This window comes from Erythrobacter donghaensis (assembly GCF_001557325.1).
In the GTDB taxonomy this organism is placed as follows: domain Bacteria; phylum Pseudomonadota; class Alphaproteobacteria; order Sphingomonadales; family Sphingomonadaceae; genus Erythrobacter; species Erythrobacter donghaensis_B.
The window spans coordinates 1-55,111 of sequence record NZ_LSJS01000302.1 but is presented as its reverse complement, the minus strand read 5'-3'; the positions used below and the strand labels follow the sequence as shown (position 1 = coordinate 55,111).

Sequence of the window (55,111 nt, the reverse complement as noted above, 5' to 3'; positions counted from 1 at the left end):
CAACCCGCTGCTCGGCCTGTCGGCGTTCCAGTTCCAGCCGCCGTTCCTGACCATCCCGAACGCGGTCGAACCGGGCCAGACCCGCGACGACAAGCTCACCTACCTCGGCCGCATCGCCTATCAGGTATCGCCCGAGATCAACGTCTACTTCAGCTACGCGACCGGCTTCAAGGCGAGCTCGGTCAATCTCTCGCGCGACAGCCGCCCGTCCTTCGGCGACTATATTCCGGGGCCGGGCCGCTCGAGCTTTGCCGCTCCGGCCTCGCCGATCACCAATGCCGGCCTCGGCATCCCGAACCTCTCCACCGGTTCGCGCTTCGCCGGCCCGGAAAATGCCGAGGTCTATGAGGTCGGCTTCAAGGGCCAGTGGGACGGCTTCGGCCTCAACGTCGCGGTGTTCGACCAGACCATCACCGGCTTCCAGAGCTTCCTGTTCACCGGCACCGGCTTCCAGCTGAACAACGCCGGTCAGCAGTCGGTGCGCGGCTTCGAACTCGACGCCACGATCCGTCCGAGCGACAATCTGGTCTTCACCTTCGCCACCACCCACCTCGACCCGACGTTCGACAGCTTCACCGAAAGCCCGGTGGGCGACCTCACCGGCTTCCGTCCCGGCGGCATCCCGGGCTGGAGCATCGCGACCTCGGCGACCCACACGCTCGAGATCGGCGACAACAAGCTGATCAGCCGCATCGACTACAGCCACGAAAGCAATGTCGACATCAACAACGGCCTGCCGACCTTCAATGGTCCGGTGACCGCGCGCCGCGATCCGCGGATCTTCCAGCGCGAGGTCAACCTGGTCAACGCTTCGATGATCTTCCAGCTTTCGAACGGGCTCGAAGTCGGCGCCTGGGCGCGCAACCTGCTTGACGACCAGTACATCATCACGGTGTTCGACGGCGTCGCGCAGGCCGGCACGGTCTCGGGCTATCCGAGCCAGCCGCGCACCTATGGCGGCCTCGTGCGCTTCAAGTTCTAAGTCGCCTTTTCGCAAGGCAACGGGGGAGGGGCCTCGCACTGCGGTGCGGGGCCCTTTCGCTTTGTGGAGCAGTGCCTTGCGGGGGCTTGCGCGGCCTTGCGCGGCGAGGGATGAAGCGCACATGTTCGCGAGCCTCGTCCAGCCCCTGCGCCGCAGCCTCGATTTCCGCGGCCGCGCGCGCCGGGGCGAGTACTGGGGCTTCGTCCTGTGGCAGTTCGGCTTTCTTGCCGCGGCCTTCAACCTGCTCACGCTCCTGCCCGACGGGCCGCTCCGCGAGAACCTCGTGCTGGCGGTGCTGGCGCTCTGGATGCTGGTCTTCGGCCTGCCGACCCTCGCGCTGCAGGTGCGGCGGGTGCACGATCACAACACCAGCGGCTGGATGCTGACCGTGATGTTCCTGCCCTATCTCGGCGTGGGCTGGTTCCTGTGGCTGATGCTGGCAGGGGGCACCCCCGGCGCCAACCGCTACGGCGAGGATCCGCGCGCGGTCGCGATCGATGCAGCCCTGTTCGAATAGCGCCGCGCCGCACTGCCGGCTTTTCCATTTGCATCGGGCATTTGTCCCATGCATCCTGCACCTTGCGGCAAGGGGATGACCGCAAGGGGACTTTCATGATCGATATCGGACGCGTGTTTGCGACCAGCTGGGCGATGCTGCGCCAGCGCTTCTGGCTTCTGCTCGGCATGTTCGCGGTGTTCTTCGCGATCCAGATGGTGGGCTCGGTGTTCCTCACGATCATTCTGGCGATCATGGGCGCGGCAGGTGCGGTGGGCATCGGGGCAGGGTTCGATGATCCGGCCGCGATCACCGGCATGGGCATCTTCCTCATCCTCTTCATGGTGCTGTTCTACGGCGCCTATCTGGTGCTGGTACTCGCGCAGCAGGCGGCGATGGTGACGCTGGCCTCGCCGCTCGAGGAGGCCTCCTTCGGCAATGCGATGGCGCGCGGGTTCAAGAGCGCGCTGCCGTTCTTCGTGATCTCGGTGATCCTCGCGGTCGGCTATTTCGCACTCGCGGCGCTGGTGTTCGGCGTGGCGGGCGTGGCCGGCTTGGGCGGCGGCACGGCCGGGGGCATCGTCGGCATCGGCCTGCTTCTGCTGTTCCTGCCCGTGATGGCCTATCTCGCCTGCCGCCTCGCAGTGCTGGTGCCGGTGGTGGCAGTGGATCAGGTGTTCAATCCGATCGCCGCGATCCGGCGCAGCTGGACGGTGACGCGGGGGCGGGTGCTCGGCATCTTCCTTGCGCTTGTCGCTTACGGGTTGCTGACGCTGGTGGCGCTCGGCCTGCCCTTCGGGCTGGTGTTCACCAGTGCGGTGAATGCCGATCCCGCTTCGGGCGCGCCGCTGCTGCTGTTGCTGCTGCCGTTCGTGTTCCTGCCCGCTTTCGTGGTCTACATGATGTTCGCCTCGTCCTTCATGGCGGCGCTGCACAACGAGGTGACCGGCGGCGGGGCGGAGCGGTTGGAGTCGGTCTTCGCCTAGAGCTCGCGCAGCGCTCTTGCCGGTTTCGCCCCCAGCAGGGGCAGCGAGCCGGCGAGCGCGAAGCCGAGCACCAGGGCGGTGCCCAGGCCGAGCACGCCCAGCACCTCGCCCCAGTCGGGCAGCCAGTCGAACTCGAACAGCTGGGTGATGACCACCCAGGCAAGCCCGCCGCCAAGCGCGAGCGCGACCAGCGCCAGCAGTCCGGCGAGGGGGCCATATTCGGCAAGCTGCAACAGCAGGATCTGCCGTCGGCTCGCCCCGAGCACGCGCAGCATCACCGTATCGTAAGTGCGCGCCGCGCGCGCCGCAGCGATCGCGCCCATCAGCACCGCGAGCCCTGCCAGCACCGTCACCGCGGCCGCGGCGAGGGTTGCAAGGCTCACTTGCTCGAGCAGCTTTCGCGCCTCGACCAGGATGCCGCCCACCTCGATCACCGAGGAAGAAGGCATTTCCTTGACCAGCGCGCGCAGCAGGCGGCCGCGCGCGGCGGGATCGGCGCCCTCGGGCAGGTCGATGGTCGCCGAAAGGTTGTGCGGCGCGTCGCTTATCGCATTGCGGCTGAACACCAGCACGAAGTTGAAGCCCATGCTCTCCCAGTCGATCTCGCGGATATTGGCGATGCGCGCGGTGCGCTCGGTGCCGAGGATGCCGATGGTGAGGTAGTCGCCGACCTCGAGGCCGACGGCGCGGGCGAATTCGGCGTCGATCGAGACCAGCGGCTCGCCCTTGTGGAACGGGCTCCACCATTGGCCCGCGATCACGCGGTTGCCCTCGGGCGTGGTGTCGGCATAGGTCAGCGCGCGCTCGCCGCGCAGCACCCAGGCGCCCTCGGGGATCTCCTCGAGATCGGCGACGCGGGTGCGCTTGTCCTTGGGGCCATAGGCGAGCACCGCGCCGCGCAGGGTGGGGACGGTGCGCAGCGCGGCCTTGGGGAATTCGCGCTGGACCAGTGCGAAGAAGCGCGGCTCCTTGGCGACCGGCACGTCGAGCACGAAGTAATCGGGCGCCTCCATCGGCACGCGGCGGGCGATGTTGCCGTCGATCGCGCTCTGGACGGCGGCGAGCAGCACGAAGGCGGCGAGGCCGAAGCCCAATGCCGTGACCAGCGCGCCGGTCGGCGCGCCGGGGCGGTGAATGTTGGCGATCGCGCTCCTGAGCAGCGGGTTGCGCGGCCTCGGCAGGCGGCGGGCGAGGGTCTGGATGCCCCAGCCGATCCCGGCCAGCAGCGCCAGCGCGCCGCCCGCGCCGAGCAGGAACCCGCCCGAGAGCATTGGCTGCGCAGTGGTCAGCAGCGCGAGCGCGCAGACGCCAGCAATGCCGATCCCGGTGGCGAGCAACGCCCGCCGGTCACGCGCCAGCGGCACGATGCCGGAGCGCATCAGCGCCATGGCAGGGAAGGTCCGCGCGCGCAGCAGGGGTGCAGCGGCAAAGGCGAAGGCCACCAGCAGGCCGTAAGACGCCGCCAGCAGCAGGGCGGGGGGCGAGATGATGAAGCCGCTCTCGACCGGCAACAGGCCTTGCAGCGCGCTCGCCAGCAGCGGGGTGACGAGCACGCCCGCCGCGAGCCCGGCGAGGCTCCCCGCAAGCGCCGCGACGCCGATCTGCATGGCATAGATGCGCACGATGTCGGCGGAGGTCGCCCCCAGCACCTTCAGCGTCGCGATGCTCGCGCGGCGCTGGTCGAGATAGGACGACACGCCGCCCGCAATCCCGATCCCCGCGATCACCAGCGCGGCAAGGCCCACCAGCGTGAGGAAATCGCTCATCTGCCGCACGAAGCGGTCTGCGCCGGGCGAGGCGCGGTCGCGGGTGCGGATGTCGAAGCCGGCGGTGGGGAAGCGCTCCGCGATGGCCTCCTCGACCGCGGAAGGATCGCGCGCGGGATTGGCGAAGGCGACGCGGGTCTTGCTCTGGTAGAGTGCGCCGGGGGCCAGCAAGCCGGCCTCGGCGGGCACGCCTTGCGCGACGATGATCGTGGGGCCGAGCTGGAAGCCCTCGGACAGCCGGTCGGGCTCGTCCGCGATGACGCCGGCTGCCCGGAGCGTGACGGTGCCGACCTTGAAGCTCTCGCCGACCTTGATCCCGAGCCGTTCAAGCGCGGTGGCGGCGACCCAGGCGTCCTTGCCGGTGGGCGCTGCAACCTTGCGGCCGTCGGCGAGCAGCAATGTGCCGAACATCGGCCACTTGCCGTCAACCGCCTTCAATTCGATCGGCGCGGCGGCCTCGGGCGTGCTCGCCATCGCCTGCATGCGGTAGCCGCTGGAGATCGTGCCATAGGCGGAGAGCGCCTTTACCTCGTCGGGGCGCAGATCGCGCTGCCACACCTCGACCTCGATATCGCCGCCGAGCAGTTCCTGCCCGCTGGAAGCAAGCTCGTTCTCGATTGCCGCGGTCAGCGTGCCGATCGCGGCGAGCGCGGCGGTGCCGAGGAAGATGCACACCAGCAGGAGGCGCAGGCCCCGGAAGCGCGCGTTGAGATCGCGCCGGGCGATGCGCCAGGCGGTCGAAAACGGAAGGCTCATGCGGCCGCCGTGTCCGAGACGATCATGCCGTCTGCCATGGTCAGCACCCGCTCGCAGCGCGCGGCGAGCGCGGCATCGTGGGTGATGATCAGCAGCGTCGCCCCGGTCTCGGCACGCCGTGCGAGGAGCAGCTTGATGATCTCCTCGCCGGTCGCGGCATCGAGGTTGCCGGTCGGCTCGTCGGCGAAGATCAGCCCTGGTCGCGGGGCGGTCGCGCGGGCGATGGCGACGCGCTGCTGCTCGCCGCCCGAAAGCTGGGTGGGATAGTGCCCCGTGCGATGGCTGAGGCCGACCGCCTCCAGCTCGGCGAGCGCGCGGGGGCTCGCGTCGGGCATTCCCGCCAGTTCCATCGGGGTTGCGACATTCTCGGCCGCGGTCATGGTGGGGAGCAGGTGGAAGGCCTGGAGCACGATCCCGATCCGGCCCCGCCGCGCGGCGGCAAGCCCGTCTTCATCCAGCGCTGCGAAATCGGCGCCCGCCACCTCGAGGCTCCCCCCGCTCGCACGTTCGAGGCCCGAGAGCACCGCCATCAGCGAGCTTTTGCCCGATCCCGAAGGGCCGAGCAGCGCGACGACCTGGCCCTGCGGCACATCGAGATCGATCCCGCGCAGGATCGTCACCGGCGAAGCGGTGCCGCCGAGGGTCAGGGTGAGGTTGCGGGCGCTGATTGCGAGAGAGGGACTTGTCACTAGGTTCCGATGGCATAGGTGGGGGGGAGCAACAAGCTACAGGTATGGAAGGCTCGCGGATGCACAAGCGCTCTTGGTCGAATTTTGCCGGCGTTGCGGGCGCGCTGCTGGTGCTGGCGGCCTGCTCGGATGCGGCCGAGGACGCCGCCAATGCCCCCGAGATCGCCGAGGATGGCGAGCCCGCGCTCCCCGCGATCCCGGTGATGGGGCCCGAGCGCAAGGTGATCGCTTTCGGCGACAGCCTCTTCGCCGGCTACGGCCTCGACCCGCGCGATGCCTATCCCGAGAAGCTCGAGGCCGCGCTGCGCGCCAAGGGGATCAATGCCGACGTGATCAACGCAGGCGTCTCGGGCGATACGACGGCGGCGGGCTTGCAGCGGCTCGAATTCACCCTCGCCGCGCAGAAGACGCCCCCGGCGCTGTTCATTCTCGAGCTTGGCGGCAACGACCTGCTGCGCGGGCTGAAGCCGGAGGAGACGAAGGCAAACCTCGGCAAGATGCTCGCGATCCTCAAGCGCGAGAAGGTGCCGGTGCTGCTGATGGGGATGCGCAGCCCGCCCAATTACGGGCCGGAATATCAGGCGCAGTTCGATGCGATCTATGCCGATCTGGCGAAGGAATATGGCGCCACGCTGATCCCCTTCTGGCTCGAGACGATCTATCGCGATCCTTCGCTGTTCCAGTCGGACCGCATCCACCCGACCGCCGACGGCATCGAACGGCTGGTGGCCGCGACGCTGGACGAGGTGGAGGGCGCGCTGCCTGCGCCTGCACCCGCCGCGACGCCTGCGCGCTAAAGCCGCTCCACGCCGCCGCCCGAAACCCGCCACACCGCGGCCTCGCCGCGCAGGGCCTCGAAGGGGGCGAGTTCGGTGCCCGTCATCCACACCTGCGCGCGGCCCTCGCGCAGCCGCCGGAACAGCTCGGCGCGGCGGACGGGATCAAGATGCGCGGCGACCTCGTCGAGCAGCAGAACCGAGGGGCGCCCGGCGGCGGCAAGGATGCCGTGGGCCAGCGTGATGGCGATCAGCATCGCCTTCTGCTCGCCGGTCGAGCAGGTGGCGGCAGGCTGGCCGGTGGAGGCCATGCGCACCTCGAGCTCGTCGCGTTGAGGCCCCGTGAGCGCGCGGCCTGCGGCACGGTCACGCGGGCGGCCGCGGGCGAGCTCGGCGCGAAGGGCGGTCTCGTCGGACGGGCCGCCGGGACGGTAGGTAAGGGTGGGCCGCGCGAAGGGCTCCGGCGGTAGAGCGGAAAGCTCGTCGGCGAGGCGCAGCACCAGCTCGGCGCGGGCGCGCGCGACCGCCGCGCCGTGATCGGCCGCCTGCGCCTCGATAGCATCGAGCCAGCGCGGATCGCCGCCGGTCTCGAGCAGCTTGCCGCGTTCGCGCAGCGCCGCTTCGAGCGCGTTCACCCGCCGCGCGTGATCGGGGGCGAGGGCCAAGGCCATGCGGTCCATGAACCGCCGCCGCGCGCCCGCGCTGTCGGTGAACAGCCCGTCCATCGCCGGGGTGAGCCATGACAGGGCGAGCCACTCGGCAAGGCTCGCGGCGGTCGCGGGGGCGCCGTTGACGCGCACCAGCCGCCGCTGGGGCGCGCCGTCCTCGGTATAGGTGCCGAGCCGCGCCGAGACCGTGCCCGCCTCGGTCAGGCTCGCCCCGATGGCGAAGGGGAGGGGCGGAGCGCCTGGCGCGGTACGCCGCGCGAGATCGCCGAGGTTCGCGCGCCTCAGGCCGCGCCCGGGGCCGAGCAGCGAGAGCGCTTCGAGAAGATTGGTCTTGCCCGCCCCGTTCTCGCCCACCAGCAGGTTGAAATGCGCGGTCTCTGCGAGCGAGGTCGCGGGGTGGTTGCGGAAGTTTTCGAGGCTGATGCGGCTGAGGCCCATGGCCCTTGCGGGGGTAGCGGGAGGGGGGCGGTTTGGCCAGTGCGGCGGTCGCAAAATCGCCGATCCCAATCCTTGGCAAATTTTCCCAAGCTTTCGTTTTGCTTAACGAGGCGTTTGCGGGGCGAAAGATGGAAAAGGGCGGAATTCGGCCATTTTTCGAGTTTGGCACGGGTGATGCAAAGTACCTGGCATCCCCGGGACAGCCCCGGAACACAGCAACAGGAGACCCAACATGTACGCCAACGAAACCTCGAGCCGCCTCTTCGCCGCCGCCTTCTCGGTCGTGATCTCGGCAGCCTTCTTCGCCTACGCGATCATCCCCGCCAGCCCCTCGCTGGTCGCCTGATCGCCCGCAACACCCTCTCTGTATAAGGACCCAAGACCCATGTTCGGCAATGACAACACCGCCCGCTTTGCTTCGGCCGCTTTCGCTGTCATCCTGACGGTTGCCAGCTTCGCCTATGCGATCATCCCCGCCAGCCCGGCGCTGATGGCCTGATCGCCCCACGCTTTCACAGGAGTTCGACCACGATGAATGACCTCAGGAAATCGGGCGGCACCCCGCCGAGCCGCAGCTTCCGCCTCGACAAGGGCAATGCCAAGCTCGCCGGCGTGTGCTCGGGGATCGGCAACTACTTCAACATCGACCCGCTGCTGGTCCGTATCGGCTTCGTCGCCGCCACGCTCCTCGGCTTCGGCGCCCCGGTGCTGATCTACCTTGCGATCGCGCTGATCGCCGATTGAGTGCAGCGACTGAAAAGCAGTTCCCGGTTTTCGGGCCGCTGCACACCGATCTGAACAACCGGGAGGGGCCCTTTGCGGCCCCTCTCTCTTTACATCGCCGAAATGCCGCCATCGAGCTTCAATTCGGCGCCGGTCATGAAGCGGCTCTCGTCGCTCGCGAGATAGAGCACCGCGTTGGCGATGTCGTTGGGCTCGCCGACGAACTTCAGCGGGATCTGCCGCGCCAGCTTCTCCATCAGCACTTCCTTGTCGAGCGCATGGGCGCGCGCGGTGCCGTCCAGGATGGGCGTATCGACAAAGGTCGGGTGGACCGAGTTGCAGCGGATCTGCATCCCCTTCTTGGCGCAATGCAGCGCGATCGACTTCGAGAGCATCCACACCGCCGCCTTGCTGGCGTTGTAGGCCGGCATGGTGTCGCTCGCGATCAGCCCGGCGATGCTCGAGATGTTGATGATCGAGCCGGGCGCGTGCTCGCGCATCAGGGGGAGCGCCTTCTGGCAGCCGTGGAAGATCGAGTTGACGTTGATGTCGAAGCAGCGCTGCCAGTCGCCGAAGTCGCAGGCCTCGATATTGCCCGGAACGCCGATCCCGGCATTGTTGACCAGCACGTTGAGGCCGCCGAGCTTCTCGCGTGCGGCATCGATCGCGGTTTCCCACTGGTCGGGCTTGGTCACGTCATGCGCCGTGCCGAAAGCCGTGCCTTCGCCGAGTTCTGCATTGATGATCGCGGCGGTTTCCTCCGCGCCCGCGCCGTTGATGTCGGTCGCCAGCACCCGCGCGCCTTCCTGCGCGAGGCGGATGCAATGCGCGCGGCCGAGGCCCTGCGCGCCGCCCGTCACCAGGGCCATCTTGCCCGCTACACGTCCTGCCATATCTCTTATTCCTCTCCCAAGTATCCCGGCGTCAAAAGCATCGCGATCCGCACGTCGACCGCGTGCCCGGCGCGCCGCCACTCGGCCACAAAGCGCGAAAGATCGCGCAAGGCAACCCGGTGGACGGTGATGTTCTCGCCTTCCGTCCCGCCGCCTGCGCTCACCCGTTCGAGGTCGGTCGCCTTCAGCAGCGTGAAGCTCTCCGAGACCATGCCGGGGCTGGAGTAGAACTCGCCCAGCACCTCGAGCCTGCCGGCGCGGTAGCCGGTTTCCTCTTCGAGCTCGCGCGCGGCGGCGGCGGTGGCTTCCTCGCCCTCGGCCCCTGCATCATCGCCGACGAGCCCCGCCGGAATCTCGAGGCTGAAGCGCGACAGCGGCACGCGGTACTGGCTGACGAGGATCACGTGGCGGGTGCCGTCCGGATCCACGTCCAGCGCGATGATCGCGGCGGCCTTGATCCCGCGTGCGCGGCCGACATATTCCCAGCGCCCCCGCGTCTTGGCGGTGATGAAGCGCCCCTCCCACATCACCTGTTCGGGCAGGTCGGCGTCGCGGTCTCGTTCCAAGGGGGGGCTCCGTCGGCTGGGGAGGCTGGGAGCGCCCTTCGACAGCTTCGCGCCGCCCGGGTCAAGAGGGAAGGGCGCCTAGACCTCGATCAGCCGGTCGGGCAGCTCGTTCACGTCATCGGCGCCGCGCGGGAAATGTTCGGCGAGGATGAAGCCGACGTCGCGGATGCCGACCGCCAGCCCCTCGGCGATGCGGCCGCGGCGGATCTCGGCGAGCATGTCGCCCATCGCCTCGCCCCACACTTCGGCCGGGACTTTCGCCGCGATGCTCTCGTCGGCGACGATCTCGGCGCGGCGTTCGCGCATCGAGAGGTAGATGAGGACGCCCGTGTGCCCGGTGGTGCGGCGTTCCGCGCCGACCTTGAACTGGCGCACGGCCTGCGCGCGCACCCGCGCCGCCTTGACCGGGCCGGGCACCAGCAGCCACTTCAAGGGCTGCCACTGCTGCACCAGCCACGCCCCGAGGAACTTCACGAGGCCCAAGGCGATCACCATGCTGGCGAGCTCGCCGGTGGTCCACTCGTGGCCCCAGCCGGCGAACCACGCGTCCCAACGGTCGAGGAAAGGCTCGGGGAAAGCCGCGAACACGCTCATCGCGGTGAAGGCCGCGCCCGCCGCCCACAGCAGCGCGACATCGGTATAGCCGTCCGAGCTGTCCGCGAGCACGGTGACGATCTCGCCCGAGGTCGCGCTTTCCGCCTCGGTCACCGCTGCGCTCACGAGAGCGCGCCCGGCATCATCCATCATCGCCATGGCTCACCACCCTCCCGAAGCGCCGCCGCCGCCGGAGGAGCCGCCGCCGAAGCCGCCGAAACCGCCGCCGCCGCCGAATCCGCCACCGCCGAAACCGCCACCGCCGCCGCCGCGGCCGCCGCTGTTGATGATCCCCCGCGCGATCGCGCTGCCGACCTCCCACAGGATCACGTCGCGCGCCGTATCCCCGAGCCCGCGGCTGCCCCACGGGCCATCGCCCCTGGAGCGATACTTGCGCCGCCGCCCGCGGCTGGCGAGGATCGGCAGGAGGAAGAAAAAGAACATGAAGACGAGCCAGATCAGCACGCCGACAGGAAAGCCCCCGTCGCTGCGGCTCTTCTGCGCCGCGGCGGCCTGGGCGGCCTCCTCGATCGCGACGGCATCCTCGGGCGCCTTGGCGAGGTGGTCGAGGATCGCGGCGACGCCATCGGTGACGCCCGCGTCGAAATTCCCTTCCTTGAAGCGCGGCGCGATCACGTCGTTGATGACGCGCCCCGCCATGATCCCGCCGAACCAGCCATGGAGGCCGTAGCCGACCTCGATCCGCATCTTGCGTTCGGAGGGCGCGATCAGCAGCAGCAGGCCCGCATCGCGCTGCGCCCCGCCGATCCCCCACTTGTCGGTGTAGAGCGTGGTCGCATAGGTCTCGATGCTCGCCCCCCCGAGGCTCGGAACGGTGGCGACGATGATCGCGCGGCCGGTCTGGGCGTTGTAGGCGCGCAGCTCCCCGTCAAGCTTGGCCTCGGTCGCGGGCGAGAGGATGTTCGCCCCGTCATACACCGGACCCTCGGGGCGCGGGGGATAGTCCTGCGCGTAGGCATTGGTGCCGAGAGCGAGCCACAACAGGCTCGCCAGCAGCACCAGCGCCCGGCGCAGCGGGGCGAGGGGGGAGGTCACCTCAGTTCGCGGCGGCCGGGGTGGCCCCGCCGGTGATCTGGCTCATGTCGACCTTGGGGTTGGCCTTGGCCGCCTCGTCCGCCTCGAAATACTGGAGCGCCTCGGCCCCGTGGATCACGTTCGCGCCGATGCTCGAGGGGAAGGTGCGGATCTCGGTGTTGTAGTCGCGCGCGAGGTCGTTGTAGCGCACCCGCTCGGTGTTGATCTGGTTGTTGGCCTCGTCGATCGCCACCATCAGGTCGGCAAAGCGCGGCTGGCTGGCGAGCTGCGGATAGTTCTCGACCACGGTGCGCAGCTGACCCAATGCTTGCGTCAGCTGGTTCTGCGCATCGTTGAATTTCTTGAACTCTTCCGGGTTCGACAGGTCATCGGTGGTGATGTTGATCGAGGTCGCCCGCGCGCGCGCGTCGATCACGCCCTGGAGGATGTCCTTTTCCGAGATCGCGGCGGCCTGCACCACGGCGACGAGGTTGGGGATCTTGTCCGAACGGTTCTGGAGCGCGCTCTCGACATTGCCCCATTGCGCCTTGGCGGCTTCCTGCTTGGTGGGGACCGAGTTGATCCCGCAGGCCGCAAGGCTCATCGCGGCGACGGCAGCGAATGCGCCGCGCAGCATGGTGGTAAGGTTCATGGCGAAGGTCCCTCCTTGTGGCGCGGGCGCTGACCCCGGCCGGCATTGTCTGTATTGCGCATATAGCACACCCCCAAGCCGGTTCAAGCGGTGGACGGCGCGGCTCGTCCGGCTTGGCAGGGGGCAGGGCGGGTGCCAGAACATGGCAAACGGCAAAGCACAAAGGGGATTGCCATGCTGTCGGAATTCAAGACCTTCATCGCGCGCGGCAATGTGCTCGACCTGGCGGTGGGCGTGATCATCGGCGCCGCGTTCGGCACGATCGTCAAGTCGCTGACCGATGACGTGATCATGCCGGTGATCGCGCTGGTGACCGGCGGCGGGGTCGATTTTTCGAGCCGTTACATCGTCTTGTCGGGTGAGGCTCCGGCCGGTGCCTCGCTGGCGGCGGCGCGTGCGGCAGGAGCGAACGTGCTGGCCTACGGGAGCTTCGTCACCGCGTTCATCAACTTCGTGATCCTCGCCTTCGCGATCTTCCTGATCGTGCGCCAGGCCAACAAGCTGATGCCCCCGCCCGAGGCCGCGCCCGCCGGGCCGTCCGAGGTGGAACTGCTCGCCGAGATCAGGGACGCGCTCCGTAAGTGACGCAGCTCGTCCGGGCTGCTCTATCCTCGCTCATGCGACCTGAAGGTCGCGTCGCTGCGGGCGGGCAGTCGCCCTTGCGGCCGCTGCGCCGCCGCATTGTGCCACGCGCTGGCGTCTCATCCACTTCCCATTCAGGATTTCAGCGCTATATCGACCATTGCCGGGTTCGCCCGGCTATGGCGATAAACTGCGCTGTGCAATAGATGCAACGGACCCGGGGGCAGTACCCGGCGGCTCCACCAGAAGCGGCGTTTCGGCGCATCTCCTGACGGGGCCGAACCAGGATCGACGTGTGTTGAAAAGCAGTGTTTTCGCCCGGGCTGAGTAACCCGTTAAAGGCTCAAAACCAATAAGTGCCAACGACAACGAAGCACTTGCTCTCGCCGCGTAATGTGACGGCCTAGCGGCCTGAATTTACAAAGCTACGAGCACGGTTCGGACCGAACCGGGTAACAGAATCGGAGACCGGGCGCCCGGGGGAGCGTAGCAACAGAATCCCCCACCCTTCTCGGAGATTTTTTGCTTACGATTGCGCTCACTCGCTGACCGCTTGACCGGTCAGCCTCTGCACGAACCCACGCCAGCGCTCGACGCTCTGGCGGCGGCTTTTCCGCAAGCATTTCACCGAAAGACTTCATGCATGACACACATTCCCATTCGCCCGCTTTTGCGCGGCGATTTGCCCCGCATTGCCCATCTGGTTGACGCCAATGCCATGTTCCCCTCCGCTATGCTGGACGACATGACTGCGGCCTACTTCGCCGGAGACAGCGACACCCAGCGCTGGATCGTCGCCGACACGGGCAGCGCAACGGGCGTCGCCTACACCGTCCCCGAACCGCTGACCGAGGGCACCTGGAACACGCTGTGCATCTGCGTCGATCCCGCGGCCCACGGACAGGGGATCGGCACCGCGCTGATGCGGCAGATCGAGGGCGAGCTCGCCGCCGAGGGCGCACGCGTGCTGCTGGTCGAGACCTCGGGCACACCCGATTTCGAGCGCACGCGCGGGTTCTACGATATGCTCGGCTATGAGCGGGAAGCCCGGATCCGCGACTACTACAGCGCGGGCGACGACAAGATCATCTTCCGCAAGGCATTGATCTGAAAAGCGGGGCGGGTCGGCACCAATGTGCCGGCTCGCCCTAGTCGCGCGGCAGCGCCTGTGCGCTCAGCTCGCTCACCTCGCGCTCAAGCTTCAGGCAATCGAGGATCTTCGCCCCCGCCAGAAACACCGCGCCAGTGGTCGCGAGGAACAGCAGCTTGCCGCCGAAGCCGGGGTATTCGTGGAGATAGACCATGCCCCGCGCGCTCGACCCCAGGGCGAGGGCGTAGATGATCAGGAACGCCTCGAAGCGGTTCTTGATCACGAACAGCCGTCCCAGCTTGCGCAGCATAGCCTTCCTCGACCCTTGCGCGACCCGGCGGCATGCTGAGTCGCTTTAACAGTGTCGTAACCTTACGCCTGCGCGGGCCCGGGGCGCAAATGCGTTAACCAAGCTGTGCCAGATCGAGCGCCTCGAGCAAGGCAAGGCGTGCCGCGATCACGCTGTCCGCGAGGCTGCGCGTCCCGATATCGGACGGGTCGATCTGTTCCGGCCAATGCCCGGCGATAACCTTCTCGAGCAGATCGGCCTTCGCCTCGTCGAGCAGGAAGCGCGGGTCGACCGTCGCGGGATCGCACACCACGCGCAGCCGCAGGCAGGCCGGGCCGCCGCCGTTCGCCATCGATTGCCGCACGTCGACCGGGATCACCTGCCGGATCGGGCCATTGCCTGCGAGCATCTGCTCGACCCAGCCCCACACGGCGGCGCTCTCGCGGCATTCCTCGGGCACGATCAGTGCCATGCTCCCGTCGGGAAGCGTCAGCAGCTGGGCGTTGAACAGATAGGTGCGGATCGCCTCCTGCAAGGAGACGGCGGAGGAGGGCACCTCGACCACCTCGAGCGCGGGGAAGGCGGCGCGGATCGCGTCATAGGCACCCTGCTGGTCGGCGAAGGCCTCGGCATGGGTGAACAGCACGGAGGCATTGGTGACCGAGACCACGTCATTGTGGAAAGCGCCTGCCGCAATCGCTTCGGGGTTCTGCTCGATGAAGACCGTGCGCGCGGGATCGAGCCCGTGGGCGCGCGCGACGAGGCGGCTCGCCTGTTCGTGCTGGCGCGCGGGGAAGCGGCCGCCGGGGCGGCCATAGACGAACACCTCGACGCCGGGGGCATCGTGGCTCTCGCACAGCCGCATGTGGTTGGCCGCGCCCTCGTCGCCGAAGGTGGCGGGCACCGCGTCGTGGATCGCGAAGTGGCGCGTGTCGCCGAAAGCGATCCTCAGCTGCGCCTGCGTATCGGGCCACTCCTGCGCGCGGTGAAGCATGGTGACGAGGTTCGCCGGGGTCAGATGGCAGCGCCCGTCGGCAGTGTCGGGGGCGGGGGAGACGGTGGCGGCGTTGGCGGTCCACATCGAGGAGGCCGACCACGGCGCGGCACGCAGTTGTGGCGGCTCGGTACCGTCAAGTGCGAGGGCGCTCTCCAGCGCGCGGTTGGGTCGGGGCAGCGGCAGCAGGAACCCCTGCACCCCCAGCCGCGCCAGATTGCCGCGCATCTTCGCCACGCCTTGAAGCGCGGCGGCGCGCGGGTAGGAGGGATCGCCCGCATGGTTCGCGCTGGCGATGTTGCCGAGGCTGAGGCCCGCATAATTGTGGCTGGGGCCGACGATTCCGTCGAAGTTGATTTCGGTGAGGCTCATCGCGCCACGCTCCACACAATGTCGCCCTTGCACACGTCGAGCAGGTCGGCGCTCGCCGAATCGATCGCGATGCCTCCCTCTGCGTCAAGCACCCGCGCACCGAAGCAGGCGCGGAATGACCCGAGCCGTCCGGTGGCAAGGATCGCGCGCTCGCCCTCGCTCGCATCGAGCGCGGTGACCGCGCAGTGGCACGCGTTCCTGACGCTGGTCACATCGTCGGTGCGTGCGACCATCGTCGGGCCGCCGTCGAAGATGTCGACATAGCCCTCGGCGCGGAAGCCCTCGTCCTCCAGCATCCGCATCGCCGCGCGGCCCGTGGGGTGGGGGACGCCGATCACCGAGCGCGCATCCTCGCTCAGCATCGCGACATAGACCGGGTGCTTGGGCATCAGGTCGGCGATGAACTGGTTGCCGTTGATCGCGTTGAAATAGTCGGCGTCCTGGAAGCTCATCCCGAAGAAGCGCCCGGCCACCCCCTCCCAGAAGGGCGATCCGCCGCGTTCGTCGATGATGCCGCGCAACTCGGCGAGGATGCGGTCGGCAAAGCGCCGGCGGTGCATCGCCACGAACAGGTAGCGCGAGCGGGCAAGCAGCAGGCCGAAGCCCCCGGCGCGCTCGCCCGGGTGGAGGAACAGCCCGCCGACCTCGCTCGACCCTTCGAGATCGGTGACGAGGCTGAGGAGTTCCGCGCGCACGGTGCGGTCCAATTCCTGCGAATACTGGGTCAGCGTGTTGAGACGGTAGGAATAGAACGGCCAGCGCTGGCCGACCTGCGTCATCAGCTGGCAGGTGCCGCGCACCGCCCCGGTGCGGGCATTCTCGAGCACCAGCACGAATTGCTCGTCGGCGAGCGTGTCGTCCTCGCGCGCGAAGGCCTTCTCGGCGCGTTCGAGCTTGCCCTTCAAGGCCGCGCGGTCGGGGGGCAGATTGGTGAAGCCCCCGCCGGTGAGCTTGGCCATTTCATAGAGCGCTTCGAGATCGGCGGGGCGCGCAGGGCGCAGGCGGAAGGTCACGTGAGGGCTCCCTGAGCTAGACGCTCGATGACGCGGGCGGAGAGCGCCGCGCGTTCGGCAAGGCTGGGGACGATCAGATATTCGTCCGGCGAATGGATCGCGCCGCCGCGCACCCCCATGGTGTCGACCACGGGGACACCGCAGGCGGCGATGTTGTTGCCGTCGCACACGCCGCCGGTGGATTGCCAGCGGATCGTCTGGCCGAGCTCCGCGCCGCATTGGCGGACGAGGTCGAACAGCTGTTGCGCGCGCGCGTCGACTTTCTTGGGCGGGCGGGTGACGCCGCCGTGGCGGTGGGCGGCGACTTCGTGCGCGGCTTCAATGCTGCGCAACAAAGCGTTGAGATCGCTGTCGAAGGTCTCGGCTGCGGTGGTGGATTTGGGGCGCACGTTGAAGCGCAGCACCGCGTGATCGGGCACGACGTTATTGGCCGCCCCGCCTTCGAGCTTGGCGGGGTTGATGGTGATCTGGTCGCTCTCCAGCGCTTTCAGCCGCAGGATCAGATCGGCTGCCGCGACGATCGCGTTGCGCCCATCGTGCGGGTTGCGGCCCGCGTGGGCGCTCTTGCCGGTGAAGGTGATCGAGTAGTTCCCGGTGCCCCCGCGCTCGTGCGCCAGAGTGCCATCGGGGAGCGCGGCGGGCTCATAGGTCAGCGCGGCGAGCTTGCCCGCTGCCAGTTCGGCGATCAGCGCGGCGCTGGCGAGCGAGCCGGTCTCCTCGTCCGAATTGATCAGCACGTCATAACCCAGCGCCGAGGCATGGCCGCCCGCCTCGAAGGCCATCAGTGCGTGGAGCATCACCGCGATCCCGCCCTTCATGTCGGCCACCCCCGGCCCGTTCAGCGTCTCGCTGTCGCGCCAGGTCTGGCGCTGGAAGGGGTGGTCCACCGGAAACACCGTGTCCATGTGGCCGGTCAACAGGATGCGCCTGTTCGCCTGCGGGCGCACGCGCACCACCAGATGCTGCCCGTGGGGCTTGTCGAAAGCGCTGCCATCGGCGGCGATTGCGGTAACGAGGGCGGGGTCGACCAGTTCCACCGTGCCGGGGAGCGCCGCGAAGGCCTCGGCCAGCATCGCGGCCTGCTCGGCCAGCCCGGTGAGATTTGCGGTGCCCGTGTTGACCGCGCTCCACGCCTGCACCTGCGCCAGCATCGCGGCGGTATCGATCTTGCCTGAGGTCCCGTCCATCGCACCCCTCTAGCCGTGTGCGCGCGGCTGTCCAACCCGTTGCAATCGGGGCGGGGCTGCGCCATAGGGCCGCGCGTCCTCTCCTCCCCGGGTTCGGCTTCACGCTTGCCATACGAGGACTACCATGACTGACATGACCACCCGCGCCGGTGTGAGCATCGACTCCCGGCTGGCGAGCTTCCTCGAAAGCGAAGTGCTGGGGCCGCTCGGGCGTGAAGTTGACGCCTTCTGGCAGGGCTTCGCCGCGCTGCTCGCCGACTTCGCGCCGAGGAACCGCGCGCTGCTTGCCAAGCGCGAGGCGCTGCAGGCGCAGATCGACGCGTGGCACATCGAGCGCGCGGGCAAGCCGCATGACGCCGCCGCCTACAAGGCGTTCCTGACCGAGATCGGCTACCTCGTCCCCGAGCCGGGCGAGTTCCAGATCGGCACGCAGAACGTCGACCCCGAGATCGCGACGATGGCCGGGCCGCAGCTGGTGGTGCCGATCCTCAACGCCCGCTTCCTGCTCAACGCGGCCAATGCGCGGTGGGGGAGCCTCTACGATGCCTTCTACGGCACCGATGCGCTCGATGCGCCCGCGGCGCGGCCGGGCGGGTATGACGAGGCGCGCGGCGCGGCGGTGATTGCGCGCGGGCGGCAGTTCCTCGACAGCGCCTTCCCGCTCGCAAGCGGCAGCTGGGCCGAACTTGCGGGCCGCGACGACATCGCGCTCGCCGATCCGGCGCAGCAGGTGGGCACCACCGACAAGGGCGTGCTGCTGAAAAACAACGGCTTGCACGTCGAAATTCTGTTCGATCCCGCCACCCCCGTCGGCGCGACCGATAAGGCGGGCATCGCCGACATCATCGTCGAAGCCGCGCTCACCACCATCGCCGATTGCGAGGACTCCGTCGCCGCGGTGGACGCCGAGGATAAGCTGCTCGCCTACACCAACTGGCTCGGCATCATCCGCGGCGATCTGTCGGAGAGCTTCGAAAAGGGCGGCAAGACGCTCACCCGCACGCTGGCGGGCGACAAGACTTATACCGACGACGACGGCACCCCGCAGACCCTCAAGGGCCGCAGCCTGATGTTCGTGCGCAATGTCGGCCACCTCATGACCAACCCGGCGATCCGCCTGCCCGATGGCAGCGAGATCCCCGAGGGGATCATGGATGCGGTCTTCACCTCCGCCATCAGCACCCTCGATGTCGAAGGCCACGGCAGGTTCGGCAATTCGCGCTCCGGCTCGATCTATATCGTCAAGCCCAAGATGCACGGGCCGGAAGAATGCGCCTTCACCAACGACCTGTTCGACGCGGTCGAGGACCTGCTCGGCCTGCCGCGCCACACGATCAAGGTCGGGGTAATGGACGAGGAACGCCGCACCAGCGTGAACCTTGCCGCCTGCATCCACGCCGTGCGCGACCGCATCGTCTTCATCAACACCGGCTTCCTCGACCGCACCGGGGACGAGATCCACACCTCGATGCGCGCAGGACCCATGCTGCGCAAGGGCGCGATGAAGGGCTCCGACTGGCTCAAGGCCTACGAGGCGAGGAACGTCGCCATCGGCCTTGCGCATGGCCTCTCGGGCAAGGCGCAGATCGGCAAGGGCATGTGGGCCGCGCCCGATCTGATGGGGCAGATGATGGTCGAGAAGATCGGCCACCTCAAGGCGGGCGCCAACACCGCCTGGGTGCCGTCGCCCACCGCCGCGACGCTCCATGCGCTCCACTACCACCAGATCGACGTGTTCGACGTGCAGAAGCACCTGCCCGAGCCTGCGAGCCTCGAAGACCTCTTGGCGATCCCGCTGGCAGACGGCGCGAACTGGTCGGAGGAGGAAATTCGCGAGGAGCTCGACAATAATTGCCAGGGCCTGCTCGGCTACGTGGTGCGCTGGATCGACCAAGGGGTGGGCTGCTCCAAGGTGCCCGACATCAACGACGTCGGCCTGATGGAGGACCGCGCGACGCTGCGCATCTCCTCGCAGCACATCGCCAACTGGCTGCTGCACGGAGTGGTCAGCGAGGCGCAGGTGATGGAGAGCCTCGCCCGCATGGCCGCCAAGGTTGACGCGCAGAACGCGGGCGACCCGCTTTACGTACCGCTCACCGGCAACGAAGGCGGCGCGGCCTTCAGCGCGGCCAGGGACCTGATCTTCAAGGGGGTGGAGCAGCCCAGCGGCTATACCGAGCCGCTGCTGCACGCTTGGCGCTTGCGCAAGAAGGTGGGGTAACGGCGGCAGGTGCTCCGCACGTTAGAACCAGGGTAACCGTTCGACAAAGCCTGCAACCGGCGCGCAGCGTCTGTCAGGATTGAGTTGGTCGGTTGCGTGAAATGGCGAAGGATCGTGCACAAATCCTCCGCGCATGTACGACCAATGCGCCGAGCGTCGCTCGCCAAGCGCGATATAGGCATGGCGGTTGACTCCAGTTGAATGGCTGTCGTCTGCGCGCATGATCAGCGGCGAAAGGTCCCACCGGCTTGTGGCAAGCCGTTCACTTCTTTTGCCATCCGCCACAAGGATGCAGTAAGGGCGCCCGCCTGCGAATGCCTTTGCGCTCTCGCTTACGGTCAATTGCCAAAGCGCGACCAGCGTCAGGCTGATCGAGAGCATAACAGCGATTGTTCCAGCGTGGCGGCGGTGGATCGTGTCAAGTCGCGAAGCTGTGGCCAGTAGGCCGCTCACTACAAGCATTGCCAGCAGGAAGGCTAGTGTTGCGCTCGCACCGATACGATGTGCGAGTGTCGGCCCGAGTTCAAGGATCATGGCGCATACGATCGTTGCAAGGACGCTTGTCTGGGCGGGAGCCCAATGCAGTTTCTTCAACGGCTCGCTACGCCAATTAGCGAAAGCGGCCACGAGACCACGGACTGCTGCACCTACGAGCGTGGCGAGGAGACCGAGCGCCATAAATCCTCGTCCCAAGAATGACCAATCGTCGCTCGAAGGAACTGGGCGGGTCATCAACCACCAGATCGCGCACCACACTGGAACGATGATGGCGATGAGCCAAGGATACCCTTCACGTGGCCACAGCAGCACGAACAGCCAGCCTGTCATGAAAAACAAGAGAAGCAACTGAGCGGGCAGGAGCGTCTGGATAAGATCGCCGAAGGTCATGATTGCGGCTGTTACTAAAGAAGCATTTATCGCCAGTTAAGGGTTTGAAAATGCTTATTGGCATGAACTCAGCGCCTTTGCCAGCGCCACGAACTCGGCCACGCTGACCGTCTCGGCGCGGCGGGTCTCGTCGATGCCGAGGCTGGCAAGGGCCTCCAAAGCTCCCGGCACGCCCTTCAGGCTCTGGCGCAGCATCTTGCGGCGCTGGCCGAAGGCGGCTTCGGTGAGGCGTTCGAGCGTGCGGGCGCTGACACCCTCCGGCATGGCGGCGGGGGTCACGTGGACGATGGCGCTCATCACCTTGGGGGGCGGGGTGAAGGCGCTGCGGTGGACCTTCATGGCGAGCCGCGCCTCGCTGCGCCACTGGGCGAGCACGGCGAGGCGGCCGTAGGCATCATCGCCTGCATCGGCGACGATGCGGTCGGCGACCTCACGCTGGAACATGAGGGTGAGGGACTGCCACAGGGGCGGCCAGCTCTCCCCGCCGAGCCAGCGCACGAACAGCGCGGTGCCGACGTTGTAGGGGAGGTTGGAGAGGACGTGGAAGGGCTGATGGCCCATCAGCTCTGAGTGATCGAGCTTGAGCGCATCGCCCTCGACCACGGTGAGCTGGCCGGGAAAGGCATCGCCGAGTTCGGCCAGCGCGGGGAGGCAGCGGCGGTCCATCTCGATGGCGGTGACGCGTGCGCCCGCCCGCAGCAGCGCGCGCGTCAGCCCGCCGGGCCCGGGGCCGACCTCGAGCACCGCCTGCCCGCCGAGGTCGCCGGGCAGCGCGGCGATGCGGGCGAGGAGCTGCTCGTCGAGCAGGAAGTTCTGCCCCAGCGCCTTGGAGGCGGCGAGGTTGTGACGGGCAATGACCTCGCGGATGGGAGGGAGGTCAGGCACCGGCGGTGGCCCGCGCTGCCGCCATCTCCGCCGCCATCACGATCGCCGCCGCCATCGCGCCCGGGTCGGCCACGCCTTGCCCGGCGATGTCGTAGGCGGTGCCGTGATCGGGCGAGGTGCGAATGATCGGCAGGCCGAGGGTGACGTTGACGCCCTCGTCGAACTCGAGCGCTTTCAAGGGGATGAGCGCCTGGTCATGGTACATGCACAGCGCCGCGTCGTACCCGGCGCGGGCGCGGGGGGTGAACAGGGCGTCGCCCGGGATGGGGCCGGTGGCGGCGATCCCCTCGGCCTGCAAGGCGGCTATGGCAGGGGCGATCAGCCTTGCCTCCTCGTCACCGAACTGCCCGCCCTCACCCGCGTGGGGGTTCAGCGCAGCGATGGCGAGGCGGGGCTGCGCAATGCCGAAGTCGCGCCGCAGACCCTCGGCCACGATGCGCGCCTTGTGGACGATCAGCTCGGCCGAGAGCAGCGCGGGCACCTCGGCGAGCGCGACATGGACGGTGAGCGGCACGGTGCGCAGGGAGGGCCCGGCGAGCATCATCACCGCGTCGCGATAGGGGCGGCCGCAGGCGTCGGCAAGGAACTCGGTCTGGCCCGGGTAGTCCCAGCCGATGGCCGCGAGCGCGCCCTTGGAGACAGGCGCGGTGACCAGCCCGGAGGCCACGCCCGCGAGCGCACACTTCGCGGCCAGCTGGAGCGAGGTGAGCGCAAGGCGGGCACCCTCGGGCGAGGGCTGCGCGGGGTGCCATGGCCCCTCGAGCAGGGCCAGCACCGGCAGGCCAACGGCGCTCGCGAACAGTGCCTCCGACGGGTCGGCGATGGGGACGATCGGGCAGTCGATCCCGAGCGCTTCGGCGCAGCCACGCAGCAGCTCCGGCCCGCCGACCACGAAGGCAGGCGGCGCACGGCGCTCCGCCCGGAGGCGCGCCCAGGCGCCGAGAATCACCTCGGGGCCGATGCCCGCCGGATCACCGAGCGATATCGCGAGCGGAGCGGGCAATGCGCTCAATTGTACTCGATATAGGCGTCGTTGCGCAGGTCGCGCAGCAGGCGCTGGGCCTGCTTGTTGACCCGCTCCTGCTCGAGCTGGTCCATCACCGCGGCAAAGGTCGGCGCGCCGGCGTCCTTGGGATCGTCGCGCCCGCACAGCATCAGCACGCGCACGCCCTCCTGGATGCCGCCGAAGGGCGGGGTAGCCTGCCCGATCTGGAGCTGGAGCACCACGTCGCGCAGCTGTGCCGGCAGGTTCGCGGCCTTGATCTGGTCGTTGGCAATGACCTCGGCCCCGATCTTGGCGGCGCCCGCCTCGACATCGGCGCAGCCGCGCAGGCTGCCGAGGAACTGGCTGAACGCGTCGACCTTGGCTTCGGCCTGCTCCTGCGTCACGCCGGGGGGGAAAGTGATCGAGATCTGCTTCAGGCTGAGCACGGCCTCGGCCGGATCGGCCATCAGCACCTGGCGCTTGTTGATGAGGTAGATGATCGAGAAGCCGCCGGGGATCTCGATCGGGCCCTGAAGCTGGCCGGGCTGCATGGTGCGCACCGCCGCGGCGAGCTGCGGGGGCAGCTGTCCCGCGCGCACCCAGCCGAGATCGCCGCCGACGACCTGCGTGCTCGCCTCGGAATATTGCCGGGCATAGGCGACGAAGCTGCCACCCTGCTGCAATTGCTGCACGATCGTCTGCGCGTTCTTGAGCACCGCGGCGCGGTTCTCCGTGGTGGCCGAGAGGTAGATCTCGCCGATCCGGTATTCCTCGGTGCCCTTGGCCTCGGTCATCCGCTTGAGGACTTCGTTGACCTCTTCGGCCGAGATGTTGACGCGCGGCATGACGTTGCGGCGCAGCAGGTTGTCCCACGCCACTTCGCCTTCGATCTGGCGCTTGAGCGAGGCCGCCGAGGAACCGATCGATTCGAGATAGGCGTCCATCTTCCTGGGGTCGCCGCCGAAATTCTGCGCGGCGAGCTGCTGGTAGGTCTGCTCGATCTCCTCGCGCTTGACCTCGATCTCGTCGGCCTCGGCGGCCTGGATCTTGAGCGTCTCGTCGATCAGGTTGCGCAGCACCTGGACGCGCAGGCGCAGCATCTCCTCTGGCGGGATCTCGGCGTCCGAGGCCGCCGTCACCAGCGCGACGCGCTGATCGATGTCGGTGCCGGTGATGACATAGCCGTTGACGATGGCGGTAGCGGTGCGCTTGTCGGGATCGGCCTTGCCGAACAGGGTGATGTCTTCGGGCAGGCCGAAGGGATTGTCGGCCGTGGGCACGGCGACGGTCTGCGCCGTCGCAGCCATGGGGGCCGCGGCAAGGCCCAGGATCGCCGCACCCGCCAGCGCGGTTCCGGCCTTGGCAAACAGCGCCTTCGAAAACAGCTTCACATTCACTCGTTCATTCCCGCCTTGTGGCCCCGGTCTTCAGGCCGAAGTCGCGTGCAAACCCGCACGCCTTGCTGCGCCGATGCCCGGCACCGGCTGAATGGAAGCTGAGCCCTCCGCGATCCTGGGAAGGGGGCAGCTTGCCGCGGTGCGCTCCTTAACGCGATTCACGCGCCCTGCCAATTCTTGCAGGGATGCAATCGGGGGGCAGCGCAACCCGAGGGTGCAGGCCTGCGGATCAGCGGAATCCGAGATTGCGCAAGGCGAAGAACAGCTGGAAGGCATTGCCGCGCCGCGCGTCGCCCGCGTCGATGAAGTCGCGCCGCCAGGTCGCGCCGAATTCGATGCAGTCATCGGCATAGGCTACGCCGAAGCGCGTGCGGATCGGCTGGAAGCCGTCGGGCTGGAACACCGGATCCTCGTCGCGATCGGTGAGGTTGAACACCCCCGAGCCGAACATCGACCACTTGCGCCCGATCGCCACGCGCGCAGCCGCACGCAGCTCCTCGCGGTCGCGCAGGTCTTCCACGGTGGCGATGTCGCGGTTCAGCCGCAGGTAGCCGACCTCGACATAGGTGCGGCGCGAGCCGATGGTCGCGTCGATCTCGTTGCGGCGGATCGCGAGGTTGTCCTTGTCGAGCCGGAAGCGGTGGGTGAACTGCACGAGGTTGCGGAAGCGCACCTCGGTGCGGCCGACGAAATCGGTGACGCGCTCCGACAAGCCGGTGCCTTCGGGAAACAGGCCGTCGCGCGGCGCTTCCAGCCGGAAGGACTGGCCGATCGTGGTCTTGATCCGCCAGCCGGGGCGCTGCAATTCCCAGTCGAGCCCCCAGGTGACGCGGCTCCCGTCCTCGACCCGGTCATAGCCGGGGAAGCGGTTCAGGGCGAAGAGGTTCGAATCCTCCAGATCGATCGCGCGCGCGTCCTCGTTCGGCACGTCGAGATTGCGCACCCGCGGGCTGGCGACGAATTGCAGGCGCGGCTTGAACACCTGCGTGCCGCCGAAGGCCTCGCCGACGAAGGGCCATTCGATATCGAGCGCGGCGGTGGCGATGCCGCGCGCGGTCCAGCCTTCGGTGCCGCGATAGGTGAGCGTGGTGGTCGCAAGGCTGTTGTTGGTGTTGTAGATGTCGCCCCGCACGAGGCCGGTGAGCGTGACGACCTGGCCGAGCGGGGTGAGGCGCTTCAGATCCCACTGCGCGCCTGCGAAGGCGCGCTGGGTGTCCTGCCCCTCGTTGCGCAGCAGCGCGAGGCTGTTGGCCTGCACCATCAGGTCGCCGCCCAGGATCTTGTCGCCGATCTTCTGGCGATAGTCGATCGCGGGCAGGGCGAGCGGCACCTGCCCCTGATCGGCATTGAGCCGCAGCGTCTGCGTCGCCCAGCCGGCGATCGAGAGGTAGGAGCGATCGGTGATGCGCTCGAGATTGAAGGTCGAGCGCAGCCGGTCGTCGCGGCTGATGTCGTAGCGGCGCAGGAAGGTGCGGTCGGAGGCGAGGCGGATCGAGCCGGTGAGGCTCCAGTCGGGCGAGAACTGGAAGCGGCCATTGGCATCGAGATAGCCGCGCGGGTCGTTGCGCAGGCTCTGCCCGCCGGTGAGGTCGGTCGCGCGGTCGGAGAAGGTGGCATAGCCGGTGACCTGATAGGCGCCCTTCTCGGTCAGGTGCCGCCATCTGGCGCTCGCCATCGGGGCGACGTTGGAGAAGACATAGGCGCCCAGCGTCAGATCGGCATTGTCGGCCATGCGCCAGTAATACTCGCCGCTGAGTTCGAGCCCGTTGACCTGCGTCAGGCGGATGTCGGGCACCAGGAAGCCGCTTTCCGCCTTGCCGTCGGTACGCACGGCAAGGCCGGGCATCGGCAGGATCGGCGTGCCGAACAGCTCGAGCATCGCGCCCTCGAAGCGCACGCGGTTCGCCTTCTGGTCATAGACCACGCGGCGCGCGGTGACGCGCCAGCTGGGGTTCTGCGCGCAGCCTTCGGCATCGGTGACGGCGCAGGCGGTGTAGGCGGCATCGGTGAGCACCGCGACGCCGTTCTCCCCGCGCATCGCCGAGCGCGCCGCCAGCCGTCCCCCGGCACGCAGCGCGATGAGGAGCTCGCTCATCGCGCCGGTATCGAATTCCTCCGTCAGTTCGACCTGATCGGTGAACAGCTGGTTGCCCGCCTCGTCGACGAGGCGGATGTTGCCGGTGGCGATGATCTTGCCCGACTTGCGATCCCACACGACCTCATCGGCGCGCACCGAGCGGTCGTCGGAACGCAGGATCACGTCGCCGCGCGCGGTGACGGTGTCGGTCTGGTCATTGTAGCTGAGCTCGCGCGCCTCGAAGTCGATTTTTCGCGGGGCCTCGGCGCTGCTGGCGGAAGCCATAGCGGGCTCGGCCTCCTGCGCGGCGAGCGGGCCGGCGGCCAGCGCGAGGGCGAGCATCAGCGCAAGACGTGACACCGCAGCCGGCGCCGGGAAGCGCGGGGCAGGGCGCGCGGCCACGCGCGGTGCGTCTTGCAAGCCTCCCGACATGGCCTTGCCTATTGCACCGCTCGCGCTTAATCGCAATCGCCATTGCGCAGGGCCCGCGCGCGGCCTGTCGCAGGGGGCAAGCGCCCTGTCAGCCCCGGCTTTTCCAGTGTTCTTCGGAGTATCCATGCAGATTCATCTCACCGCCGCCCCGCCCGCCGACATCCGCTTGCACGCGCGGGTGGTGAACCAGGGGCAGGCGCTGGCCGGGCTCGATCCGGCGCTGGTCGAGGGCGCGGCGGCGAGCCGCTTCTCGGGCCGCGCGGGCCAGGTGTTCGAGGGTTTCGCGAGCGTCGATGGTGCGGTCAGGCGCATCGCCATCGCCGGGCTGGGCGAGGCCGCCTCGGCCGACCGCCGCCACCACTGCGAGCGGGCGGGCGCGGCGCTGACCGCCAAGTATCTCGTCTCGGGCGAGAGCGCGATGGTGCTCGACCTCGGCGGCGCGGGCCTCACCGCCGATCAGGCCGCTGCCGTGCTGCTCGGCCTGCGCCTGCGCGCCTGGCGCCACGACGCCTACCGCACGCGCCTTGCCGCCGACAAGCGCCCCTCGCTGGCGGAGGTTCACGTGGTGAACGCCCCCGAGGGCACCGCCGATGCATGGGAGCGCGAGGCGGCGCTCGCCAAGGGGGTGGAGTTCACCCGCGGCCTCGTCACCGAGCCCGCCAACATCATCTACCCCGAAAGCTTCGTCGCCGCCTGCCGCGAGGCCTTCGAAGGCACCGGGGTCGAGATCACCGTGCTCGGCGAGGCAGAGATGAAGGCGCTCGGCATGGGCGCGCTGATCGGGGTCGGGCAGGGCTCGGCGCGCGAATCGCAGCTCCTCGCGATCCGCTGGAACGGCGGTGCGGACGGCGAGAAGCCCACGGTCTTCGTCGGCAAGGGCGTCACCTTCGACACCGGCGGCATCTCGCTGAAGCCGCCGCCGGGGATGGAGGACATGAAGTGGGACATGGGCGGGGCAGGCGCGGTCGCCGGCGCGATGCTGGCGCTCGCCTCGCGCAAGGCCAAGGCCAACGTGATCGGCGTCATGGGCCTCGTCGAGAACATGCCCGATGCCGCCGCGCAGCGCCCGGGCGACATCGTCACCACCATGAGCGGCCAGACGGTCGAGGTGCTCAACACCGATGCGGAAGGCCGGCTGGTGCTGTGCGACGCGCTGCACTGGGCGCAGGAGCAATATGCGCCCGCGCGGATCGTCGACCTCGCCACGCTGACCGGGGCGATGATCATCAGCCTCGGCAACGAATATGGCGGGATGTTCGCCAATGACGACACGCTGGCCGCGCAGCTTTCGGCAGCAGGCCTCGCCAGCGGCGACAAGCTGTGGCGCATGCCGCTCGGGGCCAATTACGACAAGCTGATCGATTCGCCCGTCGCCGACATCAAGAACGTGGGGCCCCGCGAGGCCGGCTCGATCACCGCCGCGCAATTCCTCCAGCGCTTCATCAAGGAGGGCACCCCCTGGGCGCACCTCGACATCGCGGGGATGGTGTGGTCGCAGAAGCCCGGCCACACCTGGGAGAAGGGCGCAACCGGCTACGGCGTGCGCCTCATCGACCAGTTCGTGCGGGATGTGGTCGAAGGCTAGTGTGAGCGCCTCATGCCGAGAATGAGGCGTAAATCCGATTTGCCCACCAAGACCTGCCTTGCCTGCGGGCTGCCCTTCGCATGGCGCAAGAAGTGGGAGCGGGACTGGGACAATGTGAAATATTGTTCCGACCGCTGCCGCAGGACGAAGTCGCCGCCCACAGGTAGCGAACCGGTAGGGCGACAAGGACTCCGCTCATGAAACTCGATTTCTGGCAGGTCACCGATGATCCGGTCGAGAAGGTCGTCGCGCTGATCGCCCGGCGCGTGCTGGGTGAGGGCGAGCGGGTGCTGGTGGTCGCCGCCGATGCCGAACAGCGCGCCGCCATCGCCCGCGCGCTATGGGATGCGGGGCCGGAGAGTTTTCTGGCGAACGGGGAGGCCGATGGCCCCGGCTCCGATCGCCAGCCTGTGCTGCTCTCTGCCGAACCGGCCCCTCTCAACGGCGCGAGCCACGTGATCCTTGCCGACGGCACTTACCGCGATACCGAGGGCTTTGCCCGGGTGTTCCTGCTCTTCCCCCCCGATCTTGCCCCCGCAGCGCGGCAGGCATGGCGCGCGGTCGACGGGCGCGAGGGGCTGGAGCGCGCCTATTTCGCGCAGGAGGCGGGGCGCTGGGTCAAGAAGGGTTGAGGGCTTGCGCCAGCGCCCGCGATAGGTGATCCTCCGGAGTGCACTGAGAAGGGGGAACAGGCGATGAAACAGGCGGCACTTGTGATGGCAACCGGCGCAGCGCTGTTGCTGGCGGCGTGCGGATCGGAAACCTCGGGCGAATTCAAGACCGAGGACGGCAAGGATGCCGAATACACCATCGACAAGGAAACCGGCGAGACCAGCATGACCATCACGGACGAGGATGGCGAGGCCTCCTTGCGGGCCGGCGCGAATGTGCCGGTCAGCCTGCCCGACGGCTTCACGCTGTTCCCCGGGTCCAAGGTCGTCAACAATGCAGTGGTCAACCAGCCCGACGGGCAGGGGACGATGATCACCTTCGAGGCCGAAGCCCCCGCCGACAAGGTCGTCGCCCATTACCGCGACGCGGCCAAGGCGGCCGGGTTCGACATCCAGCTCGAGATGAACACCAACGGCACCCAGATGGTAGCGGGCGAGCGCAAGGCGGACAGCGCGACCATATCGGTCACCGCCAGCCCGGACGAGGGCGGCGGGGCAAGCACAGGCCAGATCATCATCGCCACCAAGAAGGGCGGCTGAGCCGCTACCTACGCGCTGATCCAGCTCGTGCGGCCACGCCGCAGATGGGCGCGCGCACGCTTGCCATTTTGCAGCGCAGCAACTAGGGGCGCGGCCAAAGATCCCCCACAACGAATAAGCGTTCACAGGAGCATAGCATGGCGGTCACCCGCACCTTCTCGATCATCAAGCCCGACGCCACCCGCCGCAACCTCACCGGTGCGGTCACCAAGATGCTGGAAGAGGCCGGCCTGCGCGTCGTCGCGAGCAAGCGCATCCACATGACCCGCGAACAGGCCGAAGGCTTCTACGCGGTCCACAAGGAACGCCCCTTCTTCGGCGAACTCGTCGAATTCATGATGAGCGAGCCGGTGGTGGTGCAGGTGCTCGAGGGCGAGGACGCCGTGACCCGCAACCGCGACATCATGGGCGCGACCAACCCCGAGAACGCCGAGCCCGGCACGATCCGCAAGGAACTGGCGCTCTCGATCGGCGAGAACACCGTCCACGGTTCGGATTCGGAAGAAAACGCCGCGATCGAGATCGCCTTCTTCTTCAAGCCGGAAGAAATCGTCGGCTAAGTCCTCGGACAGAACGACAGGCAAGGGGCCGTCCCGCAAGGGGCGGCCCTTTTGCTATCCGGCTTCTGCGAAGCGCGCCAGTTGCGCCGCATGCGCGCGGTGGTGGCCGTCTTCGCTGGCGGCCATGACCTTGTGCATCGCCGCGCGGGCCTCAGGGGTGAGGGTGAGGCCGAGGTCGGCGTAGATGCCGGTGATCGCCGCCTCCCAGTCCGCGTTCAGCGCATCGAAGCAGGCGCGCGCAACCGGTCCCTGCCAGCTCGCCAGCGCCTCGGCCATGCGCGCTTCGCGCAAGGCAATCTTGTGCCGCCAGCGGGCCTCGATCGCATCGAGGCAGCAGCTGTCCGATTGCATCGCCATCTGATTGGCCGCGAGGCTGATCGCGCTTCGGAGCACCGCCTCGTGCTCACGCTCGGCGATGACGAGGCGGGCTTCGGGGAACAGGTCGAGCAGGGTCGACAGGTCCTCGGCGAAGGCGGGGACTTTCAGCACGCGGGGCTTGTCGGCGATCCCCCGGTGCGCCGCGTCGGTCTGGAGAATGCGCCGGAATTCGCGGTAGATCGGCGCAGGATCACGCGCCTCGCTCCACGCCGAAAAGGCCGGGATGTGCCACTGGCTCTCGTAGATCGAATGGTGGAGCGCGGCCGAAATCCACGCCAGTTCTTCCTCGACCGCAGCAGGGGCCATCGGATGAATCGACTGCATCCACGGATTGAGCAGGCCGAGCATCGCGAGCTCCAGCGCGGCCTTGACGCGGTTCATGCCCAGCTTGCCGGGGACGGGATGATAGGCGTCGCAATAGCGGGTGTGCGCGTGCGCCGGATCGGCGGCGAGCAGGGTGTGGATGCGGGTGGTGCCGGAGCGCATATGGCCGATGACGATGATCGGCGGGGCGAGGGGCGTCTCGAGCAGCTCGGGCCGCTCCAGCCACAGGTTGCCGAAGGCGAGCCGGTTCTTCACCGCGCGCGACAACTGCCCCCAGGCCATCGCGCGCCCGAGCGGGTTGAGATCGGCTTGCGCCGCGATGCTGGCGACGAGCCGCGCGAGCCGCTCGCGGAAATCGGCGACGCCCTCGGGCGCGCGCCCGCCATGCTCCGCCGCCTCGGCGCGCGCGCCGTAGGGCTTGGCGGCGAGCGCCCACAGCGCCTCCGGGTCGAGCGCGGGCGGGGGCAGCCAGCCGCGCTCCCACGCCTTGCCGAGGAAGGCATTGGCGCGCTCGGCAAGCGGGCCGCGGGCGAGCAGGTGATCGCGCACCGGCGCGGCCATCAGAATTCCTCCGCCACGTCGATCAGCCGCGTCAGCCGCTTGGGCGCGGCGCCGCGCCAGCTGCGCTCCAGCCATTCGGCCACGGCGTCCCAATCGACGCCGGGGCGGTTGAGGATGATCCCCACCCACCCGCTCGCGCCGTAATAGGCGGGCTTGAAATAGACCTCTGGCTGATCTTCCACGAGGCTCAGCAACTCGTCCATGCCGCCAGTGCGCACCAGCAGGGCGATATGTTCCGTGCCGTGGTGCTGGTCGGCGAAATAGGCGAAAAACTTGCCGGACTTGTCGCCGCCAACGCGGAAGCCAGGGCTGCCGTGGCTCTCGCGCTCGTCGGTTTCGGGCAGGGCGAGCGCAAGCGCGCGCACCCGCGCCAGCAGCGCCGCCGGATCGCGCCAGCGGCTGACATAGTCGGCGACGGCACGCGGGTAGAGCTGGTGCTCGGCGAATTTGACGCGCGCGGCGAGGCTCTCCGGGGTGTCATCGGGCGTGATCGGCACCGCGATCTGGGCCAGCACCTCGCCCGCGTCGAGTTCGGGCGTCACCAGATGGACACTGGTGCCAGCATGGCTGTCGCCCGCCTCGATGGCGCGCGCATGGGTGTCGAGGCCCTTGTACTTGGGCAGCAGCGAGGGGTGAATGTTGAGCATCCGCCCCGCCCAGCGCTCCACGAACCCGTCCGAGAGGATGCGCATGTAGCCCGCGAGCACGATATGGTCCGCGCCTGCTTCCAGCACGGCGGCCTCCATCGCCGCGTCGTGATCGGCGCGGGTCAGCCCCTTGTGGGGCAGGGCGAAGATCGGGATGCCCTCGGCCTTGGCCAGCGCAAGACCTTCAGCTTCGGAATTGTTCGAGGCGACCAGCACCACCTCGTAGGGGCACTCCGCCACGCGGCTGGCATAGACCAGCGCGGCCATGTTGGTGCCCGCGCCGGAGATGAGGACGGCGATTCTGGCTTTCTCAGCCAAGGTGCGTGGCGCTCCAATCGCTCTTGGCGGACCAGGTCTCGACCGAACCGCGCACGGTGCAGCCCTTCTCGCCCGCTGCGATCCGGCCGACGGGCACGACCGTCTCGCCCGATGCTTCGAGCCTTGCAGTGACCTCGCCAACATGCGCCTCGCTCACCGCCAGCACCATGCCGACGCCGCAGTTGAAGGTGCGCGCCATTTCCTCGGGCTCGATATGCCCCTGCGCCTGCAGGAAGGCCATCAGGCGCGGCTGGGGCCAGAGGTCGGCATCGACATGGGCGTGGGCGCCTTGCGGAAGTATGCGCGGGATGTTCTCGAGCAGGCCGCCGCCGGTGATGTGGGCCAGCGCATTGATGCGGCCTTCGCGGATCAGCGGCAGCAGGCTCGCGACATAGATGCGGGTCGGCGCGATCAGCGCGTCGATCAGCAATTGCTCCTGATCGAACAGGGCAGGGCGGTTCAGCTTCCAGCCCTTGTCGGCCGCGAGCCTGCGGACCAGCGAGTAGCCGTTCGAGTGGACGCCGCTTGAAGCGAGGCCGATGAGAAAGTCACCCGGCGCAACCTTGTCGCCCGTCAACTGCTCGCCGCGCTCCACCGCGCCGACGCAGAAGCCGGCGAGGTCATAGTCTCCGGGCGCATACATCCCCGGCATCTCCGCCGTCTCGCCGCCGATCAGCGCGCAGCCTGCCATCTTGCAGCCCTCGGCAATCCCGGCGATCACCCGCTCGGCGACGCCGCTCTCGAGCTTGCCGGTGGCGAAATAGTCGAGGAAGAACAAGGGCTCCGCGCCCTGAACGATCAGATCGTTGACGCACATCGCGACCAGATCGATCCCGACCGTGTCGTGCCGGTCATGCTCGATCGCGAGCTTGAGCTTGGTGCCGACGCCGTCATTGGCCGCGACCAGCAGCGGGTCACTATATCCCGCCGCCTTGGGATCGAAGAACCCGCCGAACCCGCCCAGCTCGCTCGTCGCCCCGGGGCGCGCGGTGGCCTTGGCAAGCGGGGCGATGGCCTTGACCAGCGCATTGCCCGCCGCGATCGACACCCCCGCATCGGCATAGGTGTAGCCCGAGCCCTGCGGCTTGCTCTCGTTTGTCCCCGAAGTCATGCACGCCGCCATAGCTGTTCGCGCTTGGAATTCCACCCGCCTTTGGGCAAAGGGGCAGGGCTTTCCCCATGCGTGCGACGCTTTCCCTTCCTGGCCCGGTGGCCGCATCCTCCCGCGCCGCCGGTCGGCGCTGGCTGGCAGGCGCGCTGCTGATGCTGGCGCTGCTCGGCGGCGGATTTGCCGTGATCGCGCAGGTCGCGGGCGAGCGCGGGATCGCGCCCACCGCCGCCAGCGCCGACATCGAGGTCAAGGGCATTAACGTCGACGTCCAGGGCAAGAGCGCCGAGGACGCGCGCACCAATGGCTGGCGAGAGGCGCAGAGGAAGGCGTGGGAGAAGCTCAAGGGCCCCAAGCTCTCCGACAGCCAGCTCGAAGGCCTCGTCTCGGCGATCGTGATCGAGAAGGAGCGCCTCGGCCCCCGGCGCTACATCGCCACATTGGGCGTGGTGTTCGACCGTCAGCGCGCCAGCGGCTATCTCGGCGGGGCGCAGCAGACCGCGCGCTCGGCGCCGCTGCTGCTGATCCCGGTGCAGGAGGTAGGCGGGGCCTACATCACCTTCGAACAGCGCAACCCCTGGCAGCGCGCCTGGGCCGAGTTCAACCCGGGCGCGAGCCGGATCGATTACGTGCGCCTCTCGGGCGGCGGGGGCGATTCGCTGCTGGTCAATTTCGGCCAGACCGGGCGGCACAGCCGCGGCTGGTGGCGCTCGACCCTCGATCAGTACGGCGCGACCGACGTGCTGATGGCCTTCGCCCGGCTCGACCACCAGTTCCCCGGCGGGCCGGTCACCGGCACCTTCACCGCGCGCTACGGCCCCGACAGCCGCCCGCTCGACAGCTTCACCCTGAAGGCCGACAGCCCCGACGCCGTCCCCGCGATGCTCGCGCAGGCGGTGGAGCGGATGGACCAGATCTTCACCGGCGCACTGGCCTCGGGCAAGCTCCGCCCCGATCCGAGCCTCAGGCTGGGTGCGGGCGGGGTGATCGACCCGGCGATCCAGCGCCTGATCGAGATCGGCCGCGCCGCGCAGGCGAGGAAGGCCGCCGCGGCCGCCGCAGCCGCGGGCGAAGTGCCGCAGATCGAGGCCCAGCCCGTCACCGGGATCGAGCCCGGCGAGGCCGCGGTGCGCAACATCACCGTCCAGTTCGCGAGCCCCGATGCCGGGGCCTTCGATGCCGCACTGGGCGCGGTGCGCGCCACCGGCGGGGTGCGCGGGGTGGGTGTCACCAGCACCGCGATCGGCGGCACCTCGGTGATGAGCGTCGCCTTCGCCGGATCGCTAGACGAGCTCGCCGCCGCCCTTGAAGCGCGCGGGTTTAACGTGCGGCGCGGGGCGAACGCGCTCGCCATCAGCCGCTAAGGCCTGCGCGCCGCGATGGGCGAGCCGTCCCAGATAGCCCTTCCCCTGTCCGCGCGCGGCACGGTGCAGCGGATCGTGGTGGGGGAGGCCAATGCCGCCGTCGTCGAGGCGCTCCAGCACCCGGAACGCTGGCCGTTCCGCGTCGCCGTCCTCACCGGTCCGCCACGCTCGGGCAAGAGCCTGCTCGCGCGCTGGGCGGCGGGGCTGCATGGCGATGCCCTCGAGGTGATCGACGATGCGCAAGGCATGGACGAGACCGCGCTGTTCCACCGCTGGAACGCCGTCCAGCAGGGCGGCACCCGGGAGGGCGGAGCGCTGCTGCTGGTCGCCGCCGCAGGGCCGGAAGGCTGGCGCATCACGCTCCCCGATCTTGCCTCGCGCATCGGCGGCTCGCTCCAGCTCGCAATCGGCGCGCCCGATGATGCCTTGGCCGCCGATCTGATCCTCGCCCACGCCGAGGCGCGCGGGCTCAGCCTGCCCGAGGGCGCGGCCGATTACCTCGTCCCCCGCACGACACGCAGCTTCGCCGCGATCGAGGCGCTGGTGGCGACAATCGACCGCATCTCCCTTGAACGCCAGACGCCCGCCACCATGTCTGTCTGGCGCGCCGCGCTCGAAGCCCTGCACGGGCCCGAGCAGCAGCGCCTGCTCTAACGGTCGCGCGGCCCCGATTGCATCGGGCGCGCTTTGGTGGGAAAAGCGAGGGGCCATGTTTGACCGTCTTGTCAGCTATCTGGACTCGATCCGCGCCCGCGACCCCGCGCCGCGCTCGCGCTGGGAGATCCTGCTCTACCCCGGCGTCTGGGCGCTGGGCTTCCACCGCATCGCGCACTGGCTGTTCGAGGCAAGGATGTATTTCCTCGCGCGGCTGGTGAACCATGTCTCGCGGCTGCTGACCGCGATCGACATCCATCCCGGCGCCACCATCGGCAAGAACTTCTTCATCGACCACGGCTTCACCGTGATCGGCGAGACCGCCGAGATCGGCGACAACGTCACGATCTACCAATGCGTCACGCTGGGCGGCACCAATCCCACCAACGGCAAGGGCGGCAAGCGCCACCCGACGCTGCAGGACAATGTCATCATCGGTTCGGGCGCGCAGATCATCGGGCCGATCGTGGTGGGCGAGCGCGCGCGGGTGGGCGCCAATGCGGTGGTGACCGACGATGTGCCCGCGGGCGCGACGATGATCGGCTTGAAGGCCCGCTCGACGCTGGTTCCGGCGGAGGAGTGGATCAAGGAATTCATCCCCTACGGCACGCCCTGCGATGACCCCCCTTGCGACGACAAGGGCCGCCCGCGCGGCGACTGTGTCGAGAAGCTCGAGGCCGAGGTCGCCAGCATGCGCGAGGAGATGGCGCTGCTGAAGGCGCTGATCGCCGAGCGCGAGGCTCCGGCCCCGTCGCCCGCGCCCGCGCGGCTGCGCAAGAGCGGCACCAAGGACTGAGGGCGAGGATGGCCGCACCACACTCGCCGGGGGGCACGCCCGGACAGGTGGTTCCCTTTCCGGCCCGCGGTGCGGATCAGGTCGGCTTCGAACGGCCCGAGCTGATGCGCATCCTCGACCTCTACGGCCGCATGGTCGCAGCCGGCGAATGGCGCGACTACGCGATGGACTTCACCCGCCACGCCGCCACCTTCGCCGCCTTCCGCCGCGCCGCGGAGCGCCCGCAGGCCCGGGTGGAGAAGCGCCCCGCATTGCGCGGCAAGCAGGGGATGTGGACCCTGTTCGGCGAACACGGCCAGGTGCTGAAGCGCGGGCATGATCTGGCGAATGTGCTCGCCCCGATGGAGCGGCGGCTGTTGAAGGCGGTCGAGGAATAGGGGCGCGCGCGGACTCGATCAGCAAGAATTGAAGCTTTCGGGCTTACAGCACGCTATCTAAGTGACTGTGGCTGGGTGGCGACCCGACAACATTGCTTCCATACAATGAACGTTGCGACCGAGGTGCAACCCATCGCCTTAATCATCTCGGTCTGATCAAAGCCTGGCAGCGCTAGCAGAGCATCAAGGACGTCTTTCTCTCCCGTCGCGCCCTGAGGGAACGCACATGCAAGTTGACCGTCCGCACCATACATGAGCCACCATACGTCTGCACCCCAAGGGCCAGTATCGTTCGTTGCAACGACAACGGATTCAAGGTTTTCGCGAGGTAAATAGACTGTCTTACCGGTTTGGTCGGTCGCGCGAAATCCGATCTCATCGACGGAGACGTTCCACAAGCATTCCGGATATAGGCCCTTGGGTCTTCTCAGTCGATCAAGGAGCGAACTCAGCCAGCGCATGGTGGTTCGATAACACAACCACTTAATGTCTGGAACGGGGTCGTCTTCAGAACGTCCGCTTATGGCCAGGATGAGGCTGAAGCCGCCATCCCCTCACCCGTCGCCCCGGACTTGATCCGGGGTTTGGCTCTTCTTCATCTGTTCGCGGAGGGAAGGCAGCCAAGCCCCGTGTCGAGCACGGGGTGACGAGTGGGGGACGGGGCGCGGCATTTCCTACAGGCTTGCCATCCGATACGATCCGCCTCCGCTCTTTCCCATCGTTGTGCCCGGCCTGCGAGGCCGTTGGATCGCCGGGGCGCGAAACAAGACCCCGCTCCCCTGTCCGTCCGCTTCGTGAAAGTGGGCGCAGGCACCTGGAACGATTGAGGTATTCGCGAACGAGCAAAGCGGACACGGTGTCCGCTTTGTCCGCCTGAAAGAGAGAGGCCCGCCCCCTCGCGGGGACGGGCCTCCTCAATTCCGTCGCTGAATGCCGGATCAGCCGCGCGCGCTCGACGGCCCGGTGCCGGTGACCTGCTGCATCGCGCGCAGGATGTTGCCCGATTGCTCGCTGCCCGATTGCGGGGCGATGAGGTTGGTGAAGGACGAGATCTCCTCCCACCGCGCGGCGAAACCTTCGAGGGTGCGCTCGCCTTCCGGCAGCCACACGGCGTCGTTCATCACGGTCCACGAGGAGTGATAGCCGCCCGCACCCGCGCCGACGATGGCGTTGGTCGGCGCGTCCTCGGAGACGAGGAACAGCGCGGCCGGGACCACGTTCTCGGGCGCGAAGAGCTTGAAGGCTTCCTCGGGGAAGAGGTCCTCGGTCATGCGGGTGCCCGCGACCGGCGAGAGCGTGTTGACGCGCACGTTGTACTTCGCGCCCTCGAGCGCCAGCGTCTTGGTGAGGCCGGCAAGGCCGAGCTTGGCGGCGCCGTAGTTGGCCTGGCCGAAATTGCCGAACAGGCCGGTAGAGGAGGCGGTCATCAGGATGCGGCCATAGCCCTGCTCGCGCATGGTTTCCCACGCGGCCTTGGTGGCGAAGGCCGAGCCGGTGAGGTGAACCTTCACCACGAACTCGAAGTCGGCCGGCTCCATCTTGGCAAAGGTCTTGTCGCGCAGCACGCCGGCGTTGTTGATCAGCACATGGACGCCGCCCCACTTCTGCTTGGCGTCGGCGATCATCTTTTCCATCTGCTCGAATTCGGTGACCGACGCGCCGTTGGCGATCGCCTCGCCGCCCATCGCCTCGATCTCGGCGACAACCTGCGCCGCGGCGTCCGAGGTGCCGGTGCCGTCGCGCGAACCCCCGAGGTCGTTGACAACGACCTTCGCGCCGCGACGGGCGAGTTCGAGCGCATAGGCCTTGCCGAGCCCGCCGCCCGCACCGGTGACGATGGCAACCTTGTCCTTGAAGCTGATGGTCATGGGTGTTCTCCTGTCCAATAGTGCGGCGCGCTTTACGCCTGCGTAAACCGATATGCGGCGCGCTGCGTGGCACTTTCGCGCCGCCCATGCAACCACCGAACTGACAGCGGCCCGTGCCGTAGGGTCAGGCGGTGCGGGCAAGGCCCTCCAGTGCCGGGATCAGCCCCGCGAACGAATCGATCACTGCGTCCGCGCCCATCCGTTCCACCGGGGCATCGCAATAGCCGTAGGCGGCTGCAACAAAGGGGACGCCCGCGTCTTTCGCAGCACGCGCGTCATAGGTGGAATCGCCGATGAAGACGAAAGAGCCGCCCCCCAGCACCGCGCGCGCCTTGAGCACGGGGGCAGGGTCAGGCTTGGCGAGGAACTGGCCGCCGGGCCCCTTGCCCATGGAGTCGCCGCCGATCACGGTCTCGAAGGCATCGATCAGATCGAGCCGGGTCAGGACATTGCGGGCGAAGGCCTCGAACTTGTTGGTGACGACCGCCATCCTGATCCCACGCGCAGCCAGTGCCGCCAGCACCTCGCGGACGCCGGGGTAGGGGACGGTGTGGACGGCGTTGTTCGCTTCGTAGAACGCCAGCATCGCCTTGTAGAGCCGCTTGAACTCGGCCTCGGGCAGCCCCCCTTGCGCCTCGACCGCGCGGGCGAGCATGATCTTCGCGCCGCCGCCGATCAGGTCTTTCGAGGTCTCGACCGACACCTCGGAAAAGCCCCCCAGCACCAGCGCATGGTTCACCGCCGCGCCAAGATCGCGGAAGGTGTCGAGCAGCGTGCCGTCAAGGTCGAAGCCGATGGCGCCGAAAGGGATGTCGGTCATGGTCTCTCCAGAAGTGGGGCGCGGGGTGGCCCAACCTACTTCAATCTGCAAGCATTTGCTGGCAAGCGCGCCTTTCCCTAAGGACAGGCACATGACCACCACGACCAACCCCTTCGCCGCTATCATCCTTGCCGCCGGCAAGGGCACCCGGATGAAGAGCGACACGCACAAGGTGCTCCACAAGATTGCCGGGCGCGCGATGCTCGATCACCTGATGGCGAGCGTCGCCGAGTTGGGCCCGGAGCGGACTGCGGTGGTGGTCGGCGCGGGGCGCGAGCAGATCGAGGCGGCGGTGGGCACGCGCGCGGCGACCTGCCTGCAGGAGCCGCAGCTCGGCACCGGCCACGCGGTGCAGCAGGCAGAGGCAGCGCTGTCAGGCTTCGAGGGCGACGTGCTGGTGCTCTACGGCGACGTGCCTTTCGTCAAGGCCGCGACGATGCGCGCGATGCTCGAGCGGCTGCATGGCGAGGACGCCCCGGCTGCGGTGGTGCTCGGCTTCGAGCCGGACGATCCGCTTGCCTATGGCCGGGTGATCGCCGACGACGCGGGCACGATCCTCAAGATGGTGGAATTCAAGGACGCCGATGAAGGCGAGCGCGCCTGCCGGCTGTGCAATTCGGGGCTGCTCGCGGCGCGCAGCGGTGACCTGTTCGGCCTGCTGGCGCGGGTCGGCAACGACAATGCCCAGGGCGAATACTACCTCCCCGACATCGTCAACATCGCCATCGCCGATGGTCGTCCCTGCGCGGTGATCGTGGCACAGAGCGCCGACGAGGTGGCCGGCATCAACTCGCGCGCCGAACTCGCCGCTGCCGAGAGCCGCTGGCAGGCCGCCCGGCGCCTGCGCGCCATGGACGAGGGCGCGACCCTGATCGCGCCCGACACGGTGTTCTTCGCCTTCGACACCGAGCTCGGCCGGGACGTCACGATCGAGCCCAATGTCTTCTTCGGCCCCGGCGTGAAGGTCGCCGACCAGGTGCTGATCCGCGCCAATAGTCACATCGAAGGCGCGAGCCTTGCCAGCGGCGTCAAGGTCGGCCCCTTCGCGCGGCTGCGCCCCGGCGCGGTGCTGGAGGAGGACAGCTTCGTCGGCAATTTCGTCGAGGTGAAGAACGCCGTGCTGCACCAGGGCGCCAAGGCGAGCCACCTCACCTACCTGGGCGATGCCACCATCGGCGCGGGCGCCAACATCGGGGCGGGGACGATCACCTGCAATTATGACGGCTACTTCAAGTACAAGACCGTGATCGGGCCGGGCGCGTTTATCGGCTCGAACTCGGCGCTGGTCGCCCCCGTCACCATCGGCGCTGACGCGATCGTCGCGGCAGGCTCGACCGTCAGCCGCGATGTTGCTCCGGGCGAGCTCAGGATGGTGCGCGCCGAGCAGCTCGTGAAGGACGGCTGGGCGGATCGGTTCCACGATGCGATGAAGAAGAAGAAGGCGGCGGAGAAGAAGGGGTGAGGCTGCTGCGCGCCGTTATCGAGACAGGCGCGTTGCTGCTCGCGCTGGTCTGCCTCGCGCCCTACATTCCCGACAAAACGCCTCATGAGCATCAGTTCGGTGCCGTTCAGATCATCGGCACCGCTCTGTTCGCGGCCAGTCGCGCGCTGCGCTGGGAGCAGCGCCGGTGGATCGCGCTCCCCGAAACGGCAGGCTACGCGGCGGTCGCCTATGTGCTCCAGTGGAGCTACAACATGCTATGAGTGACGATCCCCAAACCCTCACCTGCTGGCTCTGCGAGCGCCCCCTGGGCGAGATCGTCCAGTGGCATCACCCGGTGCCCAAGTCCAAGAAGGGCAAGATCAAGGTGCCGATCCACCCGATCTGTCACAAGACGATCCACGCCAACTTCACCAACAACGAGCTGGCGCGCATCGGCGAGGATGCCGAGGCGATCCGCAGCAATCCCGCCATCGCCAAATTCGTCGCCTGGATCGCCAACAAGCCCGCCGATTTCGACGCACCGACGCGTTAGGCGCGAGCCTCAGGCGTCATGCTCGATCCGGGCGTCGTCTCCGCTGGTCGCGAGGTAGTCCGCCTCCCATTGCTCGAACTCGGTGCGGCTCAGCAGGTAACGGGTCCGCGCCTCGTGGAAGCTGATCGTCCGCTCGCGCACTGCGCGCACGACCTCGTCCTTTCGCGCCTTCGACCAGTGGACGCGGTGGTGCTTGGGTAGCTGGTTGTAGCTCTTGATCGCATCGGCGATCGAGATGTTCCGGTCATAGGCCATCGGTGATGCTCCTCGTCGTTACGTCATCGCCCCCGATGGCCCGAGTGTTGACGCGTGGGCCTAACGAGACCTTGCCGGTGATGGTTAGCGAGGCGTTGATGAAACGCTCCGTGCCGTGCGCGCGACGAACCGAAGACGGAGTGTCGGGAAGGCTTACAGCGAGCCTCCTTCTCGCCGGGGTTAACGCGAAAAGGGGCGACTCCACCCGCGTGGAGCCGCCCCTTTCGTGGCCGCGAGGGCTCGCCTACTTGGCGGGCCGATCGTCCATCAGGCGCTTCATCAGGTAGATGAACTGGAGCGCCTGGAGCTTGGCGCGCTGGTCGTTGTCGACCCCGCCCGAGTGGCCGCCGGTGGTATCCTCGAAGTAGTAATAGGGCTGGCCGAGCGCCTTCAATTTCGCCGCCCCCTTGCGCGCATGGGCGGGGTGGGTGCGGTCATCGGCAGTCGAGGCCCACAGGAAAGGCTCGGGGTATTCGACGCCCGCGACGATCTTCTGGTAGGGCGAATAGCCCTCGATCCAGGCGCGCTGTTCGGGGATGCGCGGATCGCCATATTCGCCGATCCACGATGCTCCGCGCCCGATCAGGTGATAGCGCAGCATGTCGAACAGCGGGATCTGCACGATCGCCGCGCCGAACAGGTCGGGGCGCTGGGTGAAGGCGGTGCCCACCAGCAGCCCGCCCTGCGAGCCGCCCTGGATGCCGAGGTGCTCGGGCTTGGTGAAGCCGCGCTTCACCAGATCATCGGCCACAGCGATGAAGTCATCCCATGTGCGCTGCTTGTTCTCGCGGATCGCGGTCTGGTGCCATTGCGGCCCGAACTCCCCGCCGCCGCGCATGTTGGCGAGCACATAGGCGCCGCCCTTCTCGACCCACAGCTTGCCGGTCGAGCCGAGATAGGCCGGCAGGCGCGGCACCTGGAAGCCGCCGTAGCCGGTCAGCAGCGTCGCGGTGCTGCCATCGGCCTTCATCCCCTTGGGCTTGACGATGAAGTAGGGGATCTTCGTCCCGTCCTTGCTGACCGCCTCGTACTGCTCGACCGTGGCGCCCGCCGGGTCGAAATAGGACGGCGAGGTCTTGATCACCGTCGGTGCAGCCGTGCCGTCGGTGTAGTAGAGCGTCGTCGGCTCGAGGAAGCCGCTCACCGTGTACATGATCTGGTCGCTGTCGTCCGAGGAGGCGGCGATGCCGATCGTGGCGTTGTCGGGCAGGGCGACCGGCTGGCTGGTCCAGCGCCCGTCATCGAAGTTGAACTTCAGCACCTTGCCCACGACATTGTCGAGCAGCGCGACATAGAGCCCGCCCGCGGTGACGGTGCTGCCCTGCTTGGTCTGGCGGTAGCCCGGCGCCCACACCAGCGCCTTCCTGGCGCCGTTGGGGTTGGCCTTCCACTCCTCCAGATCGACCGCCACGAGGCTGTCGGCAGGGAAGGTCTGATCGCCGACGGTCCAGTCGACGTCGGGCGAGAACAGCATGTGTCCGTCGACGATGCCGACCGGGTTGGCCTTGGCCGGCACATCGAGCTTGAGCCACTGGCCGTCCGACCACACGTACCACAGCCGTTCGTGAAAGCTGATCCCGCGATAGGCGATGCGCGCGTGGATGACGTGATCGTTGTCGCGCAGCAGCGCCGCGCCCGAGGAGACGTCCTTGGCATCGCCGCGGAAGATCTCGGGCGCGTCCTCGATCCTGGTGCCGCGCTTCCATTCGCGGGTGGTGAAGGGATATTCGCTCTCGGTGAGGGTGCCTTCGCCGAAGTTGCGGCTGACCAGCAGCGTGTTCTCGTCGACCCACTCGACCCCGCCCTGGCTCTTCTGGTCGAGCACGAAGCCGCCTTCGATGAACTGCTTGGTCCGGGTATCGAATTCGCGCAGGATGGTGGCGTCTTCGCCGCCGTCGCTCAATGCGATCATGCAGCGGTTCAATGCGGGCGGCAGGCAGGTCGAGCCCTGATAGACCCACTCCTTGCCCTCAGCCTTGGCGAGCGCGTCCACATCGAGGATGATCTCCCACTGCGGGTTCGCGGTGCGATAGCTGTCGAGCGTGGTGCGGCGCAGCACGCCCTTGGGGTTCGCCTTGTCCTGCCAGAAATTGTAGAGCCCGTCGGGGCGGAAGCTGACGAAGGGGATGCGGTCGTTGCTGTCGAAGATCGCCAGCGCCTCGGCCTTCAGCTGCGCATAGCGCGGATCGGCCTCGAAGGCGGCCAGCGTGCGGGCGTTTTCCTTGGCGACCCAATCGAGCGCCTCGGGGCTGCGCGCCTCCTCGAGGAAGATGTAGGGATCCTGCTCGGGCCCAGGAATGCCGTCATCGGCAAGGGCAATGGTCGATGTGCTCATGGCAAGGGCCATGGCCAGCGATGATGCGAGTTTCAAGTGGGTCTCTCCCTGAGATGGCTGCTGCACCGGCCGCTCGAGGGCCCGTGCGAAGCGCTAGAATTGCAGGGAGTTGGCGCGCATGCAAGCGCGGGAGCGTTCAGGGCTGGCGGCGCACCCACGCGAAAATGTAGCGGTGGTGGAGTTCTTCCTTCGCGATCAGGCGGTAATCGCGCCGGATCGCCGCATCGACCTGGTCCTTGGCCGCATAGTTCTGCGGGGTGAGCGGCAGGTCGGCGGTGACGATCACCGGCGGGCGGGTGGCCAGAATGCGTCGCACCTCGTCCTCCTGCCGCATCTCCAGCGCGTTCATCTCGAGCGCGTTGTTGAGGTGATCGGGGTAGATCAGCCTGGTCGGCAGGCAGCTATTGGTGAGGCCGTAGAGCGAGGTCGGCCCGTCGAAGACCAGCAGGCACTTACCCGCCTGTGCATCGACATGCGGGGTGATCGCCTCGGCCAGACGGAAAGTTGCCGAACGGTTCTCGTGGCTCACCCAGTACTGGAAGGGCACGATCAGCAGGAACACCGCGACCGGCAGCAGCGCCGCACGGTTGATCCGCTCGCTCGGCTCGCGATGGAACAGCGGCAGGGCGAGCAGCGCCGTCGCCGGAATCAGCGCGGCGAGGTAGTGGCGGTAGACCGTCGCGGGGGGGTAGGCCGTCGCCACCGCCGCCGCCAGCCACATGATCACGAACACGCAATGGCGCGGTAGCCCCTCGCGCCAGATGCGCTGCGCTGCACGGATGCCGAGCCAGCTCAACGACAATTGCAGGCCGAGATAGGCGAGCATCAGCGGGTGGACCCGTCCGGTGGCGGCGGGGAGGCGGTCGAAGAAGGAGACGAAATTGGCAAAGACGTAGGCGTCCCAATGCCCCGCCGCCCAATAGCCCGCGCTGACGAGCGCGGTCGGCAGGACGCCGAGCACGCCGAAACCTGCGGCGAGCGCCGCAAGCCGCCACAGCTTCATGCCGCGCTGCCACTGGCCCCACAGCGCCCACAGGCCGAAGAACAGGCACAGCGGGATCACGGTGTACTTGATCTGGAGCGCGATGCCGCCGATCAGCATGGCTACAACCGCGCGGCCCAGGGCGCGCGGATGCTCAGTGTCGCGCACCAGCACCGCCATCGCGATCAGCAGCGGGATGAAGAACACCTCCGAATTGCCCGAATGCGCGTCGTTGATCGTGCACAGCACCACGTAGAGCGCGGCCCCCGCGGCGGCGGTCATCCGGTCGGCCTGCGCGCGGGCGAGGTGGAAGATCATCACCGCGCCGCCCAGCGTGAAGAGCGCGCCCGCGGTCTGGTAGGCCTCCGAGCCCGGCCCGCCGATCGCGTGGAAGGCCGCGAAGAGCGCGAACAGCCCCCAGGGCTTTCGGTCCCACAGATCGACGAAGGGCACCGCGCCGTGGAGCATCTGGTTGCCGATCAGCGAATAGAGCTGCTCGTCGACATCGGCATTGGGATCGCCGATCCACGCGCCCCGCACGAAGAAGGTGAGCAGCGCGAGCGCCAGCACGATCGCCGCATCGCTGCGCGCCAGCAGCGAAGAGGCCGGGGCGGGGCGGATATCCGAAGACATGAACATGGCCGCGAGGCATGCCACGGACGTGGTTAATTTTCCGCGAGGCCGGATGCAAAAAGGGCGAGCCCTGCGGCCCGCCCTTCAAGCTTTGTCGCGCGGGCGAGGTGTCAGCCCTCGACGTGCTCGGCCAGCACGGTGAGGCCCTTCTCGTTCACCTCGGCGAAGCCGCCGCGCACCTGGATGATCTCAGGGACAGCGCCCTCCTTGGCGAAGACCTGCACCGCGCCGTCGCGGATCGTGCTCATGAAGGGCGCATGGCCCTCGAGCACGCCGAATTCGCCCTCGGTGCCGGGGACGACCACCATGTGGACCTCTTCCGAACGGACGAGCTTGGCGGGGGTGACGAGTTCGAAGTGGAGGGGCATTTTCAGTTCGCCTTCTCGGTATACGACACGGTCAACAAGGGACCATTGGGATTCTTGACGACAGTGAATTGCTCGCGCCGCCGCTTGTCCGGCGAAAGCTTGATCCACACCCCGCCGCTGACGGCTTCCTTCCGGCGATCGACGAGGACGGTGAAGCCGAATGTCTCGATCTGACCGATAATGAAGTCGCCGAACGACAGCGCGCGCTCGCTCGCCAGGCTCACCGCGCAGGAACGGTCTGCGGCCTCGAAATCGACGATTGCCACGCCGTTGGGAAATTCGGCCTGCCAATCCCCCGGACGACCGGGCGAGGTTTTCAGGCCGAAATCAGCCAGACGAACCGCATCCGGAGCGACCTTGCCCGACACAAGCGCCGGGCAGAGGCTGAAGATCGAGTGCAGGGCGCTTTCGTAGGCGTCCTTGGCAGGTGCCGAAACGCTCTGCGCCTGTGCGGTTGCCGCACCAGCAAACGTCGCTGCGCAAAATCCCGCAGACAGCAAGATCGTACGCAGCGCCAATGCCTTACGCCTCTTCGGCCAGCTTCTTGGCCTTCTCGACCGCCTGATCGATGCCGCCGACCATATAGAAGGCGCTCTCGGGCAGGTGGTCGTATTCGCCGTCGACCACCGCCTTGAAGCTCTTCACCGTGTCCTCGAGCTGCACGAAGACGCCCGGGATGTTGGTGAAGACTTCCGCGACGTGGAAGGGCTGGCTGAGGAACTTCTGGATTTTCCGCGCACGGGCGACCGTGAGCTTATCTTCTTCCGAAAGTTCGTCCATCCCGAGGATCGCGATGATGTCCTGAAGCGACTTGTACTTCTGGAGGATCGCCTGGACGCGGCGGGCGGTGTCGTAGTGCTCCTGGCCGACGACGCGCGGTTCGAGCACGCGGCTCGTCGAGTCGAGCGGGTCGACCGCCGGGTAGATGCCGAGCTCCGAGATCGCGCGGCTGAGCGTGGTGGTCGCGTCAAGGTGCGCAAACGAGGTCGCGGGCGCCGGGTCGGTCAAGTCGTCCGCAGGGACGTAGATCGCCTGGACCGAGGTGATCGAGCCCTTGGTGGTCGAGGTGATGCGCTCCTGCAGCTTGCCCATATCGGTCGCCAGCGTCGGCTGGTAACCCACCGCCGAAGGAATACGGCCGAGCAGCGCCGACACTTCCGAACCGGCTTGCGTGAAGCGGAAGATGTTGTCGACGAAGAACAGCACGTCCTGGCCTTCGACGTCGCGGAAATATTCCGCCATGGTCAGGCCCGACAGGGCGACGCGCGCGCGGGCGCCCGGGGGCTCGTTCATCTGGCCGAAGACGAGCGCCACCTTGGAGCCTTCCGAGGTCGCATTGCCCTCGGCATCCTTGGCGATGACGCCCGCGTCGAGGAATTCGTGGTAGAGGTCGTTGCCCTCGCGGGTGCGCTCACCCACGCCCGCGAACACCGACACGCCGCCGTGGCCCTTGGCGATGTTGTTGATGAGCTCCTGGATCAGCACGGTCTTGCCGACGCCCGCACCGCCGAACAGGCCGATCTTGCCGCCCTTGGCGTAGGGCGCGAGGAGGTCGATGACCTTGATGCCGGTGACAAGGATCGCGGCTTCGGTCGACTGGTCGATGAAGGCCGGGGCCTCGGCGTGGATCGGGGCGGTGGTTTCCGCGCCGATGGGGCCGCGCTCGTCGATCGCTTCGCCGACGACGTTCATGATGCGGCCGAGCACCTTCGGACCCACGGGCACGCTGATCTGCGCGCCGGTGTTCACGACTTCGCTGCCGCGGGTCAGGCCCTCGGTCGCGTCCATCGCAATGGTGCGCACGGTGTTCTCGCCGAGGTGCTGGGCGACTTCGAGCACCAGCGTCTTGTCGCCGTTGCGGGTTTCGAGCGCGGTGAGGATCGCGGGCAGTTCACCTTCGAACTGCACGTCGACGACGGCGCCGATGACCTGCGAGATCGTGCCGTTGGTGGTCTGGTTGAGAGCGGCGGTGGCCATTTTTCGTTCCTAGCCTTCGTTTAGAGCGCTTCCGCGCCCGCGATAATTTCGATGAGTTCGGTGGTGATCGCGGCCTGGCGGCTGCGGTTGTACTGGATGGTCAGCTTCTGGATCAGCTCGCCCGCGTTGCGCGTGGCGTTGTCCATCGCGGTCATCGAGGCGCCCTGTTCCGAGGCTTCCCGCTCGAGCAGTGCGCCGAACAGCTGGGTGCGCACGTAGCGCGGCAGCAGTTCCTCGAGGATTTCCTCCTCGCCCGGCTCGTACTGCACCACGGCGTCGGCCACCGGGGCCTCGGCCGGGGCGGGGACGGGGATCAGCTGGGTGACGGTCGGGTCCTGCGCCAGCGCCGACTTGAAGGTCGGGAAGATCAGGTGCGCGACATCAAACTGGCCGGCGTCGAACAGCGCGATCAGCTCATCGGCGATGGCCTCGGCTTCATCGAAGCCCGGGGTCTTGACCACGCTGGTGTCGTAGCCGCCGCCGATCAGGCTCGGGAACTCGCGCTTCAGCGGCGCGCGGCCCTTCTTGCCGACGAGGTAGAATTCCACCGTCTTGCCCTGCGCGATCAGCTCCTTGGCCTTGGCCTTGGCGGCCTTGACGAGGTTCGAGTTCAACCCGCCGCACAGCCCCTTGTCGGTGTTGACCACCACAAGGAGGTGCCGCTGATCCGCGCCGGTGCCCGCCAGCAGCTTGGGCGCGGCAGAGCCCGAGACCTTGCTCGCCAGCGAAGCCATCACCGCGCTGAGGCGCGTGGCATAGGGCCGCCCGGCCTCGGCCGCAGCCTGGGCACGGCGCAGCTTGGCCGCCGCGACCATCTGCTTGGCCTTGGTGATCTTCTGGGTCGACTTGACCGAGTTGATCCGGCCCTTGAGTTCCTTGAGTGAGGGCACGTCAGGGCGTCCTTACGCGAACTGCTTGCCGAAAGCTTCGAGCGCGGCCTTGGTCTTGTCCGCGACTTCGCCTTCGAACTTCTTCGAGCTGCGGATCTCGGCCAGCACCGCGCCGTGTTCGCGGCGCATGAATTCGAGCATCTGCGCCTCGTATTCGTTCACGCGGTTCACCGGGATGCTGTCCAGGAAACCGTTGGTGCCGGCGTAGATCGACACGGTCTGCTCTTCGAAGGGCATCGGCGAGAACTGCTTCTGTTTCAGCAGCTCGGTCAGGCGCGCGCCGCGGTTGAGCAGCTTCTGGGTCGCGGCATCGAGGTCCGAGCCGAACTGCGCGAAGGCCGCCATTTCGCGGTACTGGGCAAGGTCGAGCTTCATCGAGCCCGAAACCTTCTTCATCGCCTTGGTCTGCGCGGCGCCGCCGACGCGGCTCACCGAGAGGCCGACGTTAATGGCGGGACGGATGCCCTGGTAGAACAGGCCAGTTTCGAGGAAGATCTGGCCGTCGGTGATCGAGATCACGTTGGTCGGAATGTAGGCCGACACGTCGCCCGCCTGGGTCTCGATGATCGGCAGCGCGGTCAGCGAACCGTGGCCGTTTTCCTCGTTCATCTTCGCCGCGCGCTCGAGCAGGCGGCTGTGAAGATAGAACACGTCGCCCGGATAGGCTTCGCGGCCCGGCGGGCGGCGCAGCAGCAGCGACATCTGACGGTAGGCGACGGCCTGCTTGGAAAGGTCGTCATAGACGATCACGGCGTGCATGCCGTTATCGCGGAAATATTCGCCCATCGCGCAGCCGGTGTAGGGCGCGAGGTACTGGAGCGGAGCGGGTTCGGAAGCGGTCGCGGCGACGACGATCGAATATTCCATCGCGCCGTTTTCTTCGAGCTGCTTGACGATCTGCGCAACCGTGGAACGCTTCTGGCCGACGGCGACATAGACGCAGTAGAGCTTCTTGCCCTCGTCGTCGCCCTGGTTGGCTTCCTTCTGGTTGATGAAGGTGTCGATGGCGACGGCGGTCTTGCCGGTCTGGCGGTCACCGATGATCAGCTCGCGCTGGCCGCGGCCGACGGGGACCAGCGCGTCGATCGCCTTGAGGCCGGTCTGCACGGGCTCGGAAACGGATTCGCGCGGGATGATGCCGGGCGCCTTCACTTCGACGCGGCTGCGCTTTTCGGCCACAATGGGCCCCTTGCCGTCGATCGGGTTGCCGAGCGCATCGACCACGCGGCCGAGCAGGCCCTTGCCGACCGGCACGTCGACGATGGTGCCGGTGCGCTTGACGACATCGCCTTCCTTGATCTCGGCGTCCGAGCCGAAGATCACGACGCCGACATTGTCGGCTTCGAGGTTGAGCGCCATGCCCTGCACCCCGTTGGCGAATTCCACCATCTCGCCGGCCTGCACCTTGTCGAGGCCGTGGATGCGGGCGATCCCGTCACCCACCGACAGCACGGTGCCGGTTTCGCTGACTTCGGCCTCGGTGCCGAAATTGGCGATCTGGTCCTTGATGACCTTCGAGATTTCTGCGGCGCGGATTTCCATTATCGTGTCCTTTAAGCCTGCATGGCCTTGGCGAGCGAGTTGAGACGGGTGCGGATCGAGGCATCGATGCGCTGCGATCCGATGGTGACGACGAGGCCGCCGAGCAGGTCAGGGTCGACCGCGGCGGTGAGCATGACAGTGCGACCTTCGCGCTGCGTGAGCTTGGTCTTGAGCGCGGCGAGCTGGTCGCCCGACAACGGATGGGCGCTGGTGACAGTCGCGGTCACCTCACCGCGCTGGGCGGCGGCGATCGCCTTGAAGGCGGCGATGATCGCGGGCAGCTTGCCAAGGCGGCGGTTGGCGGCGAGCACGCCGAGGAAATTGGTGGTCAGCGGCGAAAGCTTGAGCTTCTTGGCCACCGCCGCCATCGCGGCACCCTGCGCGGAGCGGGCGAGTTCCGGATTGGTGGTCAGCGCCGCCAGATCCTCCGACTCGGCGAGGGCCGCGCCCAGCGTCTCGAGATCCTTCTCGACCGCGGTCACCTTGCCATTCTCGGCAGCCAGATCGAACAGGGCCGAGGCATAGCGTCCAGCCAGGCTAGCCTTGATACCGGCGGAAATATCCACGCGCTTCGTTTCCTCTCGGAAGGGTCAGAGGGTCTTGCTTGAGCCTTGGCTGCAGGACGAGCGCAAGGGCTGCCCGCAAGGCTGGCGCGCGCCTAGCAATTGATTCCGGTTCCTGCAAGCCGCGTGGGGGAGGATTTGTGCAGGTGCGAAGCGGGGAGGGTCAGCCGCAGCTGCTGGCGCCGGAAACCGGGGCAAGGCGCTCGCCGCGCCTGATACGCTCAATCACATTCTTGAAAGCGGCGTCGGCCCGCTTGGTGGCCCTCTCTCGCGCTGCATCGCTGAGGGTTCCGAATTCGCCCTCGGCGTGGAGGCCTTGCGTCCATGCGATGTCGGCGGCGTCGGCTTCCTCAGGGGTGCAAATGCCGTTGCCGTAGCCGGTGACGATGCATTTCTCACCTGCGTCGGTGACGATGCAATCGAGCTCGGTCGAAATGGGCTCGCAGGCGGTGGCCATTCCGCTGACCTGGAAACCCGCGATCGCGGCCTTGTATTCCTGCCAGCAGGCGTTGCTCGCCCCGTCGCCCACTTCGCGCGCGCAGCGACAGGCCGAGGTGGCGAGGGTTTGCAGATTGGCTAAGTCGGGGCGTGCTGCTTCCGATGCCTCCCAGTCGAAATAGCGCAGCACCATCCGCCCGCCGAGTACCAGCACCAGCAGACCCGCGATCGCCGCGATCCACCGCTTTCGGCTCATTTCCCCGCACCCTTCGCCGCGCAGTTGTACACCAGCCGCTCGTTGGGCCGCTCGGGCAAGCCGGCGATCAGCGCCGATTGCTGCTCGCCCAGAGTCCGCGCCGCATCGGTGATTCCGCAGGACGGGGGCGTGTAGGCGGCGCGGGCCTCGCGTGCGGCGGCAAGCGCCTCCTGCCCCAACAGGTAACGGTCAGTGCGAAGGGTGCGCGTCGCCGGGTCATAGGTGTTGACCGCCACCGCGGCGTCATCCTCGGCGGCGAAGACGCGGGCCCACTCGCCGCCTTGGCCGAGCCCGTATTGCGTGCGCCCGTTGACGCAGCCGTCGGCCGACCATTCGAAGGCGACATCGTCGGTGCGCGCGGTGGTGACGCGGCTGCGTTCGGGGACGAGGGTGCAGATCAGTGCGCCCTCGGCGGCGCCTGATTTCGCGCCCGGGACATCGGATTTGCCGCCCCCTCCCCCAGCCTTCTCGACCGCCGCGGCGACCCGCTCCTCGATCTCGGCAAGGCCCGGACGGGTGAACCACAGGAGCAGCGCCGCCGCCAGCCCGGCCGCCGACAGCGCGCCGAGGGTCCGCACATGCGTGGCTCTCGCCTCGTCGCCGCGCCACACGAAAGCGGCATAGCCTGCGCCGATGCAGGCGAGCAGCGCGATCAGCGCCAGCGCCATGCGGTTCTCGCGCGCCTCGAGCACCTCCATCTGCGCGGCGAGGCGGGCGGTTTCGCGCACCTCGCGCAAGCTCTCCGAGCGCTGTTCCAGCGCCGCGCGGGCCTGGTTCTGCTCGGCCTCGAGGCGCTGGCGCTCCTCGGCATTCAGCTCGTCGATCGAGCGGCAGGGGAGGGCGTTGACCACCGGCTCGACCTTGTTGCTGCGCAGGAACGGCAGCAATTCGCGCAAGGACACCGCAAAGTAGAACTCGCCGTCGCCGCTCTCGGCATCGGCGCTGAAGGAATTGACCCCGATCACCCGTCCGCACGGGTCGAGCAGCGGCCCGCCCGAATTGCCGCGCGCGATGGGCGCGGTGTGGAGGATCGTGTCGAATTGACGGCTGGGCCGCTCGCCCGACAGGAACCCGCGCGACTTGACCGGCGGCTGGGCGCGGAAGATGTCCGCCATGTCGAGGCCCTGGGCGAGGTCGACATTCATCGGATAGCCCACCGCCGAGACCTCGCCGAGATTGCCGGTGTTGCCCCCCGCCAGCGCCAGCGGGGGCAGGCGCAGCGAGCCCCTGGCGATTTCGAGCAGGGCAAGGTCGTTCCTCGGGGACACCGCCACCACCCGGGCGAAGGCCCCGCCGGTGCCCTCGGAGGGGACGATGCCGATGCGCAGCGTATCGTCCTGCAACGCCTCGGCCACCACGTGCGCGTTGGTGACGATCCGGGTGGGGGAGACCGCAAAGCCGGTCCCGTGGCTGACGGGGACGGCCTCGCCGCCCCCTTCCTCGCCGATGATCACCACCCGCACCACGCCGCGCGCCGCGGCATCGACATCGCCCGGATCTGCCGATGCCGGTGTGGCGAGCGTCAGCGCCGCGAGTGACAGCCCCAGAAGCGTCCGCAAGATGATCGTCAGCCGACCAAGCCCTTCAACCATCGAAAAAAGTCCTTGAATCCGTCGCCGCTGGTGCAATGAGTGCCGTTTCGTGCGGTGTATCGAAGCAGAAGGTGAGCGGCAATGATCACGAAACGCAATATCTCGTTAGCGCTGACAGCGCTGGCGCTCGCTGCGACGCCGGGGATTGCCCGCGCCGAGCAGCGCGAGACCTTCAAGGTCGGCGATACGGCCTTCAGCTATGTCCGTCCCGAAGGATTTTGCCTGCCGAGTGGCCCGGATGTCGCGCTGGCCAAGGAGATCGCGGCGCTCGACAAGTCGAGCGTGACCCATGCCAACCTCGATCGTTGCGGCAGCTTCGGTGAGGAATACACGCATATCAAGACGCCGATCCGCAACGAACCGGTGACTATGGCAAAGCCGTTATTCCTTGCCGTGCTTGCGCGGGAGATGCAGAACTCCGGCACGCTGGCGAAAATCGAAACCGCGATGCGCGAGGTCGAAGCGGACATCGCCAAAGGCGTGGGTGAAGAAAATGCGCTGAAGGTCGGAAGCCCTGTATTCGGCGGCCAGGACAAGGATTGCGTCTACATCTTCCTCCTCATTGATGTGCAGTTTGGGGCCGAGAAGAAACAGGGACGGGCCAGTGGATGTCTGACGGTGATCGATCAGCAGCTCTTCTCGGTAAATTCCTATGCGCTGGTCGAAAGCGGCATCACCTTCGAAGCGCTCAAGGAGCGCAGCCGCGCTGTTGCGGTCAGTCTGGCCAAAGTTCCAGCGCCCTGAACACACATTGAGCGCAAGGCCCCGGGCTGCGCCGCGCCAGCGTTTCGCGTACATGCTTTTTTGCCACACCAAGCAAGGGAGTTCTGGCGCGATGATCGACCGGCTCAGGGGCCTCGACCCCGGATATCTCGCCGACCAGCTATCGCCGCATTTCGGCATGCATGGCTGCCGTAACCCCGAGCAATGTTTCACGTGAAACATTTAGAGAACATCTCCGACGAGGAACGCTGGCAGGCGATGCTCGCCAAGGACCGGCGGTTCGACGGGGCTTTCGTTACCGGCGTCCATTCGACCGGCATCTACTGCCGCCCCTCGTGCCCCGCGCGCGCGCCGCATCGCAAGAACGTGCGCTTCTATGCCACCCCCGCCGACGCCGAGGCGGCCGGGCTGAGGGCGTGCAAGCGCTGCTCGCCGGGCAGCCAGAGTGCGGAAGAGGCCTGCGTCCTCGCCGCGATCGCCGCGATCCGCGACCGGGGGGCGATGACTCTGGACGAATTGGCGGAGCTGACAGGTTATACTGCGACGCATTTTCAACGCCTGTTCAAGCGCACAACCGGGCTATCACCAGCGCAATACGCGCGCGCACTGCGACAACAACGTGTGCACGAGGCGCTGACGAGCGGGCGACGGGTGACCGATGCCCTCGCACTGGCGGGCTACAGCGGCCCCGAACAGTTCTATGCGGAAACGAAAGGCAGGATGGGCATGCGCCCGAGCGACTGGACAAGGGGCGGCGCGGGCCGCGTGATCCACTGGACGGTGCTGGCAACCTCGCTCGGCGACATGCTGGTCGCCGCGACTGAGGTGGGCGTGTGCTGCCTGGCTTTCGGAGAGGGCGAGGCGGAATTGCGGGCACGTTTCCCGCGCGCTGAACTCGTGCCCGCAGGCGATACCTTCCGCGACCTCTTCGCGCAGGTGCTGGAGGCGGTTGAGCAACCCGGCCCCGGCAGCGCCGCGATCCCGCTCGACGTCCACGGCACCGCCTTCCAGCAGCGCGTCTGGGAGGAGCTGCGCCGCATCCCTGCGGGCGAGACGCGCTCCTATGGCGAGCTCGCCGCCGCCCTCGGCAGCCCCAAGGCCAGCCGCGCCGTCGGCGGGGCGAACGGGGCGAACCACATCGCGGTGCTGATCCCCTGCCACCGCGTGATCGCCAGCGACGGTACGCTTGGCGGCTATGCCTATGGGCTGGAGATCAAGGCGGAGTTGCTGCGGCGGGAGGGGCGAGACGGCGGATCAGCCTGACGGCTCGCCGCCCGGCGCGAAGGGTTCGGGCGCGGGCGCGTCGCTGCTTTCCTCGGGCTCGTTGGCCTGACCCACGCCCACACCCTCGCCGGGATCCTCGAGCACGATCGGATCCTCGACAGTGCCGTCGCGGCTGCCCGAGGGGTTGAAAAGCACGATCACGAGCACGAAGGCGAGGACGGCGATGGCGGCCACCCAGAACCACTTGGAACGGGAGGAACGGGGCGGTGGTGGGGGACTGGCCATGACGGGCGCCTCGCGTGTTGCTGTGACAGGAGGCAGGCGAACCCAGCGGCGGCGCGCGCGGTTCCGGCA

At 67.8% G+C, this 55,111-nt stretch carries 58 protein-coding genes and 1 other RNA gene (1 of these 59 cut by a window edge); 25 read left to right on the top strand and 34 right to left on the bottom strand.

Translation table 11 applies throughout. The features are described from left to right. From AX692_RS17515 to AX692_RS17505, 3 genes are all read left to right on the top strand, one after another. Positions 1–982 carry the 3' portion of a TonB-dependent receptor gene (locus AX692_RS17515; protein WP_073973496.1) on the top strand. The gene continues 1,586 nt to the left of window position 1, outside the view, so the window shows 982 of its 2,568 coding nt (coding positions 1,587–2,568); its start codon lies beyond the left edge, outside the window; the stop codon is at positions 980–982. A 121-nt stretch (positions 983–1,103) separates the two neighbouring features. Then, positions 1,104–1,499 carry a DUF805 domain-containing protein gene (locus AX692_RS17510; protein WP_073973495.1) on the top strand — a complete coding sequence of 132 codons (396 nt, stop codon included), beginning with the start codon at positions 1,104–1,106 and terminating at the stop codon, positions 1,497–1,499. A 95-nt stretch (positions 1,500–1,594) separates the two neighbouring features. Continuing rightward, a complete protein-coding gene (locus tag AX692_RS17505; protein ID WP_073973494.1) occupies positions 1,595–2,464 on the top strand; it encodes a hypothetical protein in 870 nt (289 codons plus the stop codon). Here AX692_RS17505 and AX692_RS17500 read toward each other — a convergent pair. Both AX692_RS17500 and AX692_RS17495 read right to left on the bottom strand, forming a co-directional pair. After that, complete coding sequence (locus tag AX692_RS17500) at positions 2,461–4,986, bottom strand: ABC transporter permease (protein WP_073973493.1); 2,526 nt, start codon at positions 4,984–4,986, stop codon at positions 2,461–2,463. The two genes, AX692_RS17505 and AX692_RS17500, sit on opposite strands and share 4 nt — an antisense overlap. Next, the gene (locus AX692_RS17495) at positions 4,983–5,675 is read right to left on the bottom strand and encodes an ABC transporter ATP-binding protein (protein ID WP_073973492.1); all 693 of its coding nucleotides are present in this window, start codon (positions 5,673–5,675) and stop codon (positions 4,983–4,985) included. Before AX692_RS17495 ends, AX692_RS17500 begins: the two co-directional genes overlap by 4 nt. Before the next feature lie 59 nt (positions 5,676–5,734). Between AX692_RS17495 and AX692_RS17490 the strand changes: the two genes are divergently transcribed. Further along, the gene (locus AX692_RS17490) at positions 5,735–6,472 is read left to right on the top strand and encodes an arylesterase (protein ID WP_230959654.1); all 738 of its coding nucleotides are present in this window, start codon (positions 5,735–5,737) and stop codon (positions 6,470–6,472) included. Here the strand turns inward: AX692_RS17490 and recF are convergent. Beyond that, positions 6,469–7,557: a DNA replication/repair protein RecF gene (gene recF / locus AX692_RS17485; protein WP_073977210.1), complete on the bottom strand. Its 1,089-nt coding sequence runs from the start codon at positions 7,555–7,557 to the stop codon at positions 6,469–6,471. The two genes, AX692_RS17490 and recF, sit on opposite strands and share 4 nt — an antisense overlap. Positions 7,558–7,789: 232 nt before the next feature. Here recF and AX692_RS20365 point away from each other — a divergent pair, with 232 nt between their 5' ends. The 3 genes from AX692_RS20365 to AX692_RS17480 are packed head-to-tail and all read left to right on the top strand — an operon-like array spanning position 7,790 to position 8,301. Further along, positions 7,790–7,903 carry an enoyl-CoA hydratase gene (locus AX692_RS20365; RefSeq protein ID WP_196490085.1) on the top strand — a complete coding sequence of 38 codons (114 nt, stop codon included), beginning with the start codon at positions 7,790–7,792 and terminating at the stop codon, positions 7,901–7,903. Positions 7,904–7,942: 39 nt separating this feature from the next. Further along, the gene (locus AX692_RS20360; RefSeq protein WP_196490086.1) at positions 7,943–8,056 is read left to right on the top strand and encodes an enoyl-CoA hydratase; all 114 of its coding nucleotides are present in this window, start codon (positions 7,943–7,945) and stop codon (positions 8,054–8,056) included. Positions 8,057–8,088: 32 nt separating this feature from the next. Beyond that, positions 8,089–8,301, top strand: a complete 213-nt coding sequence (locus AX692_RS17480; protein WP_073973220.1) for a PspC domain-containing protein — start codon at positions 8,089–8,091, stop codon at positions 8,299–8,301. An 89-nt stretch (positions 8,302–8,390) separates the two neighbouring features. Here AX692_RS17480 and AX692_RS17475 read toward each other — a convergent pair whose 3' ends face one another. The 5 genes from AX692_RS17475 to AX692_RS17455 form a co-directional block, all read right to left on the bottom strand. Further along, positions 8,391–9,173 (bottom strand): SDR family oxidoreductase, encoded by a 783-nt coding sequence (locus AX692_RS17475; protein ID WP_073973219.1) that lies wholly within the window; start codon positions 9,171–9,173, stop codon positions 8,391–8,393. 5 nt (positions 9,174–9,178) lie between these two features. After that, on the bottom strand, positions 9,179–9,700 hold the full coding sequence (locus AX692_RS17470) for an NUDIX hydrolase (protein WP_073973225.1): 522 nt from the start codon (positions 9,698–9,700) through the stop codon (positions 9,179–9,181). A gap of 117 nt (positions 9,701–9,817) precedes the next feature. Continuing rightward, positions 9,818–10,492, bottom strand: a complete 675-nt coding sequence (locus tag AX692_RS17465) for a TPM domain-containing protein (protein WP_073973218.1) — start codon at positions 10,490–10,492, stop codon at positions 9,818–9,820. A 3-nt stretch (positions 10,493–10,495) separates the two neighbouring features. After that, entirely contained in the window at positions 10,496–11,389 is an 894-nt protein-coding gene (locus tag AX692_RS17460; RefSeq protein ID WP_073977790.1) for a TPM domain-containing protein, read from the bottom strand. A 1-nt stretch (position 11,390) separates the two neighbouring features. After that, entirely contained in the window at positions 11,391–12,020 is a 630-nt protein-coding gene (locus AX692_RS17455) for a LemA family protein (RefSeq protein ID WP_073973216.1), read from the bottom strand. 174 nt (positions 12,021–12,194) lie between these two features. On the opposite strand from AX692_RS17455, the gene mscL reads away from it, so the two are divergent. The 3 genes from mscL to AX692_RS17440 all read left to right on the top strand — a co-directional run bounded on the left by mscL (position 12,195) and on the right by AX692_RS17440 (position 13,713). Next, the gene (gene mscL, locus AX692_RS17450; protein WP_073973215.1) at positions 12,195–12,605 is read left to right on the top strand and encodes a large conductance mechanosensitive channel protein MscL; all 411 of its coding nucleotides are present in this window, start codon (positions 12,195–12,197) and stop codon (positions 12,603–12,605) included. A gap of 120 nt (positions 12,606–12,725) precedes the next feature. After that, positions 12,726–13,072, top strand: a transfer-messenger RNA (tmRNA) gene (gene ssrA / locus AX692_RS17445). 248 nt (positions 13,073–13,320) lie between these two features. Further along, positions 13,321–13,713, top strand: a complete 393-nt coding sequence (locus AX692_RS17440) for a GNAT family N-acetyltransferase (RefSeq protein WP_196490087.1) — start codon at positions 13,321–13,323, stop codon at positions 13,711–13,713. A 37-nt stretch (positions 13,714–13,750) separates the two neighbouring features. Here AX692_RS17440 and AX692_RS17435 read toward each other — a convergent pair whose 3' ends face one another. The 4 genes from AX692_RS17435 to AX692_RS17420 all read right to left on the bottom strand — a co-directional run bounded on the left by AX692_RS17435 (position 13,751) and on the right by AX692_RS17420 (position 17,547). Further along, the gene (locus tag AX692_RS17435) at positions 13,751–14,002 is read right to left on the bottom strand and encodes a hypothetical protein (RefSeq protein WP_073973213.1); all 252 of its coding nucleotides are present in this window, start codon (positions 14,000–14,002) and stop codon (positions 13,751–13,753) included. A 94-nt stretch (positions 14,003–14,096) separates the two neighbouring features. Next, positions 14,097–15,347, bottom strand: coding sequence for an N-succinylarginine dihydrolase (locus AX692_RS17430; protein ID WP_073973212.1), 1,251 nt, complete (start codon positions 15,345–15,347; stop codon positions 14,097–14,099). After that, a complete protein-coding gene (locus AX692_RS17425; RefSeq protein WP_073973211.1) occupies positions 15,344–16,360 on the bottom strand; it encodes an arginine N-succinyltransferase in 1,017 nt (338 codons plus the stop codon). Before AX692_RS17425 ends, AX692_RS17430 begins: the two co-directional genes overlap by 4 nt. Then, positions 16,357–17,547, bottom strand: a complete 1,191-nt coding sequence (locus tag AX692_RS17420; protein ID WP_073973210.1) for a hydrolase — start codon at positions 17,545–17,547, stop codon at positions 16,357–16,359. The genes AX692_RS17425 and AX692_RS17420 overlap by 4 nt, the downstream gene beginning before the upstream one ends. 124 nt (positions 17,548–17,671) lie before the next feature. Here AX692_RS17420 and AX692_RS17415 point away from each other — a divergent pair, with 124 nt between their 5' ends. Then, positions 17,672–19,768 (top strand): malate synthase G, encoded by a 2,097-nt coding sequence (locus AX692_RS17415; protein WP_073973209.1) that lies wholly within the window; start codon positions 17,672–17,674, stop codon positions 19,766–19,768. Between the two features lie 21 nt (positions 19,769–19,789). Here the strand turns inward: AX692_RS17415 and AX692_RS17410 are convergent, their stop codons facing one another. From AX692_RS17410 to AX692_RS17390, 5 genes are all read right to left on the bottom strand, one after another. After that, positions 19,790–20,656 (bottom strand): hypothetical protein, encoded by an 867-nt coding sequence (locus AX692_RS17410; protein WP_073973208.1) that lies wholly within the window; start codon positions 20,654–20,656, stop codon positions 19,790–19,792. Between the two features lie 54 nt (positions 20,657–20,710). Continuing rightward, positions 20,711–21,541 carry a 16S rRNA (adenine(1518)-N(6)/adenine(1519)-N(6))-dimethyltransferase RsmA gene (gene rsmA / locus AX692_RS17405; RefSeq protein WP_073973207.1) on the bottom strand — a complete coding sequence of 277 codons (831 nt, stop codon included), beginning with the start codon at positions 21,539–21,541 and terminating at the stop codon, positions 20,711–20,713. Continuing rightward, positions 21,534–22,544: a 4-hydroxythreonine-4-phosphate dehydrogenase PdxA gene (pdxA, locus tag AX692_RS17400; protein WP_230959653.1), complete on the bottom strand. Its 1,011-nt coding sequence runs from the start codon at positions 22,542–22,544 to the stop codon at positions 21,534–21,536. The genes rsmA and pdxA overlap by 8 nt, the downstream gene beginning before the upstream one ends. A 5-nt stretch (positions 22,545–22,549) precedes the next feature. Next, the gene (locus AX692_RS17395; protein ID WP_073973224.1) at positions 22,550–23,917 is read right to left on the bottom strand and encodes a peptidylprolyl isomerase; all 1,368 of its coding nucleotides are present in this window, start codon (positions 23,915–23,917) and stop codon (positions 22,550–22,552) included. 235 nt (positions 23,918–24,152) lie between these two features. Further along, complete coding sequence (locus AX692_RS17390; protein WP_073973205.1) at positions 24,153–26,432, bottom strand: LPS-assembly protein LptD; 2,280 nt, start codon at positions 26,430–26,432, stop codon at positions 24,153–24,155. A 124-nt stretch (positions 26,433–26,556) separates the two neighbouring features. Between AX692_RS17390 and AX692_RS17385 the strand changes: the two genes are divergently transcribed. The 5 genes from AX692_RS17385 (at position 26,557) to ndk (ending at position 29,788) form a co-directional block, all read left to right on the top strand. Next, positions 26,557–28,017 (top strand): leucyl aminopeptidase, encoded by a 1,461-nt coding sequence (locus tag AX692_RS17385; protein WP_073973204.1) that lies wholly within the window; start codon positions 26,557–26,559, stop codon positions 28,015–28,017. Positions 28,018–28,029: 12 nt separating this feature from the next. Beyond that, positions 28,030–28,218 (top strand): DUF2256 domain-containing protein, encoded by a 189-nt coding sequence (locus AX692_RS19315; RefSeq protein ID WP_081095427.1) that lies wholly within the window; start codon positions 28,030–28,032, stop codon positions 28,216–28,218. Beyond that, the gene (locus tag AX692_RS17380) at positions 28,215–28,649 is read left to right on the top strand and encodes a DNA polymerase III subunit chi (RefSeq protein ID WP_073973203.1); all 435 of its coding nucleotides are present in this window, start codon (positions 28,215–28,217) and stop codon (positions 28,647–28,649) included. Before AX692_RS19315 ends, AX692_RS17380 begins: the two co-directional genes overlap by 4 nt. 84 nt (positions 28,650–28,733) lie before the next feature. Next, positions 28,734–29,228, top strand: a complete 495-nt coding sequence (locus tag AX692_RS17375) for a hypothetical protein (RefSeq protein WP_073973202.1) — start codon at positions 28,734–28,736, stop codon at positions 29,226–29,228. 137 nt (positions 29,229–29,365) lie between these two features. After that, complete coding sequence (gene ndk, locus AX692_RS17370) at positions 29,366–29,788, top strand: nucleoside-diphosphate kinase (RefSeq protein WP_017665770.1); 423 nt, start codon at positions 29,366–29,368, stop codon at positions 29,786–29,788. A gap of 54 nt (positions 29,789–29,842) precedes the next feature. Here the strand turns inward: ndk and AX692_RS17365 are convergent, their stop codons facing one another. Genes AX692_RS17365 through purM form a run of 3 tightly spaced genes read right to left on the bottom strand, consistent with a single transcriptional unit; the run spans position 29,843 to position 33,127 of the window. Then, positions 29,843–31,051, bottom strand: coding sequence for a sulfotransferase (locus tag AX692_RS17365; protein WP_073973201.1), 1,209 nt, complete (start codon positions 31,049–31,051; stop codon positions 29,843–29,845). Further along, entirely contained in the window at positions 31,051–32,016 is a 966-nt protein-coding gene (gene purN / locus AX692_RS17360) for a phosphoribosylglycinamide formyltransferase (protein ID WP_081095426.1), read from the bottom strand. The genes AX692_RS17365 and purN overlap by 1 nt, the downstream gene beginning before the upstream one ends. Beyond that, the gene (gene purM / locus AX692_RS17355; protein ID WP_073973222.1) at positions 32,009–33,127 is read right to left on the bottom strand and encodes a phosphoribosylformylglycinamidine cyclo-ligase; all 1,119 of its coding nucleotides are present in this window, start codon (positions 33,125–33,127) and stop codon (positions 32,009–32,011) included. Before purM ends, purN begins: the two co-directional genes overlap by 8 nt. 98 nt (positions 33,128–33,225) lie before the next feature. Between purM and AX692_RS17350 the strand changes: the two genes are divergently transcribed. The 4 genes from AX692_RS17350 to AX692_RS17335 are packed head-to-tail and all read left to right on the top strand — an operon-like array spanning position 33,226 to position 36,315. Continuing rightward, positions 33,226–34,488 (top strand): heavy-metal-associated domain-containing protein, encoded by a 1,263-nt coding sequence (locus AX692_RS17350; protein WP_330997368.1) that lies wholly within the window; start codon positions 33,226–33,228, stop codon positions 34,486–34,488. 15 nt (positions 34,489–34,503) lie between these two features. Further along, positions 34,504–35,142, top strand: coding sequence for an HdaA/DnaA family protein (locus AX692_RS17345; RefSeq protein ID WP_073973199.1), 639 nt, complete (start codon positions 34,504–34,506; stop codon positions 35,140–35,142). Positions 35,143–35,197: 55 nt separating this feature from the next. Then, the gene (epsC, locus tag AX692_RS17340) at positions 35,198–35,938 is read left to right on the top strand and encodes a serine O-acetyltransferase EpsC (protein ID WP_073973198.1); all 741 of its coding nucleotides are present in this window, start codon (positions 35,198–35,200) and stop codon (positions 35,936–35,938) included. Between the two features lie 8 nt (positions 35,939–35,946). Beyond that, a complete protein-coding gene (locus tag AX692_RS17335; RefSeq protein WP_073973197.1) occupies positions 35,947–36,315 on the top strand; it encodes a DUF2794 domain-containing protein in 369 nt (122 codons plus the stop codon). A gap of 938 nt (positions 36,316–37,253) precedes the next feature. Here AX692_RS17335 and AX692_RS17330 read toward each other — a convergent pair. Together AX692_RS17330 and AX692_RS17325 are read right to left on the bottom strand one after the other, a co-directional pair. Continuing rightward, positions 37,254–38,183 carry an SDR family NAD(P)-dependent oxidoreductase gene (locus tag AX692_RS17330; RefSeq protein ID WP_073973196.1) on the bottom strand — a complete coding sequence of 310 codons (930 nt, stop codon included), beginning with the start codon at positions 38,181–38,183 and terminating at the stop codon, positions 37,254–37,256. Positions 38,184–38,307: 124 nt separating this feature from the next. After that, complete coding sequence (locus AX692_RS17325; RefSeq protein ID WP_073973195.1) at positions 38,308–39,003, bottom strand: HAD-IA family hydrolase; 696 nt, start codon at positions 39,001–39,003, stop codon at positions 38,308–38,310. A 91-nt stretch (positions 39,004–39,094) separates the two neighbouring features. On the opposite strand from AX692_RS17325, the gene glmU reads away from it, so the two are divergent. The 3 genes from glmU to AX692_RS17310 are packed head-to-tail and all read left to right on the top strand — an operon-like array spanning position 39,095 to position 40,979. Further along, entirely contained in the window at positions 39,095–40,465 is a 1,371-nt protein-coding gene (gene glmU, locus AX692_RS17320) for a bifunctional UDP-N-acetylglucosamine diphosphorylase/glucosamine-1-phosphate N-acetyltransferase GlmU (RefSeq protein ID WP_073973194.1), read from the top strand. Next, entirely contained in the window at positions 40,462–40,707 is a 246-nt protein-coding gene (locus AX692_RS17315; protein ID WP_073973193.1) for a hypothetical protein, read from the top strand. The genes glmU and AX692_RS17315 overlap by 4 nt, the downstream gene beginning before the upstream one ends. Further along, positions 40,704–40,979, top strand: coding sequence for an HNH endonuclease (locus AX692_RS17310; RefSeq protein ID WP_073973192.1), 276 nt, complete (start codon positions 40,704–40,706; stop codon positions 40,977–40,979). The genes AX692_RS17315 and AX692_RS17310 overlap by 4 nt, the downstream gene beginning before the upstream one ends. A gap of 9 nt (positions 40,980–40,988) precedes the next feature. Here the strand turns inward: AX692_RS17310 and AX692_RS17305 are convergent, their stop codons facing one another. The 11 genes from AX692_RS17305 to AX692_RS17255 all read right to left on the bottom strand — a co-directional run bounded on the left by AX692_RS17305 (position 40,989) and on the right by AX692_RS17255 (position 52,810). Then, positions 40,989–41,234: a DUF1153 domain-containing protein gene (locus AX692_RS17305; protein ID WP_073973191.1), complete on the bottom strand. Its 246-nt coding sequence runs from the start codon at positions 41,232–41,234 to the stop codon at positions 40,989–40,991. A gap of 244 nt (positions 41,235–41,478) precedes the next feature. Next, positions 41,479–43,569, bottom strand: a complete 2,091-nt coding sequence (locus AX692_RS17300) for a prolyl oligopeptidase family serine peptidase (RefSeq protein WP_073973190.1) — start codon at positions 43,567–43,569, stop codon at positions 41,479–41,481. Positions 43,570–43,705: 136 nt separating this feature from the next. Beyond that, on the bottom strand, positions 43,706–45,184 hold the full coding sequence (locus AX692_RS17295) for an ArnT family glycosyltransferase (RefSeq protein ID WP_196490088.1): 1,479 nt from the start codon (positions 45,182–45,184) through the stop codon (positions 43,706–43,708). 110 nt (positions 45,185–45,294) lie between these two features. Next, a complete protein-coding gene (locus tag AX692_RS17290; protein ID WP_073973188.1) occupies positions 45,295–45,552 on the bottom strand; it encodes an ATP synthase F1 subunit epsilon in 258 nt (85 codons plus the stop codon). A 2-nt stretch (positions 45,553–45,554) separates the two neighbouring features. Continuing rightward, positions 45,555–46,070, bottom strand: a complete 516-nt coding sequence (locus tag AX692_RS17285) for a hypothetical protein (RefSeq protein ID WP_155644988.1) — start codon at positions 46,068–46,070, stop codon at positions 45,555–45,557. Between the two features lie 4 nt (positions 46,071–46,074). Further along, entirely contained in the window at positions 46,075–47,529 is a 1,455-nt protein-coding gene (gene atpD, locus AX692_RS17280; RefSeq protein ID WP_073973186.1) for a F0F1 ATP synthase subunit beta, read from the bottom strand. Positions 47,530–47,549: 20 nt separating this feature from the next. Beyond that, on the bottom strand, positions 47,550–48,419 hold the full coding sequence (locus AX692_RS17275; protein WP_073973185.1) for a F0F1 ATP synthase subunit gamma: 870 nt from the start codon (positions 48,417–48,419) through the stop codon (positions 47,550–47,552). Between the two features lie 12 nt (positions 48,420–48,431). Further along, positions 48,432–49,961, bottom strand: a complete 1,530-nt coding sequence (gene atpA, locus AX692_RS17270) for a F0F1 ATP synthase subunit alpha (RefSeq protein ID WP_073973184.1) — start codon at positions 49,959–49,961, stop codon at positions 48,432–48,434. A gap of 11 nt (positions 49,962–49,972) precedes the next feature. Continuing rightward, a complete protein-coding gene (locus AX692_RS17265) occupies positions 49,973–50,527 on the bottom strand; it encodes a F0F1 ATP synthase subunit delta (protein ID WP_073973183.1) in 555 nt (184 codons plus the stop codon). Positions 50,528–50,687: 160 nt separating this feature from the next. Next, positions 50,688–51,218: a hypothetical protein gene (locus AX692_RS17260; RefSeq protein WP_073973182.1), complete on the bottom strand. Its 531-nt coding sequence runs from the start codon at positions 51,216–51,218 to the stop codon at positions 50,688–50,690. Next, entirely contained in the window at positions 51,215–52,810 is a 1,596-nt protein-coding gene (locus AX692_RS17255; protein WP_081095425.1) for a S1 family peptidase, read from the bottom strand. The genes AX692_RS17260 and AX692_RS17255 overlap by 4 nt, the downstream gene beginning before the upstream one ends. Positions 52,811–52,891: 81 nt before the next feature. Here AX692_RS17255 and AX692_RS17250 point away from each other — a divergent pair, with 81 nt between their 5' ends. Next, positions 52,892–53,554: a hypothetical protein gene (locus AX692_RS17250; protein WP_073973181.1), complete on the top strand. Its 663-nt coding sequence runs from the start codon at positions 52,892–52,894 to the stop codon at positions 53,552–53,554. 183 nt (positions 53,555–53,737) lie between these two features. After that, on the top strand, positions 53,738–54,796 hold the full coding sequence (locus AX692_RS17245; protein ID WP_073973180.1) for a methylated-DNA--[protein]-cysteine S-methyltransferase: 1,059 nt from the start codon (positions 53,738–53,740) through the stop codon (positions 54,794–54,796). Here AX692_RS17245 and AX692_RS17240 read toward each other — a convergent pair. Continuing rightward, positions 54,788–55,042, bottom strand: coding sequence for a hypothetical protein (locus AX692_RS17240; protein ID WP_155644989.1), 255 nt, complete (start codon positions 55,040–55,042; stop codon positions 54,788–54,790). The genes AX692_RS17245 and AX692_RS17240 overlap by 9 nt on opposite strands. Positions 55,043–55,111 lie beyond the last annotated feature (69 nt).

Coding starts and splice junctions, on each gene's coding strand:
- AX692_RS17510 (WP_073973495.1), top strand. CDS start 1,104: ATGTTCGCGAGCCTCGTCCAGCCCCTGCGCCGCAGCCTCGATTTCCGC.
- AX692_RS17505 (WP_073973494.1), top strand. CDS start 1,595: ATGATCGATATCGGACGCGTGTTTGCGACCAGCTGGGCGATGCTGCGC.
- AX692_RS17500 (WP_073973493.1), bottom strand. CDS start 4,986: ATGAGCCTTCCGTTTTCGACCGCCTGGCGCATCGCCCGGCGCGATCTC.
- AX692_RS17490 (WP_230959654.1), top strand. CDS start 5,735: ATGCACAAGCGCTCTTGGTCGAATTTTGCCGGCGTTGCGGGCGCGCTG.
- recF (WP_073977210.1), bottom strand. CDS start 7,557: ATGGGCCTCAGCCGCATCAGCCTCGAAAACTTCCGCAACCACCCCGCG.
- AX692_RS20365 (WP_196490085.1), top strand. CDS start 7,790: ATGTACGCCAACGAAACCTCGAGCCGCCTCTTCGCCGCCGCCTTCTCG.
- AX692_RS20360 (WP_196490086.1), top strand. CDS start 7,943: ATGTTCGGCAATGACAACACCGCCCGCTTTGCTTCGGCCGCTTTCGCT.
- AX692_RS17480 (WP_073973220.1), top strand. CDS start 8,089: ATGAATGACCTCAGGAAATCGGGCGGCACCCCGCCGAGCCGCAGCTTC.
- AX692_RS17475 (WP_073973219.1), bottom strand. CDS start 9,173: ATGGCAGGACGTGTAGCGGGCAAGATGGCCCTGGTGACGGGCGGCGCG.
- AX692_RS17470 (WP_073973225.1), bottom strand. CDS start 9,700: ATGTGGGAGGGGCGCTTCATCACCGCCAAGACGCGGGGGCGCTGGGAA.
- AX692_RS17465 (WP_073973218.1), bottom strand. CDS start 10,492: ATGGCGATGATGGATGATGCCGGGCGCGCTCTCGTGAGCGCAGCGGTG.
- AX692_RS17455 (WP_073973216.1), bottom strand. CDS start 12,020: ATGAACCTTACCACCATGCTGCGCGGCGCATTCGCTGCCGTCGCCGCG.
- mscL (WP_073973215.1), top strand. CDS start 12,195: ATGCTGTCGGAATTCAAGACCTTCATCGCGCGCGGCAATGTGCTCGAC.
- AX692_RS17440 (WP_196490087.1), top strand. CDS start 13,321: ATGTTCCCCTCCGCTATGCTGGACGACATGACTGCGGCCTACTTCGCC.
- AX692_RS17435 (WP_073973213.1), bottom strand. CDS start 14,002: ATGCTGCGCAAGCTGGGACGGCTGTTCGTGATCAAGAACCGCTTCGAG.
- AX692_RS17430 (WP_073973212.1), bottom strand. CDS start 15,347: ATGAGCCTCACCGAAATCAACTTCGACGGAATCGTCGGCCCCAGCCAC.
- AX692_RS17420 (WP_073973210.1), bottom strand. CDS start 17,547: ATGGACGGGACCTCAGGCAAGATCGATACCGCCGCGATGCTGGCGCAG.
- AX692_RS17415 (WP_073973209.1), top strand. CDS start 17,672: ATGACTGACATGACCACCCGCGCCGGTGTGAGCATCGACTCCCGGCTG.
- AX692_RS17410 (WP_073973208.1), bottom strand. CDS start 20,656: ATGACCTTCGGCGATCTTATCCAGACGCTCCTGCCCGCTCAGTTGCTT.
- AX692_RS17390 (WP_073973205.1), bottom strand. CDS start 26,432: ATGTCGGGAGGCTTGCAAGACGCACCGCGCGTGGCCGCGCGCCCTGCC.
- AX692_RS17385 (WP_073973204.1), top strand. CDS start 26,557: ATGCAGATTCATCTCACCGCCGCCCCGCCCGCCGACATCCGCTTGCAC.
- AX692_RS19315 (WP_081095427.1), top strand. CDS start 28,030: ATGCCGAGAATGAGGCGTAAATCCGATTTGCCCACCAAGACCTGCCTT.
- AX692_RS17380 (WP_073973203.1), top strand. CDS start 28,215: ATGAAACTCGATTTCTGGCAGGTCACCGATGATCCGGTCGAGAAGGTC.
- AX692_RS17375 (WP_073973202.1), top strand. CDS start 28,734: ATGGCAACCGGCGCAGCGCTGTTGCTGGCGGCGTGCGGATCGGAAACC.
- ndk (WP_017665770.1), top strand. CDS start 29,366: ATGGCGGTCACCCGCACCTTCTCGATCATCAAGCCCGACGCCACCCGC.
- AX692_RS17365 (WP_073973201.1), bottom strand. CDS start 31,051: ATGGCCGCGCCGGTGCGCGATCACCTGCTCGCCCGCGGCCCGCTTGCC.
- purM (WP_073973222.1), bottom strand. CDS start 33,127: ATGACTTCGGGGACAAACGAGAGCAAGCCGCAGGGCTCGGGCTACACC.
- AX692_RS17345 (WP_073973199.1), top strand. CDS start 34,504: ATGGGCGAGCCGTCCCAGATAGCCCTTCCCCTGTCCGCGCGCGGCACG.
- epsC (WP_073973198.1), top strand. CDS start 35,198: ATGTTTGACCGTCTTGTCAGCTATCTGGACTCGATCCGCGCCCGCGAC.
- AX692_RS17335 (WP_073973197.1), top strand. CDS start 35,947: ATGGCCGCACCACACTCGCCGGGGGGCACGCCCGGACAGGTGGTTCCC.
- AX692_RS17330 (WP_073973196.1), bottom strand. CDS start 38,183: ATGACCATCAGCTTCAAGGACAAGGTTGCCATCGTCACCGGTGCGGGC.
- AX692_RS17325 (WP_073973195.1), bottom strand. CDS start 39,003: ATGACCGACATCCCTTTCGGCGCCATCGGCTTCGACCTTGACGGCACG.
- glmU (WP_073973194.1), top strand. CDS start 39,095: ATGACCACCACGACCAACCCCTTCGCCGCTATCATCCTTGCCGCCGGC.
- AX692_RS17310 (WP_073973192.1), top strand. CDS start 40,704: ATGAGTGACGATCCCCAAACCCTCACCTGCTGGCTCTGCGAGCGCCCC.
- AX692_RS17305 (WP_073973191.1), bottom strand. CDS start 41,234: ATGGCCTATGACCGGAACATCTCGATCGCCGATGCGATCAAGAGCTAC.
- AX692_RS17300 (WP_073973190.1), bottom strand. CDS start 43,569: ATGAGCACATCGACCATTGCCCTTGCCGATGACGGCATTCCTGGGCCC.
- AX692_RS17295 (WP_196490088.1), bottom strand. CDS start 45,184: ATGTCTTCGGATATCCGCCCCGCCCCGGCCTCTTCGCTGCTGGCGCGC.
- AX692_RS17290 (WP_073973188.1), bottom strand. CDS start 45,552: ATGCCCCTCCACTTCGAACTCGTCACCCCCGCCAAGCTCGTCCGTTCG.
- atpD (WP_073973186.1), bottom strand. CDS start 47,529: ATGGCCACCGCCGCTCTCAACCAGACCACCAACGGCACGATCTCGCAG.
- atpA (WP_073973184.1), bottom strand. CDS start 49,961: ATGGAAATCCGCGCCGCAGAAATCTCGAAGGTCATCAAGGACCAGATC.
- AX692_RS17260 (WP_073973182.1), bottom strand. CDS start 51,218: ATGAGCCGAAAGCGGTGGATCGCGGCGATCGCGGGTCTGCTGGTGCTG.
- AX692_RS17255 (WP_081095425.1), bottom strand. CDS start 52,810: ATGGTTGAAGGGCTTGGTCGGCTGACGATCATCTTGCGGACGCTTCTG.
- AX692_RS17250 (WP_073973181.1), top strand. CDS start 52,892: ATGATCACGAAACGCAATATCTCGTTAGCGCTGACAGCGCTGGCGCTC.
- AX692_RS17245 (WP_073973180.1), top strand. CDS start 53,738: ATGTTTCACGTGAAACATTTAGAGAACATCTCCGACGAGGAACGCTGG.
- AX692_RS17240 (WP_155644989.1), bottom strand. CDS start 55,042: ATGGCCAGTCCCCCACCACCGCCCCGTTCCTCCCGTTCCAAGTGGTTC.